This is a genomic window from Caballeronia sp. GAFFF2, assembly GCF_023631485.1.
Taxonomy (GTDB): Bacteria; Pseudomonadota; Gammaproteobacteria; order Burkholderiales; family Burkholderiaceae; genus Caballeronia.
In genome coordinates, this window is the sequence record NZ_JALQDA010000030.1 from 1 (window position 1) to 57,671 (window position 57,671).

The window sequence follows — 57,671 nt, forward strand, 5'->3', positions numbered from 1 at the left end:
GTAGTCGGGAAGTACACGTGGTGAATGCGTTGTCCGGAATCGCAAAGCAACTGCTCCGTGCGCAACTGGACGAGTTCCAGATGGGGAGCGAGAGCCTGCCATTCCTGAGTCGGAAGTGCGGCCAGCAGATGGTTGCCATGCAGATCGGATTGAAGGGTCAACATTTTTTATTCGCTTTATAAGAGCGCTTTCGCGCCGTACTTTATCTGGTCCGCTCGCAGGTTTCGTGAGCGCATCTGGTGGCGTACATCGAAACATGTGGGGCCAGCCCCGTGAGCCTTGCATCGCCGCTTCGTGCCGTCACCGGCTACAGTGATGTTCGTGCTTTGTCGTACATAAGCGAGAGACGTGCCAGGAAGTGTCCGATCTATGTCCGATAAGGCATAGACGGCGATGCACGGAAGATGCGCGGCCGGCGGCCAAGCGCGCGATGCATTTTTGATTCAATTCTGAACATTTGCTGAAGGGGCGCAAATGGCAGGGCACGACCGGCCGAAATGGCTTTCGTCTGTGGGATGCCTTGCCTGGCTTAGGTTTCCGGCGCGTTTCACCTTATCAAACGTAGATTGCGCGCGATGCAAACGTGCCTGGAAGCACGCGTCAGCGGGAACGGCCAAAAATGTTGCAAACCTGTTCATTCCGCGAAGGCGCGAGTCGCGGAGCACGAGCAAGAATGCGGCCAGTAGCCCGGTGAGGCGCGCTCGGCGCGACTTCGACCGTTTGCCTAGCGGGTTGTGAACGATGCCAGGCGGCCCGCAAGCGAAATTGCTGAAAGTGTTGCATCGCGCACAAGAGCGCTGCGGCTCTTCGGGGATATCGGCAAAAAGTGTTCAAGACTGAACCACTTTTGGAGAGAGCAAGGTTTTGTCGAAGCGCGAAGGTCCAATCGGCATCGCGCGTCCATGTTGCTCACTCCATCAGTTCGCCTTCGAGAACCGATGCCAGAATCATCGCGTAGGCGTTGCGTGGCGCGGTGCGCCGACTCGGCCGATACACCGCGTCGCCGATCAGTACCGGCTGACCGCTCATTGCGCAGACGCCGGTAGTGCGTGCATGCGAGACGCGCCACATTTGATCGCCATAACAGCAGTGCGTGGAATCGCGCCACGCGATGATCGCCGTCGTCGACGAAGGACGTTCGATCAGGCTGATCGACAACCCGCGCTTTTCCAGCAGATCGCTTTTGGTCAGACGCTCGGGCGGCTTCTTCAAGATGCCGCTCAAACTCGCGTCTTCTGTTTTCACGCCCAGCATGAAAATGGTCCGTGCCCACGGGTCCATGATCTTCGCGCTTGCCTGCATGGTCTGACTCCTCAAAAATGGATGAACCTGCTCGATTAAGAATTTGCAAATGGCGTATGAAACGTCAGACCAGAGCGCGCGTCTTCACGCGCCCGCTGATGACGTGGCGCTGACCGTTCGCTTGAATGTCGAGGTGTGACGAGGCTGAAAACGAATACCGCACGAAAGCGCGATATCGATGATGTGCTGCGATAAGAAGAGCAGTTCTCGCGCCTGTTCGATGCACCGCACCGAATGACGTGCGCGCTTCGCGATGCGGTGACGCGCATCGCCGCTGCCTGAAGTTTGCTGGAAGAGAATCATGGCGAATCCGTTCGTTTCCTTGAGGCTTGCCGGCTCGGTCGGAAGACCGGAACCCATGCATCAAAGTTAATCAAACGGACCCGCTGCGACTAGCCGTACCTTGGGTTGCCGGCGTCGCTGAAAGGTTTGGACAACCTATAAAGGTTTAGTGTGGTTGATGCTCAGGTGCGCTGCACGCGCGACGGCGTGGTCGCGGACGCGGATGGCTTCACGCCGAGCGCTTCGGCCTTGAGCACGAAGTCGGCGAGCGAGCGCGACTCCATCTTCTTCATCGCCGCACCGCGATGAATCTTCACCGTGATCTCGCTCAGGTTCATCTCGGCGGCGATCTGCTTGTTCATCAGACCACTCGCGACGAATGCCATCACCTCGCGTTCACGCGGCGTAAGGCGAGCGTAGCAGCGGCGCAAGTCCGCCACGGAGCGGTCTTCGTTGCGCCGCACTTCGTCTTTCGCGAGCGCGTTCGCCACGGCGTCGAGCATGTCCTGGTCGCGGAACGGCTTGGCGAGAAAGTCGATGGCGCCGCCTTTCATCGCCTTCACCGACATGGCGATATCGCCGTGCGCCGTGATGAAGATGATCGGCACGGACAGGTCGCCCGCCGCAATCTGCTCCTGCACGGCAAGCCCGCTCTGTCCTTTGAGGCGCACGTCGAGAATGAGGCAGCTCGGAACGTCCGGCATGTCGAAGGCCATGAACTCCTGCGCGGACGCGAACGCCTGCACCTGCAGGCCGACCGAGCGCAGCAGCATGGTGAGCGCGGTGCGCATGGAGTCGTCGTCGTCGACCACGTAGGCGATCGACTGGCTCGCGCCTTCCTCAGTTTCGTGGCTCACTGCATGTCTCCTCTTCGAGCGGCAAGACGAACTGCATCGACGCGCCCTGACCTTCCTGCGATTCGGCCCAGATGCGGCCGCCGTGTGCCTCGACGATGGATCGGCAGATCGACAGCCCCATGCCCATGCCATCTTTCTTGGTGCTGAAGAACGGGTTGAAGAGCGAGCCCGCATCTTTCTCGCTGATGCCAATGCCCGAATCTTCGACCGAAAGCTGCGCGTGACGCTCGTCCGCGAGCCGGGTGGCGACGCGCATGACGCGCTTGCGTCCGCTCACGCCGGACATGGCCTGCACGCCGTTCATCAGCAGATTGATGACGACTTGCTGAAGCTGCACGCGGTCGCCGCAAACCACTGGCGCGGGCTCGGCAAAAGTAGCGGAAAGCTCGACGCGCTGGCTTTGCAATTCGCGCCGCACGAGTTCGACCGATTCTCTCACGATCATATTCAGATCGACCAGCGCGGGTTGCGGATCGCGCTTTTGCGCCATGGAACGAATCTGGCGAATGATGTCCGTCGCGCGCTTGGCGTCGCTCGTCATCTGACTGATCGACTCGACCGCCTCGTGCACATTCGGCGGCTGACGGTTGAGCCAGCGCAACGCGGCGTCGCCCGCGGTTACGATGGCGGCGAGCGGCTGCGTGACTTCGTGCGCAATCGACGCGGCCATCTCACCGAGCGTCGTCACGCGCGTGACATGCGCGAGTTCCGAGCGCGAGCGGTCGAGCGCCTGTTCCGCGCGCTTGCGTTCCTCGATGTCGGTGTTCACGCCATACCAGCGCACGAGATTGCCTTCGGAATCGCGCAGCGGCGCGGCACCGATGTGCATCCAGCGAAACACGCCGTCGCCGCGCCGGATGCGCGCCGTCACTTCGAAGCCGCTGCTGGTGGCGAGCGCCTCGCGCCACGCGGCTTGCAACGCGGCGAAGTCTTCCGCATGCACGATCTCCTGCCAGATGTCGTGGCCGTCGTCCGCGAGCTTCACGCCGTACTCGTTCCAGCGGCGGTTGAGATAAATGAGGCGGCCATCGTTCGATGAACTCCACACCATGCCGGGAATGGCGTCGATGGTCGCGCGCAGTTCGTTCTTCTGGCGCAATAGCTCGCCTTCCATGCGCTTGGCGTCGGTGATGTCGTTGTTCGTCGCGAGAATGGCGAGCGGCTTGCCCCATTTGTCGCGCGAAAGCGTCCAGCGGCTCGACACGACCACCGTCTCGCCGCTTTTCTTCACGCGCTTGAGTTCGCCTTGCCAGTTCCCACGCGTAAGCGTTTCGCGGCGAATGTCGTCGACGGGCATGGCCGCATCCGTCTGCGTGAGTCCGTGAATGGGCTGGCCGATAGCCTGCTCGGAAGTCCATCCGTACAGCCGTTCCGCGCCCTGATTCCAGAAAGTGATGCGGTCGTCCATGTCGTACACGACCACCGCGTCGTGCGTGAGATTGAGCAGTTCGACCTGCTTGCGCAAGGTGGCGGTGCTCGTCTGATTGCGCAGCGCGAGAAACGACACGGTCAGAATGGCGATGAGACTCACACCGCAACGCGCGATGGAACTGCCAGGGTCCTGCGCGTTGTGCGAGAGCATGAAGCCGAGCACCGTCGCCGCGACGCAGGCCCACGCGACTGCAATCGTGACAGGCCGCGATGCGACCGAAGCCACGAGCAGCACCACTACGACATACAGCACGGCAATGGCGATATCGAGCGGCGTGAATGCGTCGATGAGAAACACCGCGAGGCCGACTACCGTGGCCATCGCCTTGAGGGTGGTGGGATTGCCGAGGAAAGACTGCTCGGCTGCCTGATCGAGCTTCATCGCGGCCTCATTGCGGAAAGCGGCCGCTCATTCATGCTCGATGGCCCGAGTAACGGACTGCCCAGATTCACATTGCGCGGATCTTTCATAGGACGAGAGAGCCTGAGCCCGGAAAGCGGGCCACTTCAAGGATGAGCGCCAGCGCCGCTGGCCCGGATGTCGTCGAGACAGTGCATTACCTGTGCGCCGTCGACAGGCTTGCCGAGCACGCACAGCGCGCCAACGTCCAGCGCCTGTTTGCGCATGGCGTCCGAAGCGAACGCGGAGATGAAGATGATAGGTGGCGCGACGCCGCGATCGACGAGTCTGCGGTACATCTCCACGCCCGAGATGCCTGGCATCTGGACATCCGAAATGATACACGCGACATCCGCGATCGAACCCGAATTCAGGAACGCTTCGCCGGAGTCGTAGAGCCGAACCTCCCAGCCAAGCGAGCGAACCAGGCTTGAGGTCGCGATGCGGACGGATTCGTCATCGTCGATGATCGAAACGACTGGGTTATTGAACACGCAACAAAGTCCTCGGGCCTAGTGTGCGGTGGCGGCGATAAACCAGGCGGCGGGCCGTCGACCGTGATGCCATGTTAAGTAAAAGCATCGGACGTGAGAATCATATTTATGTATGAGACGAAGCCAGTCTAATACCTTCGTATGAGCCGTTTAACCTTGCGTCTCATACCGCTTCATACGCGCGGCCTAACCATTCGGCGCAGGCAACGACGCCGTGCCGACTACTCATGCAAAGGTTTAGGCGCGTCATCTCTAACGGCCGCATGAGCGAACGCACGTAGGGATAGGCTCACCGCGCATCCGGACATAAAGTTACTCCAAGGTCGCAGCAACGAAAGCCTCACCGCTCAAGCAGACGACCTCATCGTATGCGAAGCCAGTGAATCGGCTTCCTAAGTAATGCCATCTGTCCATTACGTCATTCGGCTCCACACGGAAACGCCGAGCCTTTAAAGGAGTATCACAATGAACAAGTTTCTCGTCAGTCTCGCTTTCGCAGTCAGCGCCGTTGCCGCTCCCGCCATGTCGTATGCGCAGTCGAATCAGCCGGTGACGCGCGCCGAAGTGCGCGCCGATCTCGTGCGCCTGGAGAAGGCCGGGTACAAGCCCGCAGTGAACGACGACGCAACCTACCCCGCAGACATCCAGGCAGCCGAAGCCAAGGTCGCGGCGAGCTACGCGGCCACGCACGGCACGAGCGATGTAGGCGGCGTGGCATTGACCGGTGCGTCCGCCAGCGGCTCGAAGGTGTCCGCCGCTTCCAGAAACTGCGTCGGCCCCGCGGACTACTGCGTGCCGTATTTCGGCAGCTAAAGCCAAGCGGTCCGGCGCCGGTCACTGCGGCATGCCGGACCGCACACGCGTACTGAATGCCACTCGGAGTTCCACATGAAAAACCTGTTGCTCTCTGCCGCGATGTTCGCGGTATCCGCCGCTTTTCTCACCTCGGCGCCCGTCATGGCGCAAGGCGAAAAGCCCGTGAAGAACATCGTGCTCGTGCACGGCGCCTGGGTCGACGGTTCCGGCTGGCAGCCGGTCTACGACATTCTGAAGAAGGACGGCTACCACGTCAGTATCGTGCAGGAGCCGCTGACTTCGCTCGATGACGACGTCGCCGCCACCAAGCGCGTGCTCGACTTGCAGCACGGACCGACGATCCTCGTCGGACACAGTTATGGCGGTTCGGTGATCACCGAGGCAGGCGAGCATCCGGATGTGGTCGGACTCGTGTACGTGGCCGCGCATGCGCCCAATGTCGGCGAGGACGAAAGCACGCTCGGCAAGGGCAAGCCGAGCTTCACCTCGAAGCAGGCCGGCGCGATCGAGAAGACAAGCGACGGTTATACGTTCCTGAATCCTTCCGCGTTTCCCAAGGACTTTGCCGCCGATCTTTCTTCAAAGGAAGCGACCTTCGAAGCGCATTCGCAAATGCTGACCGCAGCGAAAGTCTTCTCGGAGCCGCTCACGTCCGCTGCGTGGACCACGAAGCCGAGCTGGGGCATCGTCGCGGGCGCGGACAAGATCATCAATCCGGATCTGGAGCGCTGGTACTACGAGCGCGCGCATAGCCACATGACCGTGATTCCGGGCGCGAGCCACTCGGTGTACGAATCGCAGCCGGTTAAGGTGGCCGCAGTGATCGAGGACGCCGCGAAGCACGCGCAATAACCTGCAATAACGCGACCTTGGATAGACGAGACATCGACACTTCAAAGGTGCCGATGTCTTTTGCATGGCGTACGAGCCGCGACTGTGCAGGATTCAGGCGCGGTTTTTCTTCTGCTGTTAAATTAGGGGCCAGCCAAACCACCGATCGAGAGAATCCGATGGCTGAACAACCCGCATCCCCAATACGCCCGCTCATTCTTATCGCTATCGTCGTGGCCGTCGTGGTCGCCGCGTTCGCGTACACCGCCGGCTGGCTGTCGCCTACGCGACTCACGCCTGCGAAGATCGTCAATAGCCTCGCGCCACCGGGCGGACCCGCGCTCGGCTTCAGACGCAACCATGCGAAGGGCGTCTGCTTCACTGGCAACTTCGAGTCGAATGGCGGCGCGGCTTCGCTATCCAAGGCGCAGCTTTTCGCGCCTGGCAATTACCCCGTGACCGGCCGATTCAACCTTGCGACGCCCGACCCGAAGACCGCCGATTCATCGGCGCGCGTGCGCGGACTGAGCTTGCGAATCGTCATGCCGGACCACAGCGAGTGGCGCTCCGCGATGATCGACGCGCCCTTCTTCCCCGTCGCCACGCCGGAAGCGTTCTATGAACTGCAGCGCGCATCCGCCCGCAAGGACGATCCCGACGCGATGAAGCAGTTCGCCGCCGCGCATCCGGAGATCGGCGCATTCGGCAAATGGGCGTCGAGCGCGCCGTTCACCGGCTCCTTCGCGGACGATCAGTACAACAGCCTCAATAGCTTCGTCTTCACGGACGCCTCCGGGCAAGACCGCGTCGTGCGCTGGTCGTTCGTGCCGGTGGCCAAGCCCGAGACCTTGACGGGCGATCAGTTGAAGCAGAAAGGCGCGAACTTTCTCGATGCCGACATCACGCAGCGCGTGCAGAGCGGGCCGCAACGCTGGACCATGGTCGTGACGGTGGCCAATCCCGGCGACCCCACGGCGGACCCGAGCAAGGCGTGGCCGGACGATCGCCAGAAGGTCGAAGCGGGCACGCTGGTCGTCACCGCGATCGAGGCCGAGCCGGATGGCCCATGCCGCGATCTGAATTTCGATCCGGTGGTGCTTCCGCCCGGCATGCACGTTTCCGACGATCCGTTCCCTGCCGCGCGTTCGGCTGCCTATTCGGTGTCGTTCAACCGGAGGACCGCCGAGGACAAGGACTATCCGCATCAACCGGCGCAAGGAGCGAATCAATGAGCACGATCCACACACGCTTCTCGCCCCTGCAACGCGCGCTGCACTGGCTCATGGCGATTTGCATTCTGGCAATGCTGTTCATCGGCGTCGGCATGGTGTCCACCGTGCGGCCCGACTATCTCACGCTGGTGTCGATCCACAAGCCGCTCGGCGTGACGATTCTCGTGCTCGCGCTGATCCGGCTGGTCGTGCGGCTCGTGCGCGGCGCGCCGCCGTTGCCCGCCAATATGCCGGAGCCGATGAAGCTCGCCGCCCACCTCTCGCATCTCGCGTTTTATGCGCTGATGATCGGCTTGCCGCTCATCGGCTATGGCATGTTGTCGGCGGCGGATTATCCGGTCGTGGTGTTCGGCGTGCGATTGCCCTCCATTCTTCCGCATAGCAACTCGCTGCATTCGCTGCTTTGGGACGCGCACAAGTACCTGGCGCTTTGCTTCTTCGCGCTGATCGTCGTGCATCTCGCGGCGGCGCTGTTTCATGCGCTCGTGCGGCGCGACGGCGTGTTTCAGGCAATGGCGCCGTGGAGCGATCGCTGACGCGTACACAGGCGGCGCTTCTGTATGATGGCGGGCCACCATCATTCGAGGATTCATCGCCATGAGCGCAGCATCGCAATTCGATCAGGTTTCCGTCATCAAGCGCGCGAACGTTTATTTCGATGGCAAGTGCGTCTCGCATACGGTGCTTTTCGCCGACGGCTCGAAGAAGACGCTTGGCGTGATTCTGCCCGGCACGCTCGACTTCGGCACCGATGCGCCGGAACTGATGGAAGTGCAGGCGGGCCAATGCCGTATCCGTCTGCAAGGTAGCGACGAATGGAAGACCTACGGCGCTGGCGAGTCTTTCTCGGTGCCGGGAAAGAGCCGCTTCGATATAGAAGTGGTCGAGACGCTGGATTATGTTTGCAGTTATCTTTGACCTGGTTTAGAGGCTAGAGGCGAAGCGGCTGATCCGGCGTGATTGGCCGTTTTTCTCGGCGCCTGCGGTCAGACAGCACCGATCATCGACCAGACGCTGAAGATGAGAATCGCGAGAGAGACTGCCGACGCTATCCAGCCGGCCATCGCGCTCGTTCCGCCGCGCAGCTTCAGTTGCTCTGCGCGCTCGCCCGGCAGCAACACCTCAGCCTTGATCCGTTCGACTGCTTTCTCGACATGCGCGCGATAAATCAAGTTGCCTGAAAAAGCCCACGCGAACATCAATGCATAACTCGACACCTCGCCAAGCGAATCGCTCATCAAGCCGAGCAGCAGGTTCAGAAACGTGCCGCCAACGAAGACCGCGACCGCCTGCCAGTACATCTTGCGATACGCAAACCATACGGGACCGCCAAAGAACGCCGCGACATTCCACGTCGGCTTAATGTTTCCATTTTTGTCCTTGGCTGACCACTTGCCCGCGTAATACTCCACGTTCTTTCCGACAAAAGCGGCCATATCCTTATCCAAGCCAGCCGCTGCCGCAGTCGTAACCGTTCCCTTGATGCCTTCGTTGTTATCGAATTCCATGTCTTGCTTTAGTTGCTGTTGCATCTGTCCGCATGGAAGCGGACTTGAATTGCCGAATGCGAACGACGTTTAGAACGCGTTTAATTCGGGCAGCAGACAATACACGCGCGACCCGCACTTGAAAAGTCAGGACGCGCGAGCCTTACAAAAGTTTGCGCTTGCTTGTCGCCGTGTTCAGGCGAGCTTCGAAGCCACACCGCTCACTGAAACACCACTGGCACCGGCCTCGTCAGCAAGTCCACGTACAGCTTGAAGAATCGATCATTATCGAACTTCGTGACATACGTGATCTTTTGCGGCGATGCCCCCGCAGCAGGCGTGTCCGGATACACCCGCACATGACCCTGATCCTCGCCGGGCGTCGTGTCGATATCCAGGTACGCGCTCTGCGTTTGCGTCGCGTAAGTTGCATCGCTGAAGTAAGCGATGGTCAGCGTGTCGTAGAGATCCGTGCTCGATGCGAACGCACCCGCATTCACGGTTGCATACGCCTTCGTCACGGCCGTCTGCCCGGTCGGCGGGTTGACGATCTGGTTGTAGATGCTCTCGGTCAACGGCACGGTGTTGGTCACATCGAGCGGAATGACGGTTTGCGGAATCGACGTCTGCAAGAGCGTGCGCACCGCGAGCGGATCGAACCACCAGTTGAGCTCGCCGACTGCATTGGCGTTGCCCGGCACGTTCATCGCGCCGCCCATGTAGACGATCTGCTTGATGAGCGGCACGATCTCCGGCGCCTTCTGCACCGCCGTCGCGAGATTGGTGGGCGGCCCGACTTCGAGAATCGTCACTTCATGCGGATAACGTTTGATCGTGTCGATGAGAAAGTCGGCGGCTGCTTGCGTCTGTAGCTTGGTCGAGGTTGCGAAGCCGTCCGGCGGCGCGGTGAGCTGCGCTTGCGAAGTCGGCTCGGGACGCGACCACGCGCCGAAGTATCCGTTCGGATTCGCGGCCTGCTGCGCGCGGATGCTCGTCACATCGTATTGCAGCGGATAATCCGCGCCGCCGTACACGCCGACCTTGTTCTGCACGCCCATGCGTTCGACGGCCTTCAACGCATCGGCTTCTTCTTGCAGCAACCAGTCGTTGCCCGTCACCACGCACAGGCCGAGCAGATTCACCTTGCCCTGTCCCATCAACTGCGTGGTCATGGCGAAGAGCTGGCCGTCGTCGCCCATGGTGTTGAAGTCGGAGTCGATCACGATCTTCGGCGCGTTCGTGTATGCGTTGTGGTCGTCGGATGAGCCGCCGCAAGCGGCAAGCACCGCGACGACACAAAGGGAAAGAGTCAAGCCTGCTGCAGTGCAACGTCGCATGATGCTGTCTCCGGATCGTTATATTCGAGTGATCACGTCATCGCGGACGGTGATTCATTCTACGACCGTTTAAGCAGATACGACTATGCTTCGATCGGCGAGCCGTCCTTGCGCACGAACCGGCCATCGGCGTTGGCACTCATCATGTCGATGTCGGAACACGTGGTGAGATCGGGCCACGCGCGCGAGCCGACTTCGAGATACACGGCCATTTCCCGCGACCGGTTGATCATGTGATGCCCGTTGCCCGTGCCCTTGGCGAACGCGGCGCAATCGCCCGCACGCAACATGGTTTCGCCTTCGTCTTCGATCAGCACGAGTTCGCCCTGCAGCACATATACGAACTCGTCCTCGTGCGAATGCCAGTGACGCTGACTCGACCAGCTTCCCGGCGGCAAGTGCATCAAATTCACGCCGAAGTCCGTCAAGCCGCCAGCATCGCCAAGACGCCGACGGATGCGCGCGGCGCATGGTTGATCGTAAGGCGGTGGATAGCCGGAGCCTTGGTGCTCGGGCACATTGGCAAGATCGATTTTCGGCATGATGCGGCTCGTTTTGGAAAGTCGCGGAAAAAGCGCTTGTGCAAGGGTGTAGAAAGAATACGCTACGATGCACGTTTTCTTCGCGCAAGCCCGCCGTATCTTCGTGACCGCTTCTGAATTCAAAGCCCTGGCGCGCGCATTCCTCGTTCGCCTTGCCGTCAAGCTTCGCCCGCATGCGCGTGTGCGCACGCTGCTGCTATTGCCCGCGCTTTTCGTGCTCTATGTGCTGGTGCTGATTCCCTTCACGCCCGGCATTCGCGACCTGCGCCGCGCGAAGGTGGATCAACCCGCGCAAATCTATTCCGCCGATGGCAAGCTGCTCGCCGAATTCAAGCCAACGCATCGCGAATGGGTGAGCCTCAAGGACGTCTCGCCGCAAGTGGTCGACGCGCTCATCGCCACTGAAGACAGGCGATTTCATGAGCATCATGGTATTGACTGGCGACGCACGGCATCGGCCGCGCTGCATACGTTCAAAGGCCAGAAACAAGGCGGTTCCACGCTTACGCAGCAGCTCGCGCGCAATCTTTATCCCGATGACATCGGCCGCTCGCAGACGCTCACGCGCAAAGTGAAGGAGGCCATCACCGCGTTCAAGATCGAAGCGGTCTATTCGAAGGAAGAGATTCTCGAAACGTATCTGAACACGGTGCCGTTCTTGTATAACGCGTATGGCATCGAGATGGCCGCACGCACTTACTTCGATAAATCCGCGAGCGAACTCGACGTGCTCGAAAGCGCGACGCTCATTGGCATGCTGAAGGGCAACAGCTACTACAACCCGGTGATCAACCCCGAACGCGCGCTCGACAGACGCAATATCGTGCTCGGGCAGATGGTGCGCTTCGGCCATCTCGCGCCTGCGAAGCTCGAAGCGTTGCAGAAGAAGCCGTTGCGCATCGACTTCGAACGTCAGACCGAGGAGCCGGGACGCGCGCCGCATTTCGCGCAACAGTTACGCAAGTGGCTGATCGCGTGGGCCGACGACAACGACTTCAACATCTATTCCGATGGTCTCGTCGTGCGCACGACGCTCGACTCGCGTTTGCAGACGATGGCCACGCAATCGCTTACGTGGCAAGGCAATCAGTTGCAGTCCATCGCCAATGCGGCTTGGGGCGGGCGCGGTGGCTGCGCGAATGCGAACGCGGACCTTGCACATGCGTTCATCCGCGAGACGAGCGAGTATCACGTGGCGCGCGATGGCGGAGCGAACGACGCCGACGTCATCAAGAGCCTTAGCGCGAATCGCACGTTCATGCAGGCGTTATGCGAGAACAAGACGCGCGTGCAGGCCGGCTTTTTAGCGCTAGATCCGCGCAACGGGCAGATCAAGGCGTGGGTCGGCAGCCGCGACTTCACGCAAGACCCGTTCGATCATGTGCAACAGGCGCGCCGTCAGCCGGGCTCGACATTCAAGCCGTTCGTGTACGGCGCGGCCTTCGCGCGCGGCTCGAAGCCCACGGATACGATCATCGATCAGGCGGTGGAGATTCCCATCAAGGGCGAGGAAACCTGGCGTCCCACCGACGATTCGCCGCCAAGCGGCCGGCCGGTGAGTCTGCGCGACGGCATCGCGTATTCGAAGAACCGCATCACCGCGCAACTGATGCAGCAGGTGGGCCCGGCGCGCGTGGCGCGACTCGCGCGCGACATGGGCGTGCGCGAAAGTCATCTCGACGTGGTGCCTTCGCTTGCGCTCGGCACGAGTCCGGTGACGCTCAAGGAGATGGTGGCGGCTTACGGCACCATTGCCAACGACGGCAACTACATGGAGCCGCTGCTCGTGACGCGCATCGAGAACAAGGATGGCGAGGTGCTCGCGCAATTCGAAAGCAAGCCGGAACGCGCGCTGTCGGTCGATGCCACGCGCAAGCTCGTCGACGTCATGCGCGATGTCATCAATCGCGGCACGGGCACGCTGATCCGCACGCGCTTCGGCATTCGCGGCGACGTCGCGGGAAAGACCGGCACGACGCAAGACAACGCGGACGGCTGGTTCATCCTGATGCAGCCGCAACTCGTGGCGGGCGCTTGGGTCGGCTTCAACGACAGCCGCGTGACCTTGCGTAGCGATTACTGGGGACAAGGCGCACATAGCGCATTGCCGATGATCGGCGACTTCACGCAACGGGCGATGCGTTCGCATCTGATCGATGCCCGTGCACGCTTCGATACGCAGGAAGTGCCGGGCATGTGGGACATCATGGCGACGCGTGTGAAGACGTGGTTTGCCGAGACGTTTTCGAAAGCGCCGAAACCCGCGCAGACGCCTCAGCACGCACCGCGCGCGCGTCGTTCACCCGTCACGCGTACCGCGCCCGCTGCTGAAGTCACGGAAGAAAAAGCGCAGCCGCCCGTCTTCGACACATTGCCGCCGATACTTCCCGCGCCTGCGGAACCGGCCTCGCCGACACGTCAGGAATAAGGTTAGCAAACGTTTTCTAAAGTTTCCTTGTACCGCTCCGTTAACTCGGATGTCTCCTGACATGACCGCGTGAATCATGGCGTCCGCCTCTCCGGCGCAATTCTTGCCATATCGCACAGACGCGCTCGGGTCTTATCCTCAAGGAATTCTTGCAATGATGAAAACGTTGGTCGCGCTTGCGGCGGGTATCGCCGCGCTTTCCGCCCCTCTCGCGCACGCACGCGAAATCTATGGACAAGTCGGCACCGAAGGCGTGGGTATCGGCTATTCGGAACCGCTTGGCACGCGTGATAACGTGCGCGCCGAATTCAACGGCATCGCCTTCTCGCACAACTTCAATGCGGGCGGGCTGCATTACGACGGCACCGCGCACATCTATCACGGCGGTCTTTATCTCGACTTCTTTCCCGCACCGAACACGGTGGCCTTCCGCCTGACCGCTGGCGCGCTGATCGGCGGCGACAACGTGGACGCCGTCGCGACGAGCCCGACCGACACCTACACGTATCACGGCACGACCTACAACGTGGCCGGCGAGCAGATTCACGCGAAGGCGCGATTCCCGACCGTGCGCCCGTATGTCGGCATCGGCTTCGGTCACACGCCGGTGGCGCAGAAAGGCTTCTCCGCGTTCTTCGATGCAGGCGTGGCTTTTGGCCGTCCGCATGTTGATTACGACGTGCCCGCCGAAGTCGTCGCGATCACCGGTCAGGCTTTCGTCGATCAGGAAAAGCAGGACTTGCAGGACAAGGCCGACAAGTTGCGCTTTTATCCGATCGTCAAGGTCGGCGTGACGTATCGCTTCTAAGCGGCTTTCGCTTCAGATCCACAAGTCGTTCGGCACCGTGCGCTCGTTTCGCGAGTCGCCGGTGTTGACGACGCCGCGCGGCTCGATCAGCATGATCTTCACTTCGCGCGCGGCATGGGGTTTATGCTCGACGCCTTTCGGCACGATTCCCATCTCCCCTGCTCTGAGCACCATCTCGCCATCGCGAAAGTCGATGCGCAATTCGCCTTCCAGCACGATGAACGTCTCATCGGTATCGGCGTGCGCGTGCCACAGGAACTCGCCTTCCAGACGCGCGACCTTGAACTGATAGTCGTTCATCTCAGCGATCACGCGTTGCTGCCAGAAGCCGTCGATCAAACGCGCTTTTTTTAATGGATCGATGGCGGCGCGCTGGCCACGTGTAGCTTCGGCTGTCGCTGCGTGTGTTTGCATGATGCGGCTCCCTGACGATGAATTCGTTCAAGGCTACCGCTGTCACACCTAAAGGGTCTTGAACGATCGTGCAAGCTCTAACGCGTACTAACACAGGCCCGCCAACGCGCGGGCGGCATGCCGAAGGTGCGTGTGAATTGCCGCGTCATATGGCTTTGATCGGCGAAACCGGCGCTCGCGGCGACATCCGCCAACGATGCGCCCGTGAGCACGAGACGGCGCGCGACATCGAGACGGCGCATTGTCAGATAGCGGTAAGGGCTCGTGCCGAAAAAGAGCCTGAAATCGCGCGACAAGCTGTAGCGGTCGCGTCCCGTCGCGCGTTCGAGTTCCTCCATCGTGACGATACGATCGCAATTGGCGTGCAGAAAGTCCTTCGCCAGCACGGCGCTTGCGTAGTCGCCCGTGTCGCGCGAGGTGGTCACGCTCGCTGCTTGTGCCAGCGCGAATGCGAGTTCGGCGAGCGCATCGTTTTGTGCGAGCGGTTCGCGCAGCGTCTGTGCGAGCAGCGCTTCGGTGGCGGCGCTGACGCGCGCATCCATCGTCGTTCCACCGGCGATGAACGGCAACGCGCGACCGCCGAGCGCGGCCTGGATCATCGCGGGTTCGACATAGAGCATGCGATACCGAAAGCCATCGCCGGTGCCGGCGTGGCCGTCATGTGCTTCGTCGGGATGAAGCACCATCGTCTGGCCGGGCAAGCTGTGACGCAATTCGCGCCGGTAATTGAAGCTCTGCACGCCCGTCATGGTGCGGCCGATGGCATAGGTGTCGTGCCGATGCCAGCCGTATGCCTTGCCGCCGAAAAAGGCTTCGATCCGTTCGATGCCCGCCGATGATTCGGCATGGCGGACCCAGTCGGAATTCTGTGGAGCGGTGCGTCGGTTCATGGTTGCGGCATCGCGGAGACGATACGCAATGATATGCCCGAACGTGAAAAACGCCGCGCGAGACTGTTCGCGCGGCGCGTCGGCGCGATCAGCCGCCCAGTGCCGGATCGCTCAGGCTGTCCTTGCCCGTTTCGACGTGGCCCGCAAAGCGGCGCAGAAAGGCGCTGTCCGTGTCCACCTTGACCTCGATGTCGTACCAGCCGTGCGCGCTGCGCAAGTCGAGATACAGCTGCGCGGTGTCGCCGCCTCGCACACGCTTGGTGATGGTCTTCGCGGCATCGTAGGCATTCACGATACTGAAGGTGCACGCGCCCGAGCCCTTGTTTTCCAGCCTCAATTGCAGGTTGCCGTTAGCGACGTCGTAGCCTTCCGCGACTTCCGGCGCGGCGTCATCGTGCGACCACCAGCCGCCATGTTGCGCCTTCGCCTTGCCCGCGACACGGCGCAAGAAACCGTTCGGCCCATGCACGACGAAGTCGAAGCTGCCGTCCGCGTTTGCATCGATACGATCCGACAGGCGCTTGTGCGCTTCGACCGTGTAAGTGTGCGGCACAGCAGTACTGGCATTGCGATACAGCAAAAAGACCGCGCCTGCATCGCCCGTGTTGATGAAGTCGAACGACACCGCGCCCTTCGATGCATCCGGCTTCGAGCGCACGAACAATTCGTAAGGCAATGCACGCGACGGACGCACGCCGGGCTCTTGCACGGGCAATTTCTGATCGACGGGCGGCAGCGGCACGTAATCCGGATGACGCGCTTTGTCGGGCGGAACGTAAGAGGTCGTGGCAGGCAGCGTCGGCAGCTTGCTGTTGGGATTACGGAAGTCGAACGCGGAGGTCAGATCGCCGCAAATCGCCCGACGCCACGGCGAGATATTCGGCTCGGCCAGTCCATGCGCGCGGCCGAAGCGCTTCTGAATGAAGCGGATCACCGACGTGTGATCGAACGTCTCCGAACACACCCAACCGCCTCTGGACCACGGCGAGACGACGAGCATCGGCACGCGTGCGCCGAGGCCATACGGGCCGCTCGCATACTTCGCGCTGCCGGGGAAAATCTCGAGACTCGTATCGACAGTGGAAAGACCGTTCGCGTTCGATGAAGGCGGGAACGGCGGCACGATATGGTCGAAGAAACCATCGTTCTCGTCGTAGTTGATGAGCAGCGCCGTCTTGCTCCACACCTCCGGATTCGACGTCAGCACTTGCAGCACTTGATCGATGTACCACGCACCATAGTTCGCGGGCCAGTTCGGATGCTCGGAGAAGGCTTCGGGCGCGACGATCCACGAGACTTGCGGCAGCGAGCCGCTCTGCACGTCGTTTTTCAGAATGGAGAAATAGTCGTCGCCCGCGGCGGCATTCGTGCCGCGCCGCGCCTTTTCATAGAGCGGATTGCCGGGCTGCGCGTTCTGATATTGCGTGAAGTAGAGAAGCGAGTTGTCGCCGTAGTTGCCGATATAGGCGTCGTCGGTCCAGCCCCACGAACCTTTCGAATCCAGTCCCGTGCCCTGATCCTGATAGACCTTCCACGAGATGCCCGCACGTTCCAACACTTCGGGAAACGTGGACCAGCCGTAGCCCGCTTCTGCGTTATCGACCACCGGCCCGCCGCCCGTGCCGTCGTTGCCCACATAACCGGTCCACATGTAATAGCGATTCGGATCGGTGGATGTATTCGTCGAGCAGTGATACGCGTCGCAGATCGTGAAGGCGTCGGCGAGTTGATAGTGGAACGGAATGTCGTCGCGACGCAGATGCGCCATCGTCGTCGTGCCCTTGTACGGCACCCACTGATCGTAAAGACCGTTATGGAACGCGCCCTGTCCGCTTACCCAGTCATGCGGCAAGTCCTGCAGAAACTGCAAGCCGAGATTCGATGCGCCCGGATGAAACGGCAGCACTTCGCCCGCACCCGCCGCGATAGGCTGGTGATAAACCGGCTTGCCATTCGGCAGTGTGACGGCGGCTTTATCGCCGAATCCGCGCACGCCGCGCAAGGTTCCGAAGTAATGATCGAACGAGCGGTTCTCCTGCATCAACACGACGATATGCTCGATATCCTCGATCGAGCCATGTCGCTGATTCGCTGGAATGGCAAGCGCCTGGCGAATGCCGAGCGGCATTACGTTGAGCGCTGCCGCTGCGCCTGCGGCCTCCATCGCCGTGCGCAGAAATTCACGTCGGTTCTTCGTCATTTGAGTAGTGGGGAAGTAGAAGGGATGCTAGTCGACCGTATGGATCACCGGGGTTGCGAGCACTTCCGATGAAGCCCGCGCAATACCTCTTTGCTCGGCTTGCACCGGAGCACCGGACGTGGCTTGTTTCGCCCAGTCCTCGAGATCGCTCGTTGCGTTTGTCGTGGGCGCTTCGCTGCTGGCTGCTGAGACGGATGCCGGCGGCTTGATGTCGGTCGAGTTCGAATCGCCGCAGGCACTCAGGCCAACGATTGCGCAGGCGCAAATAGCGAAGCGCGCCACGCTGAAGTAGCGACGTGATGAAGTCGACATGATCTGGCTCCCGCAAAGCGCGTGAAGGTCTCACAGCGCCGGGAAGCTTATCGGTCGCTTATGTAAGCAATATGACGATTCTTTCCCGCATCATTCAGTTTCTCAAATGTAACCATGTCGATACATCTCGGCCATTTGGTAAATTGATTAGTTTTCCGAATTATTAATTACCGGATTTAACAGTTTCCAACTGATGATATGACCAAGCAAAAATGGCTGGTCGGTGACGGAATAATGCGTAAAAAATGTGACATCGGTTTACATCGAGTTCTGGAGGCAGTACTCTTTCGACCGCTGCAGGAGTTTCGGCAAGCCTTGCCGAAGCAGCGGAAAAATCGGTAAATCTTCAACAGCAAGATTGCTGTTTTGCAGTGCGGTACACGGGCGGGCTGCCATGACTGGCGGACTCCGCGCGTATCTCCTCGACCGTCTTGCACGACCTTCGACGAGCCTTTGAAGACATGCGCTTCACAGGCTGTCATCCGTCGGGCAGCGGCAGGCATGAGCCGCATCAGCACATACGTATTGCCGCCGCGGTTGCCCGCCAACGTTTATCCGTCTGGCGCAGGTCAGCCCCTTTTCAACTGCAGAAACGAATCGTTCGTTCTGCTAACGACCGTTCGCATCCCGTAGTAATGGGACATGTGGTTGGCGGTCGTCGAGGCATCCATACTGCCGCATGCAGCATCGGCAAGCGCCTTTTCGCGCATGGACGTCCATACTTTCATTAGTACGCCGAAATCTTATGAAGAAACTTACATCGCTTCCGGTTTTTCCTTACTTCGCCACGCCTAAGGCCACGGTAATCGCTGCAGCCGTCGCGACGAGCTTGTTGCTCGCGGCATGCGGCGGCAGCAGCGACAGCGCGGTGGATGCCGCCACGGGCAAGAGCGCGTCCGAGCTCAAAGCCACGTCGAAAGCCGCGAACAATGGTTCGATTTTCTACGGCATGAACGGCCACAACAACGGCGGCGGCGCCTACGACGCATCCAGCCCGCAGCAACAGTTGTCGCAATTGCAGGATTTGGGCGCGAAGATTTATCGCAACGAGGTGTACAACCAGGCATCCGCGACGAAGCTCGCCGGCATTGCAAAGACGATGGCCGACGGCGGCGTGACGGTGTATCCCGTGATGATGATGGGAATCGACTTCAACAGCGAAGACGACGCCTACAACGCCGCGTTCACGCTCGGCCAGCAAACGGCCAACGCGTATCACTACCCGTACTACGAGATCTCCAACGAACTCGAAGCCAATACGCTGAATGGCAACGTCGACGGCGTTTTCTGGCAGCAGTACAACAACCACCAGTATCAGGTTGCACGCGGTGTCATTCGCGGCCTGATTGCGGGCGTGCGCTCGGTGGATAGCGGCGGACAGATCGTGCTTGGCGGAACGTGGCTGCACTACTCGTTCTACCAGATGCTCGCGGACGGCTCGCAACCTGACGGCACATGGGGCCATCCAACGGTTAGCTGGGACATCACCGCATGGCACTGGTATTCGAATGAAGGCGACATCACGAACGCATGCGGCGGCACGGGCTGTCACGATGTGCTCGCCGTGCTTCACAACATGGGCAAACCGATCTGGATCAACGAGTTTGGCGTGCGTCCGAACTATGGCTCGGATCAGCAGATCGCGTCGTATCTGACGGGCAACGACATGATGGCGCAGTTCGTGAGCGTGGCGTCGAAGTACAACATCCAGTCGATCCAGGCGTACGAGCTATACGACGACAGCGAAGGCAACTACGGCATGCTGCAAGCGGACGGCAAGACGCAGAAGGACGCGTACTGGGCCTACCGGAGCTTCGTGCAGAGCAACCCGAGGTGATGCATAGAGCGGGCGGACCGCGCCGGCTTCAGAAGTCGGCCGGTCTGCCCGCGCCGAAACCCTTGTTCGCCCACGGCGGTGCACGGCCCACGCCGCCGTTGATACCGGCGGCGCGTGCAAGGATCGCCTTGGTGCCGGGCGTAACCGGCATGGTGTGCAGCAGGGGGATGTTGACCCAGCGCACCTCGTCGACGCCCTGCCCCGGATTCGTGAACAGCCGAGCATCCGCTGGAATGGCGACGCGAAAAACGTGGTGCAGATGCTGCGCGGATACGTGCTGCCACATAAAGGCCGCCGCGCTCGCCTCGGCGCCGGTTCCCTCGTGCAGTTCGCGAATCGCCGCGGCCATCACCAACTCGTTATGCCTTACTTCACCGCCCGGCAGATACCACGGGCCACCGCGTTGCCTGACGAGCAACACCGCGTCATGGCGAACCACCAGCACAGTTGCGCGAACCCTCATTGTCCCCGTCTCCCAGTCGTGATTTGCATGCTTGCTTTGGCCGCGCTCGTCTGAGAATGATTCCAGATTCGGCGGGCATCGTTTCTTTTAACGCAGAACGTGCATGCGATGCAATCCGTGACGCCGCTATGGCCGTCATATTGACCGAAAGTAACTTGATATGAGGCGTATTTGCCGGGTCTTGCCGCTTGTTATGCAAACACGGCGGACGGAACGTTGCACAACAGTTTGAAGCACACGCCACTTGCGCCATAATGCGCGCACCCTCACGAGCCGCCACCGCAGAGACCATGATGTTCAAGCCGATCCTGCTCGTCGAGGACAACCCGAATGATCTCGAACTCACGCTGCTTGCGCTTGCAAAGACCCATCTCGCCAACGACATCGTGGTGGCGCGTGACGGCCAGGAAGGCATCGACTATCTTCTTGGCGATGGCGAGTGGCGCGAACGCGTGCCGGGCAATCCCGCCGTCATCCTGCTCGATCTGAAGCTGCCGAAAATCGACGGACTCGAATTGCTGCAGCTGATCCGCGCGAACGCGTCGCTGAAAACCATTCCCGTCGTCATGCTGACTTCGTCGCGCGAAGAACGCGATCTCATCCGCAGCTATGAACTCGGCGTGAACGCCTACGTCGTGAAGCCGGTCGAGCTTGCCGAGTTCTTCCGCGCGATCAGCGATCTGGGGATGTTCTGGGCCGTGCTCAACGAGACGCCGCCCGGTTCTCCCCGCCGTGAACCATAAGGCTCAACCTCCGCCGTTCGACGCGCTGCTGTCTTTCACCGTCGATCCGAACCGATCTGGAATCTTTTTTTCGAAGGTTTTGAGGTAGCGCGCACGGGCGGCGCTCGCCTCCACACCGAGCATCGGTTCATATGGTGCCGACGCGCTTCCCTGCGCCTGCATGGCAAACCACGCGCTGGCGGCATCGCCTATTCTCGCTTCTTGCTCTTCCGAAAAGACAGCGCCTGCGTTCGTTACCAGCGCAGCGCCCATCAAGCTGAATATAAGCCGTTTCATTTTTGAATATCCGCGTTAAACAGAAAATTCGGACGCACGTGCCAAATCAACGCGCGCCGATATATGTTTTATCGGCTGATTCAAGCCAAAAGACAGGATTTACAACAAGACAAGTCTTTGAAAACGGCTAATCGGTAAAAACGAAGTAAGCGTTAACCATGCGGTCCAAAAATTTCCACAAAAAACCTAATGTCCTCAAGTTGACGGCCGTAATCAAAAATATGAAGTCAGGTTGCGGTTCCGCCAGCAGCATGCCGAACTCGATAACCGTTACTTCTAGTCGTCCGACATAGCGGGCGAGAGTAATACCAGAGCCTTAGAGAGGCCTGGGCATTAGACGAAGCGTCTGCGCACACACAAACTTCGGATCCGTCAACTGAGAGAGGCGGCTACCGATGCAGACGAAGACTCCCGTGCACCGGGCAGAAGACAGCAAAACGTAGAACCCGAGGATCATCATGACGCACTTCTTCAAGCGCTATCTCAAGGATACGCGCGGCATTACCGCCATCGAATACGGCTTGATCGCCGGCGTACTTGCGCTTGGCATCATGACCGCTGTCGGCGGCCTTGCCGGTCAACTCGAGACCACTTTCAACAGCATCACGGCCAAGCTAGCGACCGTCCATTAAGTCCGGACGTCGTACTCCCGCCATTTCCGTCGGGAAGCGCCTTGCCGTCGATGAACCGCGATCACAAGTCGCGGTGGTCCGTGCACGCCTGTAGCCATTCCGTAGGCCGGCGCGCGTTTATTTACGCGCAATCGAATCTCCGATTTCATCCGCGCGCAAATGACGTGCTTTTAAAAAGCGGCATTCAAACCGGTATTTGCTCGATGCAATTACCTCGGATAGCCGTCGAATCAAAAATATATATCTGAGAGAAAAATGAAGACATCCAGTCTCAAAGGCGAAACCATTCGCATGACCGGGGCAGCCGCGGCCGTGGCCCTGCTTCTGGCGTTGAGCGCCTGCGGGGGCTCGGGCTCGGTCAACAAATCGACGGGCGGAGCAGCCAGCCATCCGGCTGCCACCGCTTCGACCGACGGCACGCAGCAGGAGCATCCCACGACGGGCGCACGCGATACCAGCACCGCGTCGAACACCGACGCAAACGCCACGACAATCGAAGCCAGCGCAGGCGGTACTGTCGGCGCGACGGTCAAGACCGGTACGGGCGGCGGTAACGGCGGTGGCGGTAACGGTAATGGCGGTGGTGGTAACGGCGGCGGAGGCGGTGGCGGCGGCAATGGTGGCAACGGCGGCACGCCCACCGTCACGCCGCAGCCGGTCGCGCAAGTGGTCGACAAGGCTAGCAACATCGTGACCGCCGCAGGCGAAACCGTCACCGGTCTCGGCACGGCTGTTGGCGGTGCAAAAGTGCCCGGCCTCTCCGACGGCACCACCAAGAACCTCGGCGGCGTCGTGCAAAACGTGGGCGCGGCGGTCTCGACGCTCGGCGACGGCGTGGGCAATGGCATCGGCTCGCTCGGCTCCAACCCGAACGCAGTCGGCACGACCGTGACAAGCGTCGGCGGCGTGGTGCAAAAACTCGGCGATGCCGTCACGAGCGGCGGAAGCGCCGTCACGGGCCTCGGCAGCGGCCCGCTTGCTCCGCTCGCCGCCATCACGACGCCCGTTGGCGCGCTCACGAGCGGTGTCGGCGGCGTGGTCTCGCAAACCGGCGGCAATCTGACGGCCGCGTTGTCCAGCGCACCTGTCCAGCAACTGACGACGCAAGCGACGACCGCCATCGCTCCGATCACCTCGATGATCGGCACCGCGACGCAGACCGTCGGCACGGCAACCGGTGTCGGCGCACCTGCCGCTGGTCTTTTGACTGCGCTCGGTTCGAACCTCGCCGCGGGCGGCCAGAAGCTGACCGCGAGCTCGAATCCGGTCACGTCCGGCACGGGCACGCTGGTTTCGGCTGTCGGCACGACGGTCGCGACCACGGGCACGCTCGTCGGCGGCAAACCGGCAACGACGCTCGGCACTTCGCTTGGCAACACCGTCACCGGCGTGACGACTGCAACCGGCACCACACCGGTCGCGGGCGTCGTGAGCGGTGTCGTATCCACCGTGGCGGGCACCGTCAACACCGTGACGTCATCGCCTGCGACGACCTCGCTGCTGGCTCCGGTCACGACCGTGGTCAGCACGGTGCTCGCGCCGGTCGCAAGCGGCGTAAGAACCGCGCCCGCGACGACGACCGCGCCCGCAGCCGCCGCCACGACCACGACGGCAACTGTCACTGCTGGCGTGGGCGCAACGGCGAGCACGGGTTCGACCAACGGCGGCGTCGTGGGCGGCCTGCTGACGGGCGTCACCACGACGCTCGGCGGCGCGCTCGGCGGCCTGCGTCGCTAAGTCGAAGCAACGAAGCACGAAGCAAGACACGCAGCCTCGCGAAGCTGCAAATCACCGCAACTTCGCGAGGCGTGCGTCGCGCGATCAACAGTCAGACGACATACGAAGAGAATCGGAACTGAAATGGGTACCTGGAAAACGACCGCACTCGTGGCCGCACTCGCAATGACGCAGATTGCGCACGCCCAGACACCGGCCGCCGCGCCGCGCTCGAGCGTCGGCAGCAACCCGCTCGACGCTTTACCGCAAGTGAACGCTCCGGCGCGACCGCCCTCGGTCGAAGTCGAAGTCAAGGCGCCGCAACAACAGCTTCAGGAGCTGCTCGCGCGGCACATCACGCCATCGTCGATTCAGATCGAAGGCGTGAAGTCGATTCCCTTCGATGAAGTCGCCAAACGTTTCACGTCGTTCGTGGGCACCGACATCACCATCGGGCAACTGGTGGAAACCGCGAACGGCGTGACCGCGCTCTACAAGGAACGCGGCTACGCACTCTCGTTCGCGTTCGTGCCAGCGCAGACCTTCGAGAAAGGCGTCGTGCGCGTGACGATCGTCGAGGGCTACGTATCGGACATCAAGATCAAGGGCGAGCCCGGCAATCTCGAGAAGCGCATTCGTGCGATCGCAGAGCGCATTGCCGCCGACCGTCCCTTGCGTCAAGCCACCTTCGAGCGCTATATCAACGTGCTCGGCATGATTCCCGGCGCGAAGATCGATGCCACCGTCGCGCCGCCGCAGAACACCAACGGCGCCACGACGATGGAGCTCAACGTCACGCGCAAGCGCTTCAACGTGAGCACGGGTATCGACGTGAATCATCCGGGGCTGCAGGGCATTTTCAGTGCGACGGAGAACGGGCTGCTGGGACTCGGCGAATCGATCACGGCATCCGCGCTCGCACCGAAGGGCCGCAACGATTCGACTTACTACGGCATCAATGCGATGGCGCCCGTCGGTTCCGACGGCTTCGCAATGAAAGTCGATGCCTCGCATTACTACGGCCATCCAGTCGATAACCCCGGCCTGCCTTCGTATATCGAGCGCACCGTGGTGAACGACAAGCTCGCGCTGTCGGCGATCTATCCGTTCATTTTGAGCAACTCGAAGAGTCTGCTCGGCACGGCGACCGTGTATGCCACGCATGACGAAGACCGCTTGAAGAACATGATTGTCGCGGGCAATCCGCAACTTACGCAACGTTCGCAAATTCGCGTCGCGCAGTTGTCGCTCGACTACACCGGCATTCAGACAGGCGTCACGCGTCGTGTGAATGTTCAGATAGCGAAGGCATTCGATGTGCTCGGCGCATCGAAGACGGCGGAAAGCAACATCGTCGGCCTGCAACTGCAGAACCCGGTTTCGCTGACCTTCCTGCGCACGGGCGCCACCTACACGCAGACCAACGACTGGCCGTTCAAGATCGGCACGGTGGTCGCCATGACGGGGCAGTTCTCGCCGGATACCTTGCCGACCTCCGAACAGATTTCGTTCGGTGCACAGCGCTTCGCGCTGGGCTATCAACCGGGCGAAGTGTCGGGCGATTCGGGCTGGGGCGCGTCCTTCGAAGTGAACCGGCCGCTGCCACTCGAATGGGCGTATTTGAAATCGCTCACGCCGTATGCATCCGTCGACATGGCGCGCATCTTCCTGCATGGCGGTACGCCGACGCCGCGTCGCTTGTCTTCGGTGGGCATCGGCTTCCGCATTTCGGATGCGAAGCACTACAACATCGACCTCTCGGTGGCGCGTGCCATAGGCGATGCGCCCATCGAAAGTTCATCGCGTAGTCCGCGTGTCAACGCGACATTCTCGTACCAGTTGAATTGAGCGATAAGGCCTGTTTCTACGGCGTTTATCGCGCTCAAGGACAGGTACTCAGTACCGTTAAGTAGTTATTAGCAGTCGAACATAACAGAGCATTGGCGAGCAGAGAACCATGAACGACACCACGATCCGAAACACGCACGACGAATCGACCGCAAGTCGCTTCGTGCCGCGTTTCGCGCGTGATGAAGAAGGCGCCACGGCCCTCGAATTCGCGATCGTGTTTCCGCTCTTCTTTCTCATCTTCTACGCGATCGTCACCTATAGCCTCATCTTCGTCGCGCAGCAGTCGCTCACGCTCTCGGCGGAAGAAGGTGCGCGCGCCGCGTTGCGTTATCAGCGTGGCGCGACCACCGCGGCGCAAGCGCTCGATCTACGCACAGCTGCAACCTGCACCACGGCTAACGGCCTGAAGAACTGGCTCGGCTCTGCATCGACGTGTACGGCAAGCCGCGCGCCGTGTACCTACGACACGACGATGCAATGCGTCGCCGTCGCGCTGTCTTACGACTACGCATCGAATCCGCTCGTACCGACGCTGCCGCTTTTATCGCTAGCGTTGCCGGCGAAACTCACGGCGAACGCGAGCGTGCAACTCAATCCCGACAGCGTGCTTTGAACGCTGACTTTTTTTGAAGAACCGATGTCATGGCCAACGTTTCCCGCATCATTGCAATCGCGCTGTTCGCGCTGGCTGCACTGCTCGGCCTCTATGCCGTCACGTTGACGCGCGCCGCGCCCGCGTCACGCGCGCCACTCGTCATGCCGGCCGGTTCGCCCGCGGTGACGGTGATCGTCGCGGCGCACGATCTCTTGCCCGGCAAGGCGCTCACCGCCGACGATCTCACCATGCAGGCGCAAGCCGTTCTGCCCACGGATGCATTTAGTTCGGCATCCATATTGCTTGGCCGTGTGCCGGTTGTACGCGTCCCGGCTGGCAGCGCGTTGACCGATGGTGTGCTCGCGGGCGGACTCACGGCGGCTATAGAACCGGGCGAGCGCGCAATCGCGATTCGCGTCGACGAATCGAACGCGGTGAACAATCTCGTGAAGCCGGGCGATGCCGTCGATGTCTTCGTCGTGCTCAAGCGCGATTCCGTGACGGACGGAGAAATCCCCGCGAGCCACGCACGCTTGCTGCTTTCGAAAGTGCGCGTGCTCGGCTTTGGCGACAGCGTCATCGCGAACGATGCGGCCACTAATGCCGCTAACGCCACCAACGCAACGAACCATGCAACGGCCGCGCGTACCGCCGTGCTCGGCGTGCGCGTCGACGACATCGACACGCTCACGCTTGCAGAAAACAGCGGCCGTCTCTTGCTCGCGCTGCGTAACCCCGCCGATACGGCCAGCACGGACTCGCAGGCACGCAATGCATCCGCTCAGTCGCCGATAGCGCGCGCTGCGGCGGGCGTCTCGCTCGCGACACTTTCGGGCGGCACATCGCGCCCTGCGCCACCAGCTTCCGCAATGCTCGCCGGCGCGCCGATGCTCCCGCCGCTTCCCGCCGCGCTCGCAACCGGCGGTGCAGTTGCGTCGCGCAAGGTCGCGTCGGCGAGCGGCATCGAAGTCATTCGCGGCTCGCATAGCGAAACCGTGTCGAACCCCTGATTGGCCATCGAGATCATGTATCAACTTCCTCTTTCCCGCGCCGCGCGTCGTATCGCATTCGCCTGCGCACTCTCGATGCTTGCGGCCACGCCCGCAGAAGCGCGTCATTCGCACGCGTCCTCGAAGAAGCCGAACGCACAGAAGCCGCAGACGACGCCAAACCAGTCGCCCGCGCAAGCCGAAGCCATCAAACTGACCAGCGGCGCACAGAAGCCGCTCATGCTGGGACGCGCGTTGCAACGCGTCGCCGTGGGCGATCCAGCCGTCGCGGACGTGCTCGTGCTGAAGGGCAACGACGGCGTGATGCTGGTCGGCAAAGCGCCCGGCAACACCGACGTCATGCTGTGGGAACCAGGCCGCAAGACGCCGCTCACCTGGCATGTGCAAGTCGAGTCTCAAGCAAGCGCGGCACTCGTCGATGGCGCGACGCCCACCGTCAACGTGCTCGGCAACACGGCGCTCGTGCAAGGCTCGGCCGCGACGATGGAAACGCATGAACGCGCGGTCGCGGCGGCGAAGGCATCGGTGGGCAAGGACGGCGCGGTCGTCGATACCTCCATCGTTGCCACCAAGAGCGTCGTTCAGGTCGATGTCAAAGTGGTCGAGTTCAGCAAGTCGGTGTTAAAGGAAGCGGGCTTCAACCTGTTCTCGCAGAACAACGCGGGCTTTGCGTTCGGTACGTTCGCGCCGAGTTCACTCGGCAGCGCGTCGCGCAATGCGGGCGGCACACTCGATGTCACGTCCGCCTCGCCCATCGGCGCCGCGTTCAACCTGCTGCTCAATTCGAGTTCGCGTGGTCTGTTCGCCAATTTGAGCCTTCTGGAAAGCAATAATCTCGCGCGCGTGCTCGCGCAACCGACGCTCGTCGCGCTCTCCGGACAAAGCGCCAACTTCCTCGCAGGCGGTGAAATTCCCGTGCCGGTGCCGCAGTCGCTCGGCACCACGACCATCACGTACAAGCCGTATGGCGTGGGTCTCACGTTGACACCGACCGTGCTCGGACCGCATCGCATTGCGCTCAAGGTCGCGCCCGAAGCAAGCCAGCTCGACTTCGCACACGCCATCACGCTGGATGGCGTCTCGGTGCCGGCGCTCACCACGCGCCGCGCCGAAACCACCGTCGAACTCGGCGATGGCGAGAGCTTCGTGATCGGCGGACTCGTGGATCGCGAGACCGCATCGAACGTGAGCAAGGTGCCGCTGCTCGGCGATCTGCCGATCATCGGCACGTTTTTCAAGACTTTGCAGTACTCGCAGACGGATCGCGAACTCGTGATTCTCGTCACGCCGCATCTCGTCACGCCTATCGCGAAGGGCGCAGCCGTGCCGCCGTTGCCGGGCGCGTCCGAGCAACGCGACGGCAACGTGTGGCGCAGCTTCGCGGCAGGCGCGGCATCCGATGACGAAGCACCGGGATTCTCCAAATGACCGCAGCCACGCAAAGCTTCGCGCCTGAAGCCGTATCGGCGGATGAGCGCGCACGCCCTCGACTTCTGTGTGCAAGCGCGCAACCCGGACGCATCGCGCGTCTCGCCGCCGCGCTCGCCACGGTAGGCGAAGTCATGCTCGCCTCGACCGTTGCGGCGCAACTCGTGCAAGAGATTGCATCGGCCGCGCCCGCGCTCGTGTTCATCGACTTCGATACGCCCGTGGAAGCCACGATGCTCGTCGCCGAGGTTCATCGCGCGTTTCCATTGCTGCCCGTGATCGCGCTCGGTTCGGAAGCCGTCGGTGAAATCGCGCTTGCCGCAATGCGCGCGGGCGCACGCGATCTGCTCGACATCGAACCCCGCCACGCGACGCCCGAAGCCATGCAGATCGCCGCCTTGCGCGCGCTCGACATGGTGAGCCGCATCATGGCGCAAGCATCGGCAATGAGCGCGCCTGCAAGGCGCGGCAAGCTCACGGTACTGCTCGGCGCACGCACGGGCGCGGGCGTCAGCACGCTTGCAGCGAACCTTTCGGTGCTGCTGCAAAAACGCCTTGGCAAACGCAACCAGGGCGCGGCGCTGCTCGACCTCGGCCTGCCCGCCGCCGACAGCACGCTGCTGCTCGACACGCGCAGCGAACTGCATTTTCACGACGCGGTGCACAACCTGCGCCGCTTCGATGAAACCTTCGTGCATACCGCATTCGCGCGTCACGCGAGCGGCCTTGCGTTGATGACGCTGCCCGCCGATCTCGCCGAGATGCGCACCGTCTCTTACGCGGCCGCGGTCAAAACGCTCGAACGCTTGCGCGCGTTCTTCGATCATCAGGTCGTCGATCTCGGTGGCTTTTCGAATCTCGAATTCGTGAGCCATCTGATCGAAGCCGCCGACACGCTCTGGCTCGTCTGCGATGCCAACATCGCGTCGGCGGTATCGGCGGCGAGTCTTTGCACGGCGCTCGAAAGCGCGCGCGATGCCGAAAGCACGAGTCATCGCAAGCCGGAACTCATCGTCAACAAGCACGATCCGGCCTGCAATCTCGGACCCGAGGCGCTCGCCGCGCGTCTTGGGCTGCCGCTCGTGGCGACGTTGCCCGCGCGTGCGCAAGCACTCGTGCGCGCGGTGAATCAAGGTCAATTGCTCGGCGATACCGCGCCCGCCGATCCCTACGTCCGCGCCGTCGATGCCCTCGCCGCGCAACTCGCGGGAGAGCCCGTGCGCGCGTCGAACGATGTCGCGCCCGCAAGCCTCGCCCGTTTGTCGGCCAGACTTTTCAAGCGAGCCTAAGCGATGATCTCTTCCTTCGATCAGGATGTTGCCTTCGCGAGCGAAGCAGGCCCCGAAACCGTGGCCTTCGCTCACTCGCAACAGTTCCAAGATGTGGCGAGCGCCGCGCACGAGCATCTGCTTACGCGCATCGAGGAATTGGGCGCCGAGTTCGGCCGCTGGTCGCGTCAGGCGATTCAACAGTTCGTCGATACGGAAATGGACAGCTTCGTGCGGCAACGGCGCATACCGCTCAACGAAAGCGAAGTGCGCCTGGTCGCCGCCGCGTTGACTAAAGAGCTCGCAGGTTTCGGCCCGATAGAAGACTTGCTCGCCGATGCCGCCGTGGAAGACATCCTCATCAACGGCTATAGCGACGTGTACGTTTCGCGTCACGGCATGCTCGAAAAAGTGCCCGTGCGTTTCGCGGACAATGCGCATTTGCTGCGTATCGTGCGGCGCATTCTCGCGCCTATCGGCAGACGGCTCGACGAGTCGAACCCGATGGTCGACGCGCGTCTGCCCGATGGCGGCCGCCTGAACGTGATCATCGAACCGTTGTCGATAGACGGACCAGTAATCTCCATCCGCAAGTTTCGCCGCGACCCTTTGCGTCCCGACGATCTGCTAGCCAACGGCACGTTCGATGAAAACATCTCGGCGGTGCTGAAGGCTGCCGTCGAAGCGCGCTGCAATATTTTGGTCTCGGGCGGCACGAGTTCGGGCAAGACATCGCTGCTCAACGCGCTCGCGTTCTTCATTCCGAAGCACGAACGCGTCGTGACTATCGAGGACACGGCCGAGTTGTCGCTCAATCATCCGCATGTGGTGCGGCTCGAAAGCCGTCCGGGCGGCTTCGATGGCGCGGGCGTCGTCGCTATCCGCGATCTCTTGCGCAATACGTTGCGGATGCGGCCGGACCGCATCATCGTGGGCGAAGTGCGCGGCGGCGAAGTGCTCGAAATGCTTCAGGCGATGAACACCGGCCACGATGGCTCGATGGGAACCGTGCACGCGAGTTCGCCGCGCGAGTGTCTTTATCGACTGGAGATGCTTGCGGGTTTTGCCGGCTTTCAGGGCACCGAAGCCAGCTTGCGCCGGCAGATCGCCAATGCCATCGACTTCATCGTGCAAATCGGGCGGCTCTCGAACGGCAAGCGGCGCATTCTCTCGGTGACGGAAGTGACCGGCCTGTCAGACGACATCATCGCGACGCAAGAGCTTTATCACTATGAAGCGGTCACGTCGGCGGATGGCGTCGATACGGACAACTGGGCCTCGCTCGGACTGCAACCGCATTCACCGAAGCTCGCGAAGTTCCGTCAGTCGCTTGCCGCCTTGACGCGCGCCGAAGACTTCCCGCCGCAAGAAGGCCGCTTCAATTTCAGCGGAGGCTTCGGTGTCTAGCGGAATCGCACTCGTCTGCATGATCGCCGTGCTGTGCGCCGCAAGCGGCATGCTGCTGTGGATGCGCGGCTTGCAAAAACGCGACGCACGCCTCGCGCAGCATTTCTTCACGCGTCAGATGCAAACGGCAGGTACGCAGACACCGTTGCCGCCGCTTTCCGCGCGCGTGGCGCAAGCGCAGCATCGGCAAGCGGGTGAAGCCGTCGCGCCGCGCAGCGACGTTCATCGCGCGATAGAGCGCGTCATGGGCGAACTCGGCGCGCTCTTTCACCGCGCAAGCGTGCGCAAGCCGCGCGCGGCGCTCACCATGTGGGCGGCGTTCACTGGCGTGGCGGCGCTCGTATGCTGGACGCGTATCGGCATGGTGATGGCGCTCGTTGCCATCGCGATGTCGGCGGTCGGCTTCTACGCGATCCTCACGTGGCGCGCGCAGAAACGCAATCAGCGCATCGTGCGCCAGTTGCCTTCGTTTCTCGAAGGCATCGTGCGGCTCGTGACCATCGGCAATAGCGTTCCGGCGGCCTTTCAGGGCGCGGCCGCATCCGCCGACGATCCATTGCGCGAGTGCCTCGAACAGGTCATGCCGCGTCTGAAGGGCGGCGCGGATATCGATCAGGCGTTGACGGCCGTCGCGCGCATGTATCGCGTGGAGCAGTTCGAACTGATCGGCTCGGTGTTGCGCATCTCGGTCAAATTCGGTGGCCGCTCGGACGTAATGCTCGAACGCATGGCCGCGTTCATGCGCGATCTCGAACAGGCGGATCGTGAACTCGTCGCGCTATCCACCGAGACGCGGCTTTCGTCGTGGGTACTCGGCTCGCTGCCGGTCGGACTCGGCGCCGCGATCATCCTGCTGAACCCCGCCTATTTCGATGCAATGTGGACGGACGTGCTCGGCAAGAAGCTCGTCTACGGCGCGTTCGCTCTGCAGACGCTCGGCGCGTTCCTGCTGTATCGCCTCGCGCGTCTGCGCGATTGAAACAACACATGGACAACAGCATCGTGCCCGCTCAATTCGTTATCGCGCTTGCCGCCGTCGCCGCCGCACTCGGTTGCGTGCTTATCGGCGTGAACGCGTTCTCGCGGACCTTACGCTCGCGCCGCGCGTCCGGCGTGCTCGAACGCGCGCTCGACCGTCAGAGTGCGCCCGTGCAAAAAGACGACGCAAATCGGCGACCATTTCCGCGCTTTTTCTCGCTCACGGGAATGGCTCATGTCGTCGGCTCGAAGTGGCTTGAATCGCGGCTCGGACGGATGATCGTCGCCGACGAAGACCGCCGCCTGCTCGACCGCTGCGGCCATACCGATGCAAGCTCCCGCGCCCGTTTTCTCGCCGCGCGGCTCGTTGCATCGATCGTGCTACCGGCCTTCGTCGTGTTCGCATCGCACGGCAATGTGCACGGCTCGCGCTTCATGCTGACGTGCTTCGCCGCGCTCCTCGTAGGCTTCATGGCGCCGAAGTGGTATGTGAAGCGCAAGGCAACGAAGCGGCAACGGTCGATCATCGGTGAATTGCCAATGTTCGTCGACCTGTTGCGCATCCTTCAGGGCGTGGGACTTTCGCTCGATCAGAGCATCTCGGTCATCGTCAGCGACTTTGCCAAGGTGATGCCGATTCTCACGCAGGAACTCGCGCTCGCGCAACGGCAATACGCGACGGGCCGCACGCGTGAGCAGGCCATGAAACGCCTTGCCACGAGCTACGAAAGCGACGATCTCGCCGCCGTGCTGCGCCTCATGATTCAAATCGAACAGCATGGCGGCGCGGTGCAGGAACCGCTGCGGCAATTCGGCGACCGGCTGCGCGAAATGCGCCGCACGGGCCTGCGCGAACGCATCGGCAAATTGACCGTGAAGATGACGGGCGTGATGGTGCTGACGCTCTTGCCCGCGCTTCTCATCATGACGGCGGGGCCGGGCTTCATCGCCGTATTCCATTCGCTGGCCGGCTTACACAGGTAACGCGGCCAACCTTTTCAACGAGATCAGACATGAACTTCACGACCCACGCGCGCATCGGCGCCATTCTTCTCTGTGCCTTGCTTGGCGCATGCGCCTCGAAGCAGGATCGCGGCTATGGTCTCGGCGCGCAGGCCGAGCACGAAGCAACGCTCGAACGCACGAACCGTGAGAGCGCGTTGCCCGACACGCCTGGTATGTATCTGGCGTTGATCGACAAGATGCAGAGCGAAGGGATGTTCTATGCATCGCTCGCGCATATCGACGCTTACGAGAAGCGCTTCAACCGCTCCGCCGATTCCACCTTGCGCCGCGCCGATGCATTGCGGCAGACGGGACAAGCGGCCGCGAGCCGCACCGCGTACGAAGCGCTTTTGTCGACGCCGCTCGCCGCGCGTGGCTATCGTGGACTGGGCTTGCTGTCGGGTCAGTCAGGCGATTTCGACGCGGCCGCCGCGCAATTCGCGCACGCCTCCGATCTCGCCCCGACCGATGCGCCGATTCTTTCCGATCTCGGTTATGCACTGCTGCGTGCAGGCGATGTGGAGGGCGCGCGCGTGCCGCTGATGAAGGCGTCCGAACTCGCGCCGAACAGCACGAAGACCATGAGCAATGTGGCGTTGTATCTGCTCGCGAGCGGTCAGGCCGCGAATGCGCAGAGCCTGATGACGCAGCAGAAGTTTTCGCCGAACGCGCAGCAGGCTATTGCCGACGATGCAAAACGCGTCGCGGATGCGGCGCGCTCGCATCGCCCGGCAAGCATGGCCAGCGCAGCGCTGTGAGGAACTACGCCGCGGCGCTGACGGCCGCCACGCGCCGCGCCGCGAGTTCGGCTTCGGCCGATATGGGCGCGAAGCGAAAGCCGTTGCGGCCCTTGCGCTTGGCTTCGTACATGGCGCGGTCGGCTTCCGCGAGCATCGTTTCCGTGGATGTCGCATAACCCGCCGCGCACATCGCGATACCCACGCTCGTGCCGAGCTGCGCCTCGCGCTGACCCAGATCGAACGTCTTGCCGATAGCGCGGCAGATATCCTGCGCGATACGGCTGCAAGCACTCGCCGATGCAATGTCGCGCGCCAGCAAGACAAACTCGTCGCCCGCGAGGCGGCAGACCAGATCGGTCGCGCGCGTCGCTTTCTTCAGGCGGTGCGCGACTTGTCTCAGCAAGGCATCGCCCGCGTCGTGACCGTACTGGTCGTTGATGGCTTTGAAACCGTCGAGGTCCATGAAGAAGAGCGCGAACGGAATTTCTTCATCGCGCGCGGAGTGCACCGCCAGCGACAGCTGCTCTTGTAACGCGCGGCGGTTCGGCAGGCCGGTCAATGCATCGAGCATGATTTCCGAATGCATTTGATTCTCGCGCTGCTTGCGCTCCGTGATGTCCTGCGACATCACATAGAAGCCGACCACCTTGCCGCGCTCCATGTCGGGAATATAAGTCGCGCTCCACACACGTCCGGATTCCACGTTGTAGACGATATCCTCATGCGTCACGCGCTCGCCTGCCAGCACGCGCTGGAACAGCGGATAACTGCGCTCGAAAACTTCATCGCCCACGGTCTCGCGAACAGACTTGCCGCGCAGCGCCATGGGATCGAAGCCGAATACATCGCGATACACCTCGTTGTTGAAGCGGTAGCAGAGATTCGCATCGACGTGAGCGATCAGAATCGGCAGGTTGTCCGTGATCGTCTGCAACGCCATGCGGCTGCTCGTCAGTTCGCAGGTGCGTTCGAGTACGCGGCGCTCGAGTTCCTGCTGATAGTCGCGCAAAAGCTGCTCGCTATGTTTGCGGCTCGTGATGTCCTGCATGACACTCACGAAGTGGCTCGGCGTGCCGTCGTGATCACGCAATAGCGCGACGCTCAGGTGAATCCACACGGTGCCGCCATCTCGTTTGCGATAGCGTTTTTCAAGCGAATACGTTTGACGCGCACCACTCAGCAGTTCCGCGACGAGTTGCAAGTCGGCGGCAAGGTCCGCTTCTTCCGTGATCTCCTGGAAGGTCATGTGCACGAGTTCGCTCGCGCTGTAGCCGGTGATCTCGCACAGCTTCGGATTCACTTCGATGAAGCGCCCGTCGAGATCGACGATAGCCTTGCCCGTCGGCGTCTGCTGGAAGATCGTATGGAAGCGCGTTTCCGAAAGCCTCAAACGGCGGCGGTCGTTCTCCTGGACTTCGCGCGTATCGCGGGCCGCTTCGCGTTGCACGAGTTCGCGCTCGACTGTCGCCGCCAGATCGCACAGCGCGGCACGCAGATTGGCGGACAACGTGCGCGGCTTCGTATCGATGGCGCAGAGTGTGCCGAGCACGAGACCTTCGGCCGAACGCAGCGGCACGCCCGCATAAAAGCGCACGAAGGGCTCGCCCGTGACGAGCGGATTGCTCGCGAAGCGTTCATCCGCGAGGGCATCATCGACGACGAGAAGCGCCTCGGAATGCACCGCATGCGAACAGAACGATACGTCGCGCGCGGTTTCGCACACGTCGAGCCCTACTCGCGACTTGAACCACTGCCGGTGTTCATCGACGAGCGACACCAGCACGATAGGCACCTGCAACAGCTCCGCGACGACGCGCGTAATGCGGTCGAATACTTCTTCTGGCGGCGTATCGAGCACGTCGATACTCCGCAATAATCGCAGCCTCTTTTTTTCGTTCGCGGGCAGCGGCGCTACATGCCATGTATTCACGATCGGTCGAATGCTCGTTACGGTTGCGATGAACCGTTGCGCTGTCTGGCGACGCAACGGGGGTTTCTTGCATCGCACTCTAACGTTCTCGAATGAAAACCAATTCGCCGATTAGGGGCTTTTTCACGCCGTTTATCCGGCGCTTCGTGAAGTTCAAACGTCGACGATCACCGCGTCGGGCCACATCAGCAGCTCGAACTGCGCGGGCGGCACGGGCTCCGAATATAGGAAACCTTGCGCGAAATCGCAGCCCACGGCCGCGAGGAAATCGCGTTGCTCGATCGTCTCCACGCCTTCGGCAATCACCTTCAGGCCGAGCTTGTGCGCGAGTCCGACCATCGCTTCGCAAAGCGCCTGGTTGTCCCGGTCGGAATCGAGGTTGTGCACGAACGAGCGGTCGATCTTCAGATAATCGATGTCGAAGCGCGTCAGGTAAGCCAGCGATGAATAGCCGGTGCCGAAGTCGTCGATGGAAATGCGGATGCCCGCATCGCGGAAAGCCAGCAGCTTTTCGTCGATGTTTGCTTCGGCATGCAGCAACAGACCTTCGGTGATCTCCACCGCGACGCTTTGCGCGGACATGCCGTGGCGGGCGAGATAGTCGGACCACTCCGTGCAAATCTGGCTGTCGTGCCGAATCTGCACCGGCGACATGTTGATACTGATCTGGAAGTCTTGATGAAAGCGCTCGCGCCAGTCGCGCGCCTGATGCGCCGCCTGCCTGAACACCCAGTCGCCGATGGGCACGATCAGCCCCGTATCCTCGGCAAGCGGAATGAACTCCAGCGGGCTGATGGTGCCGCGTTCCGGATGCAGCCAGCGAATCAGCGCCTCGGCCTTATGAATTTCCCCGGTCGCGAGATCGACGATCGGTTGGTAATAGACGCGGAATTGCTCTTCGGCCAAGGCGGTGCGCAGATCGCTCGTAAGCCGCAGGCGTTTTTCCGCCGCCACTTGCAGGTCGGGCGTGAAGTAGCTGAAGCGATTGCGCCCGGCGTTCTTGGCCGCGTACATCGCCTGATCGGCATTTTTAAAGAGCACGTCGAGTTCGCCCGCATCGTCCGGATAAAACGTCACACCCACGCTTGCGGAAATGAACGCCTCGTCGGGACCGAGCGTGAACGGCTCCGCCAAGGTGTCGATGATCGTGCGCGCCATCTCTTCGATGCTTTCGCTGTCGTCATCCACGTTCGGCACGATCACCGTGAATTCGTCGCCGCCCAGACGGGCGACCGTATCGGTGCCGCGCACGCAGGACGTGATGCGGCGCGCGGCTTCGATCAGCAGGACATCGCCCGTGTCGTGACCAAGCGAGTCGTTCACTTCCTTGAAGCGGTCGAGGTCGATCAACATCAGCGCCATGCGCCGCACCGACAGACGCGACATGCGCGCTTCGTATTCCAGCCGGCTCAGGAACATCTGCCGGTTGGGAAGATGCGTGAGCGCATCGAAGTTGGCCTGCTTCCAGATGGTCGCTTCGAAAGCCACGCGCTCGGAGATATCGCGGCCCACCACGAGCACGGAGATTACCTTGCCCGACCAGTCGATTTCCGGCGTCAGGCGAAAGTGCGTGCACTGCTCCTCGCCGTCGCTCGTCACCGCGCGCAGTTCGAATTGCGCGCTTCGCGCGCTCGCAATCACTTCGCGTACGCGTTCCTCGTAGAGTTGCGCGTTCGGACCGCCGGGAATTTCGGAAGGCCGCCTGCCGAGCAGTTCGCCAGGATTGCGCCCGGTCCACGCACAGAACGCCGGATTGGCATAGATACGCCTCAGATTGCGGTCGTATCGCGTGATCGTGTCCGGCGAGTTCGTGATGAGCGTGCGCGATTCCTGTTCGCGCGTCACCAGTTCCGCCGTGCGTTCGATGACAGCCTGTTCGAGCGTCGTGTTGATCTCGTTGATCTTCTGGATCTTCTGCTTGATCGCTTCGCGCATTTTCTCGAAGCGTTGCGCGAGCCGGCCGAGTTCGTCTTTCGCGTCGTCCGTATGGTCTTGCGAAGGCGCGCCTGCGTCGGTGCCGGCATCGTTCATCTTGCGCACGAGGTCCTTGAGCGGCGCCGAGATGCTGTAAGAGATGAAGTACGCGAGGATGATCGAAAGCAGAAAGCCCGAGATACCGACCAGCATGATCTGGTTGCGCACGGACTGCACTTGCGCGGTCAGTTTCTCCTCGGGAATGGTGCTGACCACGAACCAGTTGGTGCCGGGAATGCGCGTGTAAGCCGCGAAATAGCGGTCCTGCCGCGAGCCTTCGAAGGGCACGAAGCCGTTCGGCTGCGCGCCATCCCGCGTGTGCGCGATTTTCTCGACGAGGTCTTTCGCGGCGGATGCATCGGTGCTCGCGCCGCCTTCCGCGCGCACGATCACCTTGTTGTTGCCGGCATCGAGTACATAGATTTCGGTCTTGTTGCCGAGCGCGACGTCGGAGAAGATCGTCGAGAAATGCTCGGGGCGAATCACCAGCACGAGATTCCCGATTTGCCGATTGTTGTTCTTGCCAAAGATCGCGCGCACCATGCCAAGATTTTGCTGGCCGACGCCGTCGTCATAACTGCCCCAATAAGGGCGTCCGTTACGATCGGGCACCTGGGCGACGAGACGCGTGACGCCGCGCGACAATTGCGCGAACGCCTGTGTATCCATGATGCGGTTATGCTGATCCAGCAAATACTTCTGGTTGATATAACCGAGCGAACCATAGTGATCCAGCAAGAGGCGCGTCATGTCCTGCCGCGCTTCGCTGCGTTCCTTTGCGCTGCCATTCGCAGCCTTGGTCAATGCACCCTGCACGCGATCCGACAACACGAGCAATGCACTTTCCGTTTCCAGTTGCTCCATGCGCAGCGCGATATTGCGCGATACCTGCTTCACCACTTCCTTCGAAAACATCTCCGCATTCTGTTTGATCGCGGCCGTCGATTCCACGTAGGAGATATAGCCCGAAATCAGAATGGGCAGCAGCGCAACCAGAATGAATGCCGCGATCAGGCGATAGCGAATCTCGACGCGTCTCAGAAGATCTAGAGACAGCAATTCGAACGCGCGTCGTAGCGAACCAAGGATTGAGCTCATTTGTAATGCATCTTTGCTTCGTTCTTGACTGACTCATCCAGGAGGCGCGCGGCCTGCCGGGGCGTGATCTTTCCGAGCAGCACATCCTGCATCAGACGATGCAGCCGCTCGATCGAATTGGACGGCAGCACCGAATAATACGGGCTGGATGTCACGGGGTAATGACTGACCATGACGGTGTATTCGGCAATTTTCGGATCGCTCAGACTGGCGTCCGACGCCTGCGTGAATGGCGCGATATTGCGGCGTTTTCTCTGCATCACCGAAAAGCCCTTGCCCGCGATGAAATCCAGGAAACGCGTGGCAGCCGCTTTATTCGCCGTTTCGCAAACCGCGAAGCCCGTCTCGCTGCCGACGACCGGCACCGCTTCCTTGCCCGGCGCATTCCACGGCGGCACGAATACGCCGACTTCGAAGGGATTGCCGTGCAGCAAAAGACCGGCGGCCCAGCTTCCATGAAACGCCATCGCGACTTCGCCGTCCTTGAATAGACGGATGCCTTCGTCGTAATCGGTTGCCATATAACCGTCCTGCACGTAGTGACGCGCGGGCAATAAAAGAATGTTCGAGAAGATATCGGCGACTTCGGGCGTATTCAGATCGAGCGTACCGTCCGCGATTCTCGCTTTCCATGCCGGATCGCGGGCTACGACGTTATCCGCGAAGCCGGAGCCGAAAGGACCATTACCGAGCATGTTCGGAAAACCGCCGTTCCACATGATCGGTGTGAATCCCGCGCGTTTGAGTTGTGCGCAGGCGGCGAGAAACTCGCGGAAATTGGTCGGCGGCTGTTTTATGCCGGCGAGTGCGAACATCGCCTCGTTGTAATAGATGAGCGTCGTCGCCACGCCGCCGGATATGCCGAAGTGCCGGCCTTGACGGCTCGTCCAATCGCTCTTGAGCGGCGTGAGCATGGCTTTCCAAGCCGCCGTATTCCCGACATCCGCGAGAATGCCTTGATCGGCCAATTCGGCGGCGTAAGCGTTTGGATTGACGCTCACGAAATCCGGCAGATTGCCCGATGCCACGCGCGGCTTGATATTTTCTTCGACCGAATTGCCGATCATGAACTGCACGTTCACGCGGATATCGGGATTCAACTTGTTGAATTGCGCCGCGATCTGGAGCATTTCTTCCGTCCAGTCGGGCGCCCAGACGAGCGCGGAGATCGTCGTGACCTCGTGCGCGGCCGCCGCGTCATTCGCGGGATCAGCGGACGTGGCGCGGTCGTCCTGACGGCAGCCCGCGAAGGACAGCAGTATCAGGCTCAAGAAACCCGCCAGCAGGGAAGCAAGCCCGATTCGTCGCACTTGCGCTTCGCTCGTTGTGTTTGTGTTGTTGTTGGACCGGATCGGCAGCGGTGTCGCGACGCAATTTGCCGATGCAGCACCAGCACTGCTTATCGGCAAACAATTTCAGTTCTTTAGTGACTGCGCGCCGCTATTGCGCGACAGCGATGCTCGTTGACTTCAGGCCGCGGACGCCTGGTTGCTCTCGGGCGTGGACGATGCGGCGCCGTTTTGCGGATCGAGCGCGCCAGTCGGTTTGCTCGCGGCCGATTTCTTTCGCGGTACCGCGACGCGCTTTGTCGCGGTCGGCGCCTTGCGTGCCGTCTTGCTTGCCGCGTTGGCTTTGGTTTTCTTTGCCGCTGTTTTCTTTGCCGCTGTTTTCTTTACGGCGGTTTTTTTAACAGCCGCTTTCTTTGCTGCGGTTTTCTTGACGGCCGCTTTCTTTTCCACGGCTTTTTTAGCAGTCTTAGCCGCTTTGCCGATTAGATAAACAGAACGATCGCTTGCGCTTGCGATCCAGCCAGGTGCGCGGCCATGTCCGGTCCAAGTCGCGCCGCTCTCGGGATCTCTATATTGCGCGACGCCTGCGTTTTTGCTGGAAGCGCGCTTTTTGGCGCCCGTCTTGACGACACTGCTTGCTAAAGCCTCGCTTTTATCGATCAGAAATTTGCTGCGATTCTTCACGCTCGCAATCCATTTCGGCGGTCTTGCGCGGCCGCTCCATGTTTCACCGGTTTTCGGATTGCGATATTTGACCGCGACTTTGCTATTGCCAGCCGACCCGGTTTGATCGCCCGTGTCCTTCGATGCGAGCGCCGTGCCCTGTCTGCGTTTGCGCGCGGCGTTTCCAATGTCGGATGTTGTGAGCCCATGCTCGAGCATGAGATTGCGAATCTGGTCGACCACCTTCTGCGCCTGCTTTGCGATGATGGCATCGGCCTGCTTTTGCAGCTTTTGTATTCTCGATTGAATCTGCTTGATGGTCGTCATGGCGCAGTTCCTTTGGAATGTTTGTGCTGAACTATGCCATCAAATCGGGACGCATAAAAGCTCGCTTCATAAAGTCCATGACGCGGCGCCGGACTTTAAGCTTGCCCGTCACGCATATAAAGATTCGCTTACGTGAACGTTGCGCGAACCAAAGCGTGTTTCGCTAAAGAGGACGAAGCATTTTTAGCGCGCACTCGTGGACGACGCGCCTCGCAAGGCTTACCGCCTGATAAAACGGTTGCCACTATTTCTTCTTACGAATTAAAAAACCGCTAGCTTCGCGGCTATTATTCCCATTCATGCTTCTTGCGAAATAGAGCCTCAACTCTGCGCCGAAAGTGCCGTTAGTACTCGAAGCGACAGGACCTTTCCTGCGCAGAAAGTCTTAGCCGGAGGTCAAGAAGGCTGCCATGCGGCAAAACCTGCATCGCCCCACCCCGGAATAAAACGGAAAAGAAAGGCTCGATATGCCTGCGGCCTCCCGAACCAATCGACAGCTGTTCAGAACGACATGGCCCTTCGTGGCCGTGGTGGTCTCGTTGCTCACGCTCGTGGCGACGAGCCTTTCGATCATGTCGTCGGTGCGCGCGTATATCGGTGGCGAAAGCACTTGGTCGAAAGGCCAGAAAGACGCCGTGTTCTATCTCATCCGCTACGCGCAAACGGGCGACGAAGAGGCATATCGGCAATATGAAAGCTCGATTGCAATCCCGCTCAATTTGAAGCGCGCGCGGCTCGCGCTCGACCGTGCTCATCCCGATGTCGAAACGGCGCGCGCCGCGCTGCTCGAAAGCGGCGTCTATCCCGCGGATGTTGGTTCGGTGATCTGGGTCTTTCGCACGTTTCGCCGCGCGAGTTACTTCGAGCAGGCCGTCGGCTACTGGACGAGCGGCGATCTTTACGTCGAACGGTTGACCGTCGCCGCGCGCGAGTTGCGCACGGCAAAGGCGGCGGGCGTTTCGGCGCGCAATGAAGTGGACTATTTGACGGGCGAAGTGTGGAACATCAACGCGTCCATCGCGCCAATCTCGCGCGCTTTCGCCGATGTTCTCGGCGCCGCGTTCCGGCAAACCGCGCTGCTTTTGTTCGTCTTGAATCTGCTCGTCGCCGTCATTCTGGTGTCGCTGTCGGTGTGGTACGCGCGGCGCTTCATCACCGGGCGCATCGCCACCGAAAACGCCTTGCGTCGAAGCGAGGCGCGCGCAAAAGCGACACTCGGATCGATTGGCGAAGCGGTCATTTCAGTCGGCCCGATGGGACTGGTCGAGTTCATCAATCCCGCCGCCGAACGCCTGCTTTGCCGCGAGGCCGCCGCTTGCGTGAAGCGCCCGCTCACGGATCTCGTGACCATCGTCAGGGAATGGGACAGACGGCCTGTCGATCTCATCGAGAAGGCGCTGCGCGGCGCGGATCGCGAGGAACCAGGCGGCGATCTCATTCTGACTAACGTGCATGGCGTCGAAACCGTCGTGCAGGCCATTACGTCGCTCGTGCACGATACATCCGAAACGATCACCGGCGTCGTGCTGCTCTTGCGCAACATGACGCGCGAGCGCGAGTACGTTTCGAGCCTTTCATGGCAGGCATCGCACGATGGCTTGACGGGGCTGCTCAACCGCACGGAATTCGAACGGCGTCTCGCGGCATCGCTCGATCCGCAAGCGGACAGCGCAACCGAACGCGCCTGCATGCTGATGATGCTCGATCTCGATCAGTTCAAAGTCGTCAACGATACCTACGGTCACGCAGCCGGCGACACCATGCTGCGCGAAGTGGCCGCGCTCATCAAAAAATGTCTGCGCGACGAAGATTCGCTCGCGCGTCTGGGCGGCGACGAATTCGCCGCGCTCATGTTCGACTGCCACGAAAACCACGCCTTGCAGATCGCCGAACGTCTGCGCAGCGAAATAGCCGCTTTCGAGTGGTCGTGCGAGACGCACACGTTATCGACGAGCGTGAGCATCGGCCTCGTCGATCTCAAGGGACTCGATGTCGAAACCGCCATGCGTTTCGGTGATATTGCCTGCTATCTCGCGAAGGAACGCGGACGCGATCGCGTTCATCTCGCGCTGCGCGGCGACGCGGAACTCACGCGCCATGCAAGCGCGATGTCGTGGTGCGGGCGCATCAAGGACGCGCTCGCCAACAATCGCTTTTGCCTCTACGCGCAAGAGATTCGGGCGATTGCGCCCGAGCACTGCGAGTCGCATCCACGGCATGTGGAAGTGCTGCTGCGCATGGTGGGCGAAGGCGGCAAGATCATTCCGCCGAACTTCTTCATGCCGGCGGCCGAGCGCTATGGCCTCATGTCCGCCATCGATCGATGGGTCGTGCGCGCCGTGTTCGCGGTGCTCGCGAAGACCGGAAATCACGAGGGCGTGCAGTACGCGATCAATCTTTCGGGCGCCTCCATTGGCGACGAGCGCTTCCTGCAGTTCTTGAACGATCAGGTCGCGGTCAGCCATATCGCGCCTTCGTCGATCTGCTTCGAAGTGACGGAAACGACGGCCGTGGCCAACCTCGCGACGGCCGCGCGTTTTATCCGCGAACTCAAGAGCCGCGGCTGCAAGTTCTCGCTCGACGACTTCGGCGCGGGCATGTCCTCGTTCGGTTATTTGAAGCATCTTCCGGTCGACTACATCAAGATCGACGGAGGATTCATTAAGGACATGTCGAAGGATGCCGTAAACCGAGACATGGTGGCGGCAATCAACGATATCGGCCATTCGATGGGACGCTTGACCATTGCGGAATACGTCGAGAGCGAAGCGATCTTGCGCGCACTCGCCGCAATGGGCGTCGATTTCGTTCAGGGCTTTCACGTCGGCCGCCCGGCTCTCTGGGCGCAGAACGTCGAGTTCCTTGCGATCAACTAGGAGGAGTTTTGGATCCCACTTTTCAGCGGGTTGGTCACCTCAAGGACATTGCCAGCTATCCGGCATGGCTCGCGGATGTCCTGGCTGAAACACATGCGGCCAAGCAACGGGTCGTCGACCATCCCATTTTCGCGGCGATGCGTGAAGCGCGTCTTGAACCGCGTCAGGCCGAAGCGTTCCTCGTGAACGGCTGGCCGGTCGTCGAGCAGTTTCCGCAATACATGGCGATGAATCTGCAGAAGTTGCGCTATGGACATTCGCGCGGCGAAGATCTGGCGCGTCGCTATCTGACGCGCAACATTCGCGTCGAGCAAAACCATGCGGATTATTGGGTCGATTGGGCCGCGGCTCACGATGTCAGCAAGCGCGCGTTGATGAAGGGCAATGGCCCGTCGCTCGCTTATGCGCTCAGCCACTGGTGCTGGAAAAGCAGCAGCACGGATGCGCTGGCTGCGAGCATCGCCGCGACGAATTTCGCTATCGAAGGCGTCACGGGCGAATGGTCCACGCTGGTTTGCAGCACCGATACCTACGCAATGAGCTTTGCGCCTTCGATGCGTCGCAAGGCGATGCGCTGGCTCAGCCTGCACGCCCATTACGACGATGCGCATCCGTGGGAAGCGCTGGAGATCGTGGCGACGTTGCTCGGCAATGCGCCAGGCGTCGATGAAGTGCATGCGGTCAAACGCAGCATCGAGATGAGTTACGAGTATTTCAAGGTGAGCCTCGACTGCTGTTTTTGAGGCTTGCTTTCCTTTGTGGTGCTCCGGTTCCGCAGGCGCTGCCTGAGCGGTTCGGATGCGCTCGGCCGTAATCCGAACCGAATCTGGAACAGCAGAATGAAGATCAAATTGATGGCATGTGCGGCAATGGCGGCGCTTTGCGCGACGGGTGCACACGCACAGGCCGCCGGGGATATTCAGCTCAACGCCGGCTGGATGCACTTTGCGCCGCAGGATTCTAGCGATCCGTTCAACATCTCGGCGCTCGGACAATCGATGACATCGCCGGGCGCGGGCGCTTCCGTCAGTAACTCGGACACGCTCGGACTCACGGCGGCTTACTTCTTCACCGATCACATTGCGGTCGAGGGAATCGCCGGCGTGGCGCCGAAATTTCATCTCGATGGCAAGGGCACCCTCGGACGCCTGGGCGAACTCGGAACGGCGCGCGAGTGGAGCCCTACCCTCTTGCTGAAGTACTACTTCATGAGCGCGCAGAGCAAATTCCGACCTTATGTCGGCGCGGGCGCGTCTTATGTGTGGTTCTCGGATGTAAAGCTCAGTTCGGCGATGTCAAATGGCGCGTTTCTTTACTCGCCGCAGTTTGGAAGCGCGCTGACTGGACCGACGACGGCGCATATCAGCAGTTCGTTTGCGCCGGTGGTGAATGCGGGCTTTGCCTATAACTTCACGCAGCATTGGTCGGCGGCGTTTTCGGTGTCTTATATGTGGCTGTCGGCACGAGCGACGTTGACGACGAATTCAGCGGTGGGGACGGTGCGGAGTGAATCGAAGATCAAGCTCGATCCAATCGTGACGTTTCTTTCGGTGGGGTATCGGTTTTGATGGGTTCGTTGTTTGTCGTGTTTGATGTCGTGTTGGTTGATGGCGTATGCGCGGGTGGCGATCTAGCGACGGGGTGAGTGCGTTGTTGCTGTTCGTGGATATGGTTGACGCTTCGGTTAGGGACTTTGATTCTTCGTGGGTCAAATTGGGTTCGGCGGGTGCTTGGGTATGAGCGACGGTTTATCAGCGTCGCGCGAGGGCTTTGTATTGCGACGAACTTTTTGAATAAACCCGATGCGTGTGTCGCTGTTGGTGTCCAACTTTCCGAAGCACCGAGGCGCGAGTCGGCGAGAGTTTTGATTGTTTTTGCTGAACCGCAGATGTGTTGGTTCGCCGATCAGCGGTTGCTAATTTGCGTCGGAGCTTATATGAGGCGTCTTGCGCATTCTCAAACTTAAATACGAAAAGCGTATTGTTTGATACGTCGAACGGAAATTATGCGCTTGCATGTTGTTTTCCGTTCAGGTTTTGCCAAGTCGGCTAGTTCTGACCGGCCAAAGGCTGCTTAGTTGCGTGAAACAACTTGCATTTATACACCTAACTATTTGATTTAAAAGAGATAAATTGAACCCCCAAGGAGACGACATTGTTTCACGGTCGCGACTGTGTCGCGCTTGCAGATGCATCGATATCTCAGCATTTCTTCACGCGATTTTGGACTACAAAGCTGTTTAATGGTCGAGAGTTAAACCGGTTTGGAGGCTTTCGCGGCACCTCTGCTGCGTGGAGTTCAAGACGCCTGATCGTGATCATTGTTTAACCCGACTACGCGTGCAAATGCATTCCGTGATGCGAGCCCCGGTCTGGTGTGGCTCGGTCGATCTATGGCTAGTCAGGCCTTGATTAAGAGGACTTTCTTCCTTTGCAGGATCATGCCTTGGTCGCCAACTAGCCGGTGTCTGGCTCCGTTTCTATCAACCATCGACTGGCCATTACACAGTAAGCAAATGTGGCATGCGTGGCGCGCTTCCCCAGCAGCGTTACAAACGTTATGCGAAGCTGTGCGAAGGTAGTTGGCGACTCGGCGCAAAGCCTTCGAGTGCCGTCTGTCATCGAATGCTAAATCTGCCAGTCGCTTTCTGCCTTGCTGTTTCACGAAGGTGCGGCGGTATTTGGTCTCTCTGATGCGGTGAAGCATCCATGGTCCCCGCCGCGATGTTGCGGCATACCTAAGGTGCCGTCTAAGCTGGCGCCATGGAAGTAGCCGTGCATGTCAATGCCGGTGCGCATACAGCCGAGTCCATTCCTAGTGTTTCTTACCTGCCTTGTTCGGCGAGGAGCGCGGAGGTTAAAGACACTCGAACCCAGCCAACCAAATGCGGCTGCTCTTTGCCGCCCCTCCCCTCTTCTCGAGCGCAACTCAAGTTGCGCGTATTGCGTCATTGACTTAGTTTTACGGAGTTAGCGTCGATATTGCTGTTATGCACATAGTTGCGATTGCACGCTTGGACTTCCTTCACTTTTGGCCAGTTGGAGCGGACAGAGCGCAGATTGAATGCGCCTGGGGCTTGCGTTCGAACACGCTTCGACTTAATCAGCGCCGAGGAAATTGGTCTCCAACGCAGCGCTTGAGCTCAATTGTCCAGTCACTTACACAGCGCCGAAGTAAGTCCGAGCAGTCCACTCGCCTGAATATCCGTATTCCCTTTGGATGAGCAGTCGTCCCACGTGTTGCAACACATACATCATCGACTTTAGATGCGCTCTCCCTGTATCACGTATCGACCAGACGGAACTCGCAAACGTCATCGCGGACGCCTGCCCCCAAGGGCCGTAATCGTTTTTTATCGAATTGGAGCACTGCATCTCGTCTCGGCAGATCACTGGGTCCACGGCAATAACGGCACAGTTTTGATCGATGGTTAAGTTTCTGCGGCCAGGACGACCAACTGCTTTCGGGAGATCGGAGCACTCAGACGGCACTGGGGATCCAAAGCACTTAGGCAGCGTTTGTCAGCGACTTATATCCGACCGCACTGCCTCATGTACTCGAAAAAGCAGCGGTGCTCAAGGAACGTGATCTTAAACGCGGATGGGGAATTACCGCCGCGCGAATGAGCAACAATCCGACCATAGGAGGTTTTGCTGCCTTACTGTTTATCGCCGGGCGATAGCCGCGACGCTAGTGCGAGATGAAAGCCAGGCCGACGCATGCCCATCAGCCTCACTGAACGAACCCTGAGCAGCGACGTGATTTCACATGCCGTGACATGTACTGGATTGCGTGAGTCACCTGTTGTTTGGCGTGCGCGAACCGGTGATTAATAGCCGTCGAAACTCGGGACAGGAATTTGCGAGCATCAGGAAAGCCATCGTCAAAGTCGCGCAAGAGGATGACCATGCATGCCTTTTGGTCGAAAGAACCTTACAAGCCCATGTTCGCGTGTCCGAATTCGGACACTCATTCCCCTCGAATAGGTCGGCATATCGCTCCATTTTGCTGCGTCTGTTCATGCGTTGCGGATGCCTCAAAGCCAAGCTATCAACTTCTCCGACTGCCTGTCCGAATTCGGACACCCAGGGTCCGGCGCCTCAAGACCGCTACACTCGATCCTCGCCTATGGTGCTGAATCATCGGCGTGCAACTGCACTCCATAACGGTCGAAGCGCTATCGCCTAAGTTATGCATACACGCAATGTAAATACTTCAAGATTTTGCGAGCGTGGCGTCATCCGTCTTGCACCGTAAATTGTGTCTTAGCGACGGCGCGCGATCGTGGACTGGCACGTGTGTCTCGATCTGCAAACTTCGTTCACGGACGAAACTGTCCGAATTCGGACAGTCATGAGAAGCGCGAGCAAGGCGGGAGGCGTGCGCTGCACGTTAACTAAAGCGCTCGCTAGAGTTGCTCATTAGTTATTGCTACGTACCAGCGAAACGGCGCTCTGCGCCGGTGGTGCGAAGGTCTCTTCAACTCGAATTTGCTTAAAGTAATGTTGAACAGCAGAGTGTTTGCGAGCGTCGACATCGACGCCGGCAGGGTAGCGGAGGGGAACCACCGGCAGGCGCCACGCTAATGCTCGCTAAACGGCAGCGTCAGTCGAAATATTCTGCCGCGCGGAAACAGACAGATCTATCTCGCTTGTACATTCATCTCACAACGGCGAGTACCCTTTCCGCACTCATCGCGAGAAATTGTTAGAACCTCTGGACTTTAACGCGTCGACAATGCACAAGAAGCACATGAGATTGCGAAGCGATAGTCGCCGCACCCGACCGAGTGTGGACTCACTTGCAAAAAATGACTTTATGCGCTGAAGTGCGCACGCGTATTCGGAAAACTGTCCAAGTTCGGACACTTCGATGCGACTTTAGGATGGCTGTAGCTACAGTACATAAGCTTCGCGCAAAAAAAACCCGCCAGCGGCGGGTTAAGAGTCTTCAAACATCACTCCGACCGAATCGAAAACATTTTCCCAATATGTTCCCTAAGCTGACTTTCCTGTTCCTCGGTCATCACACCAGACTTGAACTTGAACGTAAGTCCCTTCACGTCTTTAGTAATGCTCCCAGCCTGAACCTTCCCCGCGAAAATCTTTAAAATGCTTCTTCCGCCGGCATCCGTAGAAGAACCACGCTGTCCCGCCTGCGCGCTCAAACTAGCCGCGAGCTTTGTTTGAACTAGATCACCCGACACGACCTGCGGCCACAACTCTTCGAGGGCCCGCACTCCAGATTCACCGGTCTTCTTGAGCGCATTAACCGTATCTTGTGCCGATGAAGCACCCAACACCGCCGGATTCAAATCAAGGTCACGCTTCACAAAATCCGGCAGATCGTCATAGGCCAAAAAACGATATAGGTCGCTACGCGAGATACCCATCGCTTGCGCGAGTCGGGTTCGATTAGGAAACTCAGTTTCGGCCCGTCGAATCGAAATTGCGATCTCATAATCGGAAAGATCATCTCGCGTGACATTTTCCATCAGCGCAAGCGCCGCCATGTCTTGATCCGAACACTCGATCACGACCGCCCTGATGTTCTCGCGATTGATCAGCTTATGAGCGCGAAGCCGCCGCTCGCCCGCAACCAACTGAAACCCATCACCCAAACGGCGGACGGTAACGGCTTGCAGCAAGCCGACCTCATCAATCGAACGTGCTAGCTCCGAGAGCTTGGCTTCGTTGAACTGCCGTCGAGGCTGCCAGGGATTCGGTACGATCTCACTCACCGGAATCTCAGTCTCGACGCCCTTCCCCTCCAACTCCTGAATCCGAAGTTGGGCCGCGGCCAAGGCACTCGTAATTCCCGGCATGGTTTGCGGACCGCGCGCCGACTTGTCCTTCTTCGTCTCGCCTTTGAAGTCTGCCGGCTTCGGCAAGTTGGCCGTCTTGGCCATGAGTTGTTCTCTGATGTTATTGCTCATGCCGACTCCTTCCAGGATTTGACGAACATGTCATCTAGCCACTTGGCATACTGCATCATCGGCTGACGAACACGCTGAAGCGACTTGGCGATCGAGTGCGTGCTCACTACATCGAGCGCAGTCGAAAAGGACAAAGCTCCTCCACTCATGACAGAACTTGCCGGGATCTCGAACGGATCGAGCCACCGTCCATACGCACTCTGTGCCCACTGACGAACGACCGGAGCTGAAGACGTCTTCCCGTAATCGACCTTGGACAACAAGATCGAAATGAAGTCATAGACCTTGTCTTCCTCATAGGGCAAAAAGTCTTCCGCGACATCGGAGAACAGACGCCAAAATGCGAGCGAACTGATGAAGTCGAGGTTCTCGGGAATCATCGGCATGACAAGCGCATCCGCTGCGAGCAACGCGTTCAGATTCATATACGAGAGCGACGGCGACGTATCGATCAGTATGTAGTCATACTGCGCCTTCAAAGGCTCAAGACCTTCACGGAGGACCGCCCAAAAGCGATATCCCTGAATCGTCTTCTGACGCGCGGGCAGCAAGAACTCCGCGCCATAGAGGAACGTGTGACCTGGAATGATGTCGAGTCCATCCCAATAGGTCGACTGAACGCTCGCGCCCAGACCGCCTTCGACATTTTGGTCATAAATGTAGGGGAGCACGGTGTCGTCTCCGGAGATTTCCTTCTCGGCATAGAGTCCGCAAAGCTCGGACGCCGATGCTTGCGGATCCAAGTCAACCAGCAGTACCTTACGTCCCAACAGCGTCAATGCCTGCGCAAGACATACAGTCGTCGTCGTCTTAGCAGAGCCGCCTTTGAGCTGTGCAGTCGTCAGCACTTTCCCTCGGAAATCGCTTTCGCCATCCGCGAGACGAGTCTGATAGATGTCGGACGCCATCTTCACCCACAGACGAACCTCGGGCAGCGTGAACGTACGGCTGCGGCCGTTGCCGTTGAGCGTGCCTTGCGGCAAGCCGCCTTCGCCCTTGGTTACAAGATATTGAATCTGCTGCCGCGTTAGATTGCACATCTCCGCAAGCTCGCCGATCGTGTAATACGGCGCAAGTTTACGCGGACGAGGCGCTAGGATCTGTTCGCGAAGATTGTCCGAGAAGGGTTCGAGGTTATCGGCGAACTCCGCGACTTCGCGAAGCGTGACCCTGCGGTCTTCCATCGGTAGGGTGCCTACGTTGGCCATTCTGCGCTTCCTCCTAGTTTTGATGTCGAAGCGCAGAATACACGATAACGCGTAAACAAGGTTGTAGCGAAAATCGGAGCCTGTCGCACACAGACACACGCACGGCCTAACTCCTTGTTTATTAGCGACTTATTGTCGCCGAAGACGCGTCAAACTTTGTCGCCAATGCCTAATCTTGACCAATGAAGCCCGCACACATCGTCCCCCTTAGAACGGCTGCACAAAAACCACCCCGGGGTCGCTTTTTGTGCAACACGACTTAATCAATGATTTCAAGGACTTAAATGCCAAAATTCGAAGATTCCTATTTTCCTCGAAGTCCGGTTTGTTTTGTTCTTTTGTAAACTTTAACCCGCAAACCTACAAACAGAGCCCGAAAAACCGTTTCGAAACAAAGATCACCCCTGTGGATAGGGACGCTTTTTGTGCTGTACAGGGCGGTTTTTGTGCGCGATAGGCCGGAAAATGTGAACGACAGGGCGGAAATTGTGGCCTGGGGGTCGGAAATTGGGCAAGCCGTCCGACTGCCGGGGTGCTTTTTGTGCGGATCGCTTCGCTCGCAACCGGGGTGGTTTTTGTGTTGACACGCCTTTGTTGCCTGATAGAGTGCCGGGGAATCGAACCGAACCAAACGCATGCAAGCTCAGGACCTCACCGCTACGCCGCAGCAACTCGCCTTGGACATCTACGAAGACATGTCCTCGCAAGGCTCGGCTATTTGCGAGTCCACGAGGGACATCGGCTTTCTGCGCAACAACATTTTCACGCGGGTCGGTGGCCTCGGCATCGCCGCACGCCGCGTGCTGGACGCCGCCTACTTCATCGTGGCCACCAAGGCGCCCGATGAACTGATCGACGACAAGGTCTACACCTTCACAGCCGACATCAACTACTTCAAGTGGCTGATGCGCTACGACAGCCGCAACCATAGCCACCTGATCGCGCAAATGCGCTCGGCGGCACGGGCGCGGGTCGAAATCATGACGGCGCCGTCTATCGAAGAACTCACCGAGAAAGATTCGTGGGGCACCATCAGTCTGCTCGGCGACTGCTATATCGAGCGCAACGTCGTTTGCATTCTGCTGGCGGGGCGCGTCATCAAGTATCTGATCAGCCCGTACAAGGCGCATTGGCTGAGCTTGCGCGCATCGACGGCATTTTCATTGTCGCTTGCGCGCGCCATCTACGACCGTCTGATTCCCTGCGAAGGGCACGGCGTGACCGAATGGTTTCCGTTCTCGGAAGTGATCGAGTGGCCCGGCAAGGTCGGCGAATCGCGAAAAGAGGTGAAGGAGTTCAAGAAGCGCTTTCTCGAACCCGCCATCGATCAGCTCAATGAAGTATCTGATTTCGATGTCAGCTGGGAACCCAATGCGGAACGCGTATCGGGCGACAAGCTGAAGATTCGCTTTCGCTTCACGAAGAAGCAGGGCGCCGATGCAGCCCGAGCCGGCATTCAGGACTCGATGTATCTCGTGCTCCACAACGAATTTGCCTTCGACACCCCCGACTTCGAGCGCCTCGCGAGCCGCCGCGACCTCTGGACCGACGAGCGTCTTCAGCAAGCTATCGAATACACGCGTTTCAAGCTGAACGAAGGCAAGGTCACGGTCAGTCCGCGCGGCTATCTGTTCAAGGCGCTCGAGGGCAATTACCGGATCGGCGAGGCGGATCGCAAGATGGCGTCGATCAAGGCGAAGCAACTCGAAGACGACAAGAAGACGCGCCGCGATCACACCGATGCGCAAGCGCAACTCGAAGCCAGCATCCAGGCTCAGAACGACACGGCCCGCGCAAAGATGGGCGAAGAGACGAAGGCGGGCCGCGAGTTTTTCGAAGCCGCCGATGCGCCGCTGCGGCGCGAACTGTGTCAGTCGTTCGTGAGTCAACTGATTCCGCAGCGTCTCATCGAGAAGCAGGGCGTCTCGCGTGAAACCCTGAGCGCCGACAATATCCTCACCGTCAATCGCGTGGTCGCGGATGCATTCTGCTCGCACGTTTTCAACAAGATGAAGAAGGTCAGGGCGGGCTTGAAGCCTGCGTGACCGATGCCAGCGGGACAGCGCTCCCGCGTCTCAACAGGAAGCTGTATGCCCGCGAATCAGGATAGCGTCAGCATGGCGCTCTTTTGCGACTTCGAAAACGTCGCGCTCGGCGTGCGCGACGCGAAGTACGAAAAGTTCGACATCAAGCCCGTGCTCGAACGATTGCTCCTCAAAGGCAGCATCGTCGTGAAGAAGGCTTATTGCGACTGGGATCGCTACAAGGGCTTCAAGTCCGCGATGCACGAGGCAAGTTTCGAGCTGATCGAGATTCCGCACGTGCGGCAGTCGGGCAAGAATTCAGCCGATATCCGGCTCGTCGTCGATGCGCTCGACCTTTGCTACACGAAGTCGCACGTCGATACGTTCGTCATCATCAGCGGCGACTCGGACTTCTCGCCCCTCGTCTCGAAGTTGCGCGAGAACGCGAAGAAGGTGATCGGCGTGGGGGTGAAAAACTCGACCTCCGACTTGCTCGTCGCCAATTGCGACGAATTCATTTTCTACGACGACCTCGTGCGCGAGCAGCAGCGCGCGCTCGCCAAACGCGAGGCGAACGTGGCAACCAAGCGTCCCGCCGATGCCGACCGGCAGCCCAAGCAGGAGCCCGACGCGCGCAAGTCGCAGGCGGTCGCGATCGCCGTGGAGACTTTCGAGGCGCTGGTGTCCGAGCGAGGCGAGGGCGAAAAGATTTGGGCGTCGGTGCTCAAGAGTGCGATCAAGCGTCGCAAGCCGGGGTTCAGCGAATCGCACTATGGCTTTCGCGCGTTTGGGAATCTGCTCGACGAGGCGCGTTCGCGCGGTCTGCTGGAAGTCGGTCGCGATGACAAGTCCGGCTCTTTTGTCTTTCGTGCGGCCCAGACGATGAGCGCGGATGCGGGGCAGGGAGAAGCGGTGGTGGCATCGGTGGCGGAGCCTCAGGGCAATCAGCGCCGACGCGATAAGCGTGGCGGCCGTAAGGACAAGCAGCATGCCGTTGCAGAGGCCGTGCAAACTTCGGCCGATGACGACGCATTCGAAGTCGTGGATGAATTCACGGAGCATACCCGCGAAGACGCGCAATATCCCGCGCAAGAGTCTGCCGACAACGACGCGCTCGCAACTGCCGACGAACCCTCGGGCCACCATTCGCGTGGACGTGGCAGGCGGAATGATCGCCGAGGCTCGCAGCGTCCTGCGCCCGAATTCGCACGCGCTTTGGCTGACGACGACACGTTCGAAGTTGCGGGCCACGCAGTCGTACCCGGCGATCACGATAGTCGCGAAGACGCGTCGGAGCGCTTGCAAGCGTCGCCTGACAACGACGCGTCCGCACTCGCCGACGAACCCACGGGCTATCCACGCGGGCGGGGCAAGCGTAATGGCCGAAGAGACGCGCAGCGTCGCGCATCGAGTGATAACGACGCGTCTGAAGTCACCGACGAACCCGCCGCGCCGATCAACCAGGGACCCACCGCTGCATCTCACACCGAGAAGAAGCCCTCAGCGAGCCGACGCGGCGGGCGAAAGACCGCTGCAAAGAAGGCCGCCGAAAGCGCTATCGCGTCCTCGGATACAGGCGTTTTCGTGCAGCCTGGCGATGCAACCGACATTCCGAAGCCCGTAAAAAAAGCGCGCAAAACGACGTCACGCACGAGCCGGTCGCGCAAAGCCACCACGCCAACCGACGAGCAGTAAGCAACCTCAGTCGAGACGGAGTCGTTTCAGCACACGACTTCGTCGATGACCACTTCAATCGCTCTCGAAGCCCAGTCGATGAGCGCTGACGGCAAGCGCCGCGAGTTCATCGAAAGCAACGCAATCAACACCGCGAGCACGATGAGGGGAATGACGAAACGCTCCATCGTTTTGTCGCCCCGATTTCATTCGGGCGGCACTTGCGCAACGAGACGCGCACCGCCAACGAACACGACGGCTAGACTGACGTTCGCATTCATCGTCGAGATACACGAAGGGCTCTTTCAAGCGCGAAGTGACGCGCGATGGATTCCGGTCGCGCAATGAAAGCGTGAATCGAAAGCGGCTTCCTCCCTGCCAAATTGATTCGGATGACGAAATAATAAATCATGCGTCCATCCGTACAATGATTTTCCATAGGGCTGCGGCAACAAACCGAGTGCACGTTTCAACGTCATTTTCACGAACTTGTTGTAATCTAGAATTTCGTTCACCGCTTCGTCATCAGCAGGAAAAAGACGGCGGCACGACGCACTTAGAAACCATGTCCATGTATGCCGAGTGGAGGAAGCCATGGAGTCAGCCGTTGACGTTTATGCAGGGTTCGAGATTTCCGTGCGCGCCAAGCGCAACGAGCGCGAAGCGTGGGTCGCGGATATCGACGTTCGTCGCGACGGCGCGTCCGTCATCGACGAATGGCCGCAGACCACGCAGCCGGAATGGCGCACCGTCGAAGAAGCGCTACGCGACGGCATAGAGTGGGCGCGTCGCACCATCCGGCATCGCTTTCTCAACGATCCTTCCCACTCCGACGTAGCCGAGCGCGAGCGCGCGCAAACCTGGTTCAACGACGAACTCGAGCATCGGCCCGGAGCGGTCGTGGTGCGCGTCGGTTGAAGCCGCTTCGCCTTCGACAACATCATTCCTTGCAATCGAATAGAACAGATGCCCAACGAGATTCCGGAATCGCAAGCTGTCTGTAACCCCATTTCGCGCAGCGCGATCTTTATCGTCGCCACGGTGGCGCACGGACGCGAGCACGGCGACACCGTGCGCTCCTGGTGCGGCGATATCGCCGCGCTGGTCCGCGCAGTTGGCACGCGGGCTCCAACCGCGAATCTCTCTTGCGTGTGCGGCTTCGGCTCCGACATTTGGGACTCGCTGTTCGGCTCGCCACGCCCGGCCGCGCTGCATCCGTTCCGCGAGTTCGGTTCGGGCGAGCGGCGCGCCATTTCCACGCCCGGCGACATTCTGCTGCATATCCGCGCGGACCACATGGACCTGTGCTTCGAGCTTGCCGCGCAAATGCTCGAGGCACTCGGCGATGCCGTTACTGTCGTCGATGAAGTGCACGGCTTCCGTTACTTCGATCTGCGCGATATGGTCGGCTTCGTGGATGGCACCGAAAATCCATCGGGCCGCGCGGCGCAGCACTTCGCGATCATCGGTGAGGAAGATGCGGAATTTGCGGGCGGCAGCTATGTGATCGTGCAAAAGTATCTGCACAAAATGGCCGCTTGGAACGCGCTGACGGTAGAGCAGCAGGAGAAGATCATCGGCCGCAAGAAGCTGTCCGATATCGAACTCGACGCAGCGGTGAAACCCTCGTGCTCGCACAGTTCGCTCACCACGCTCGATGAAAACGGCCAGGAAGTGAAAATCCTGCGTCACAACATGGCCTTCGGACGGCCCGGCGCGGGCGAGTTCGGCACGTATTTCATCGGCTATGCGCGTTCGCCTGCGCCCACCGAGCAGATGATGGAGAACATGTTCGTCGGCAGGCCGCCCGGCAACTACGACCGGCTGCTCGACTTCAGTCACGCCGTCACGGGCGGCTTGTTCTTCGTACCGTCGGCCGACTTGCTCGAAGCACTCGCCGACCGCGATCCCGCCGCACAACCCGCGCCCGCATCGTCATCGTCGTCTTCATCCGATGCAACGCCGAGCCGTGCGGACGGCTCACTGAACATCGGTTCACTCAAAGGACAGTCCTGACATGAACAACCTGCATCGCGAGCTCGCGCCCATTTCGAGCGCGGCATGGTCGCAAATCGAAGCGGAAGTGGCGCGCACCTTCAAGCGCTCGCTTGCCGGCCGGCGCGTGGTGGATGTGAAAGGTCCCGGTGGTGTCGATCTTTCGGGCGTGGGAACGGGACATCAGACGGCGATTGCATCGCCTGCCAAGGGCGTAAGCGCGAAGCGTTACGACGTGAAGACGCTCATCGAACTGACGGTGCCTTTCACGTTGCAGCGCGAATCGATCGACAGCGTCGAGCGCGGTTCGAACGACGGCGACTGGCAGCCCGCGAAGACGGCGGCAAGCGAACTGGCTATCGCCGAAGACAGCGCCATTTTCGATGGTTTCGGCGCGGCGGACATCACGGGCATCCGCGAAGGATCGTCCAACGACGCGACGACACTGCCTGCCGACGTAAGCGACTATCCGCGTGCCATTAGCGAGTCGCTCGAAAAATTGCGGCTTGCGGGCGTGGACGGTCCGTACACGGTGCTGCTAGGCGCGGATGCCTACACGGCGCTCGCCGAAGCCAGCGATCAAGGCTATCCGGTGATCCAGCATATCAAGCGCATAGTGGATGGCGATCTCATCTGGGCGCCTGCCATCAAGGGCGGCTGCGTGCT

50 protein-coding genes and 1 pseudogene (1 of these 51 running past the window's edge) are annotated in these 57,671 nt (G+C 60.3%); 28 read left to right on the top strand and 23 right to left on the bottom strand.

Annotated features, from left to right (window positions below; translation table 11 throughout):
• From NCT04_RS22205 to NCT04_RS22230, 6 genes and pseudogenes are all read right to left on the bottom strand, one after another.
• Window positions 1–164, bottom strand: a pseudogene (locus NCT04_RS22205) (Crp/Fnr family transcriptional regulator); the annotation flags it as partial.
• Window positions 165–909: 745 nt separating this feature from the next.
• Window positions 910–1,302 (bottom strand): DUF3331 domain-containing protein, encoded by a 393-nt coding sequence (locus tag NCT04_RS22210; RefSeq protein ID WP_250467753.1) that lies wholly within the window; start codon window positions 1,300–1,302, stop codon window positions 910–912.
• Window positions 1,303–1,386: 84 nt separating this feature from the next.
• The gene (locus NCT04_RS22215) at window positions 1,387–1,605 is read right to left on the bottom strand and encodes a hypothetical protein (RefSeq protein WP_250467754.1); all 219 of its coding nucleotides are present in this window, start codon (window positions 1,603–1,605) and stop codon (window positions 1,387–1,389) included.
• A gap of 161 nt (window positions 1,606–1,766) precedes the next feature.
• Window positions 1,767–2,441, bottom strand: coding sequence for a response regulator transcription factor (locus tag NCT04_RS22220; protein WP_309846378.1), 675 nt, complete (start codon window positions 2,439–2,441; stop codon window positions 1,767–1,769).
• Complete coding sequence (locus tag NCT04_RS22225) at window positions 2,425–4,254, bottom strand: PAS domain-containing sensor histidine kinase (protein WP_250467755.1); 1,830 nt, start codon at window positions 4,252–4,254, stop codon at window positions 2,425–2,427. The genes NCT04_RS22220 and NCT04_RS22225 overlap by 17 nt, the downstream gene beginning before the upstream one ends.
• A 125-nt stretch (window positions 4,255–4,379) precedes the next feature.
• On the bottom strand, window positions 4,380–4,766 hold the full coding sequence (locus NCT04_RS22230) for a response regulator transcription factor (protein ID WP_244831896.1): 387 nt from the start codon (window positions 4,764–4,766) through the stop codon (window positions 4,380–4,382).
• Window positions 4,767–5,231: 465 nt separating this feature from the next.
• Here NCT04_RS22230 and NCT04_RS22235 point away from each other — a divergent pair, with 465 nt between their 5' ends.
• The 5 genes from NCT04_RS22235 (at window position 5,232) to ppnP (ending at window position 8,563) form a co-directional block, all read left to right on the top strand.
• Window positions 5,232–5,579 (top strand): DUF4148 domain-containing protein, encoded by a 348-nt coding sequence (locus NCT04_RS22235; RefSeq protein WP_244831897.1) that lies wholly within the window; start codon window positions 5,232–5,234, stop codon window positions 5,577–5,579.
• A gap of 75 nt (window positions 5,580–5,654) precedes the next feature.
• Complete coding sequence (locus NCT04_RS22240) at window positions 5,655–6,434, top strand: alpha/beta hydrolase (RefSeq protein WP_244831898.1); 780 nt, start codon at window positions 5,655–5,657, stop codon at window positions 6,432–6,434.
• A gap of 158 nt (window positions 6,435–6,592) precedes the next feature.
• Window positions 6,593–7,645: a catalase family peroxidase gene (locus NCT04_RS22245; protein ID WP_250467756.1), complete on the top strand. Its 1,053-nt coding sequence runs from the start codon at window positions 6,593–6,595 to the stop codon at window positions 7,643–7,645.
• Window positions 7,642–8,181: a cytochrome b gene (locus NCT04_RS22250; RefSeq protein WP_244831899.1), complete on the top strand. Its 540-nt coding sequence runs from the start codon at window positions 7,642–7,644 to the stop codon at window positions 8,179–8,181. Before NCT04_RS22245 ends, NCT04_RS22250 begins: the two co-directional genes overlap by 4 nt.
• Window positions 8,182–8,242: 61 nt before the next feature.
• Complete coding sequence (ppnP, locus tag NCT04_RS22255; RefSeq protein WP_250467757.1) at window positions 8,243–8,563, top strand: pyrimidine/purine nucleoside phosphorylase; 321 nt, start codon at window positions 8,243–8,245, stop codon at window positions 8,561–8,563.
• Window positions 8,564–8,631: 68 nt separating this feature from the next.
• Here the strand turns inward: ppnP and NCT04_RS22260 are convergent, their stop codons facing one another.
• From NCT04_RS22260 to NCT04_RS22270, 3 genes are all read right to left on the bottom strand, one after another.
• Window positions 8,632–9,177, bottom strand: coding sequence for a DUF2628 domain-containing protein (locus NCT04_RS22260; protein WP_250467758.1), 546 nt, complete (start codon window positions 9,175–9,177; stop codon window positions 8,632–8,634).
• Window positions 9,178–9,353: 176 nt separating this feature from the next.
• The gene (locus tag NCT04_RS22265) at window positions 9,354–10,469 is read right to left on the bottom strand and encodes a nucleoside hydrolase (protein ID WP_250467759.1); all 1,116 of its coding nucleotides are present in this window, start codon (window positions 10,467–10,469) and stop codon (window positions 9,354–9,356) included.
• A gap of 83 nt (window positions 10,470–10,552) precedes the next feature.
• Window positions 10,553–11,011, bottom strand: coding sequence for a cupin domain-containing protein (locus NCT04_RS22270; RefSeq protein ID WP_244831903.1), 459 nt, complete (start codon window positions 11,009–11,011; stop codon window positions 10,553–10,555).
• A gap of 67 nt (window positions 11,012–11,078) precedes the next feature.
• On the opposite strand from NCT04_RS22270, the gene NCT04_RS22275 reads away from it, so the two are divergent.
• A complete protein-coding gene (locus NCT04_RS22275; protein ID WP_250467760.1) occupies window positions 11,079–13,439 on the top strand; it encodes a penicillin-binding protein 1A in 2,361 nt (786 codons plus the stop codon).
• Between the two features lie 154 nt (window positions 13,440–13,593).
• Window positions 13,594–14,247, top strand: coding sequence for a hypothetical protein (locus NCT04_RS22280; RefSeq protein WP_244831905.1), 654 nt, complete (start codon window positions 13,594–13,596; stop codon window positions 14,245–14,247).
• 12 nt (window positions 14,248–14,259) lie between these two features.
• On the opposite strand, the gene NCT04_RS22285 is transcribed toward NCT04_RS22280, so the two are convergent.
• The 4 genes from NCT04_RS22285 to NCT04_RS22300 all read right to left on the bottom strand — a co-directional run bounded on the left by NCT04_RS22285 (window position 14,260) and on the right by NCT04_RS22300 (window position 18,063).
• Entirely contained in the window at window positions 14,260–14,661 is a 402-nt protein-coding gene (locus NCT04_RS22285; protein ID WP_244831906.1) for a cupin domain-containing protein, read from the bottom strand.
• A 77-nt stretch (window positions 14,662–14,738) separates the two neighbouring features.
• Window positions 14,739–15,551: an AraC family transcriptional regulator gene (locus NCT04_RS22290; RefSeq protein ID WP_250467761.1), complete on the bottom strand. Its 813-nt coding sequence runs from the start codon at window positions 15,549–15,551 to the stop codon at window positions 14,739–14,741.
• An 88-nt stretch (window positions 15,552–15,639) separates the two neighbouring features.
• Complete coding sequence (locus NCT04_RS22295; RefSeq protein ID WP_250467762.1) at window positions 15,640–17,751, bottom strand: phosphocholine-specific phospholipase C; 2,112 nt, start codon at window positions 17,749–17,751, stop codon at window positions 15,640–15,642.
• A gap of 27 nt (window positions 17,752–17,778) precedes the next feature.
• Complete coding sequence (locus NCT04_RS22300) at window positions 17,779–18,063, bottom strand: hypothetical protein (RefSeq protein ID WP_250467763.1); 285 nt, start codon at window positions 18,061–18,063, stop codon at window positions 17,779–17,781.
• A gap of 745 nt (window positions 18,064–18,808) precedes the next feature.
• On the opposite strand from NCT04_RS22300, the gene NCT04_RS22305 reads away from it, so the two are divergent.
• Window positions 18,809–19,900 (top strand): lipopolysaccharide biosynthesis protein, encoded by a 1,092-nt coding sequence (locus NCT04_RS22305; protein ID WP_244831910.1) that lies wholly within the window; start codon window positions 18,809–18,811, stop codon window positions 19,898–19,900.
• 28 nt (window positions 19,901–19,928) lie between these two features.
• Here the strand turns inward: NCT04_RS22305 and NCT04_RS22310 are convergent, their stop codons facing one another.
• Window positions 19,929–20,363, bottom strand: a complete 435-nt coding sequence (locus tag NCT04_RS22310) for an NUDIX domain-containing protein (RefSeq protein ID WP_250467764.1) — start codon at window positions 20,361–20,363, stop codon at window positions 19,929–19,931.
• A gap of 293 nt (window positions 20,364–20,656) precedes the next feature.
• Here NCT04_RS22310 and NCT04_RS22315 point away from each other — a divergent pair, with 293 nt between their 5' ends.
• Complete coding sequence (locus tag NCT04_RS22315; RefSeq protein ID WP_250468034.1) at window positions 20,657–21,106, top strand: response regulator; 450 nt, start codon at window positions 20,657–20,659, stop codon at window positions 21,104–21,106.
• Between the two features lie 3 nt (window positions 21,107–21,109).
• Here the strand turns inward: NCT04_RS22315 and NCT04_RS22320 are convergent, their stop codons facing one another.
• Window positions 21,110–21,358: a DUF3613 domain-containing protein gene (locus tag NCT04_RS22320; RefSeq protein ID WP_250468035.1), complete on the bottom strand. Its 249-nt coding sequence runs from the start codon at window positions 21,356–21,358 to the stop codon at window positions 21,110–21,112.
• A gap of 482 nt (window positions 21,359–21,840) precedes the next feature.
• On the opposite strand from NCT04_RS22320, the gene NCT04_RS22325 reads away from it, so the two are divergent.
• The 11 genes from NCT04_RS22325 to NCT04_RS22375 all read left to right on the top strand — a co-directional run bounded on the left by NCT04_RS22325 (window position 21,841) and on the right by NCT04_RS22375 (window position 34,030).
• Entirely contained in the window at window positions 21,841–22,014 is a 174-nt protein-coding gene (locus tag NCT04_RS22325; protein WP_244831914.1) for a Flp family type IVb pilin, read from the top strand.
• Between the two features lie 255 nt (window positions 22,015–22,269).
• A complete protein-coding gene (locus NCT04_RS22330; protein WP_250467765.1) occupies window positions 22,270–23,751 on the top strand; it encodes a collagen-like triple helix repeat-containing protein in 1,482 nt (493 codons plus the stop codon).
• A 111-nt stretch (window positions 23,752–23,862) separates the two neighbouring features.
• Window positions 23,863–25,578, top strand: coding sequence for a ShlB/FhaC/HecB family hemolysin secretion/activation protein (locus NCT04_RS22335; RefSeq protein ID WP_404989381.1), 1,716 nt, complete (start codon window positions 23,863–23,865; stop codon window positions 25,576–25,578).
• A 109-nt stretch (window positions 25,579–25,687) separates the two neighbouring features.
• Window positions 25,688–26,194: a TadE/TadG family type IV pilus assembly protein gene (locus NCT04_RS22340; RefSeq protein ID WP_244831917.1), complete on the top strand. Its 507-nt coding sequence runs from the start codon at window positions 25,688–25,690 to the stop codon at window positions 26,192–26,194.
• A gap of 29 nt (window positions 26,195–26,223) precedes the next feature.
• The gene (gene cpaB, locus NCT04_RS22345) at window positions 26,224–27,186 is read left to right on the top strand and encodes a Flp pilus assembly protein CpaB (protein ID WP_250467767.1); all 963 of its coding nucleotides are present in this window, start codon (window positions 26,224–26,226) and stop codon (window positions 27,184–27,186) included.
• 15 nt (window positions 27,187–27,201) lie between these two features.
• Window positions 27,202–28,614: a type II and III secretion system protein family protein gene (locus NCT04_RS22350; protein ID WP_244831919.1), complete on the top strand. Its 1,413-nt coding sequence runs from the start codon at window positions 27,202–27,204 to the stop codon at window positions 28,612–28,614.
• Window positions 28,611–29,903, top strand: coding sequence for a CpaE/TadZ family protein (locus tag NCT04_RS22355; RefSeq protein WP_250467768.1), 1,293 nt, complete (start codon window positions 28,611–28,613; stop codon window positions 29,901–29,903). Before NCT04_RS22350 ends, NCT04_RS22355 begins: the two co-directional genes overlap by 4 nt.
• 3 nt (window positions 29,904–29,906) lie before the next feature.
• Window positions 29,907–31,289, top strand: coding sequence for a TadA family conjugal transfer-associated ATPase (locus NCT04_RS22360; protein ID WP_250467769.1), 1,383 nt, complete (start codon window positions 29,907–29,909; stop codon window positions 31,287–31,289).
• Window positions 31,282–32,268: a type II secretion system F family protein gene (locus NCT04_RS22365; RefSeq protein WP_250467770.1), complete on the top strand. Its 987-nt coding sequence runs from the start codon at window positions 31,282–31,284 to the stop codon at window positions 32,266–32,268. The genes NCT04_RS22360 and NCT04_RS22365 overlap by 8 nt, the downstream gene beginning before the upstream one ends.
• Before the next feature lie 8 nt (window positions 32,269–32,276).
• Entirely contained in the window at window positions 32,277–33,251 is a 975-nt protein-coding gene (locus NCT04_RS22370) for a type II secretion system F family protein (RefSeq protein ID WP_244831923.1), read from the top strand.
• Window positions 33,252–33,280: 29 nt separating this feature from the next.
• Window positions 33,281–34,030 (top strand): tetratricopeptide repeat protein, encoded by a 750-nt coding sequence (locus tag NCT04_RS22375; protein ID WP_244831924.1) that lies wholly within the window; start codon window positions 33,281–33,283, stop codon window positions 34,028–34,030.
• Between the two features lie 4 nt (window positions 34,031–34,034).
• Here NCT04_RS22375 and NCT04_RS22380 read toward each other — a convergent pair whose 3' ends face one another.
• From NCT04_RS22380 to NCT04_RS34890, 4 genes are all read right to left on the bottom strand, one after another.
• Window positions 34,035–35,870 (bottom strand): diguanylate cyclase domain-containing protein, encoded by a 1,836-nt coding sequence (locus NCT04_RS22380; RefSeq protein WP_250467771.1) that lies wholly within the window; start codon window positions 35,868–35,870, stop codon window positions 34,035–34,037.
• 225 nt (window positions 35,871–36,095) lie between these two features.
• Entirely contained in the window at window positions 36,096–39,014 is a 2,919-nt protein-coding gene (locus tag NCT04_RS22385) for a bifunctional diguanylate cyclase/phosphodiesterase (RefSeq protein ID WP_250467772.1), read from the bottom strand.
• Complete coding sequence (locus NCT04_RS22390; protein ID WP_250467773.1) at window positions 39,011–40,285, bottom strand: extracellular solute-binding protein; 1,275 nt, start codon at window positions 40,283–40,285, stop codon at window positions 39,011–39,013. Before NCT04_RS22390 ends, NCT04_RS22385 begins: the two co-directional genes overlap by 4 nt.
• 198 nt (window positions 40,286–40,483) lie before the next feature.
• The gene (locus NCT04_RS34890) at window positions 40,484–41,293 is read right to left on the bottom strand and encodes an H-NS family nucleoid-associated regulatory protein (protein ID WP_284509405.1); all 810 of its coding nucleotides are present in this window, start codon (window positions 41,291–41,293) and stop codon (window positions 40,484–40,486) included.
• A 521-nt stretch (window positions 41,294–41,814) separates the two neighbouring features.
• On the opposite strand from NCT04_RS34890, the gene NCT04_RS34745 reads away from it, so the two are divergent.
• The 3 genes from NCT04_RS34745 to NCT04_RS22415 all read left to right on the top strand — a co-directional run bounded on the left by NCT04_RS34745 (window position 41,815) and on the right by NCT04_RS22415 (window position 45,737).
• Window positions 41,815–44,169 (top strand): EAL domain-containing protein, encoded by a 2,355-nt coding sequence (locus NCT04_RS34745; protein ID WP_250467774.1) that lies wholly within the window; start codon window positions 41,815–41,817, stop codon window positions 44,167–44,169.
• 8 nt (window positions 44,170–44,177) lie between these two features.
• On the top strand, window positions 44,178–44,912 hold the full coding sequence (locus NCT04_RS22410; RefSeq protein ID WP_250467775.1) for an iron-containing redox enzyme family protein: 735 nt from the start codon (window positions 44,178–44,180) through the stop codon (window positions 44,910–44,912).
• Between the two features lie 102 nt (window positions 44,913–45,014).
• Window positions 45,015–45,737 carry an OmpW/AlkL family protein gene (locus NCT04_RS22415; RefSeq protein WP_502800702.1) on the top strand — a complete coding sequence of 241 codons (723 nt, stop codon included), beginning with the start codon at window positions 45,015–45,017 and terminating at the stop codon, window positions 45,735–45,737.
• Window positions 45,738–49,126: 3,389 nt separating this feature from the next.
• Here NCT04_RS22415 and NCT04_RS22420 read toward each other — a convergent pair.
• Together NCT04_RS22420 and NCT04_RS22425 are read right to left on the bottom strand one after the other, a co-directional pair.
• The gene (locus tag NCT04_RS22420) at window positions 49,127–50,104 is read right to left on the bottom strand and encodes a ParB/RepB/Spo0J family partition protein (RefSeq protein ID WP_250467777.1); all 978 of its coding nucleotides are present in this window, start codon (window positions 50,102–50,104) and stop codon (window positions 49,127–49,129) included.
• Complete coding sequence (locus tag NCT04_RS22425) at window positions 50,101–51,312, bottom strand: ParA family protein (protein ID WP_244831060.1); 1,212 nt, start codon at window positions 51,310–51,312, stop codon at window positions 50,101–50,103. The genes NCT04_RS22420 and NCT04_RS22425 overlap by 4 nt, the downstream gene beginning before the upstream one ends.
• Before the next feature lie 635 nt (window positions 51,313–51,947).
• Between NCT04_RS22425 and NCT04_RS22430 the strand changes: the two genes are divergently transcribed.
• Window positions 51,948–53,357 (top strand): replication initiation protein, encoded by a 1,410-nt coding sequence (locus NCT04_RS22430; RefSeq protein ID WP_250467778.1) that lies wholly within the window; start codon window positions 51,948–51,950, stop codon window positions 53,355–53,357.
• Window positions 53,358–53,402: 45 nt separating this feature from the next.
• Complete coding sequence (locus NCT04_RS22435) at window positions 53,403–55,031, top strand: NYN domain-containing protein (RefSeq protein WP_250467779.1); 1,629 nt, start codon at window positions 53,403–53,405, stop codon at window positions 55,029–55,031.
• Between the two features lie 26 nt (window positions 55,032–55,057).
• On the opposite strand, the gene NCT04_RS22440 is transcribed toward NCT04_RS22435, so the two are convergent.
• Both NCT04_RS22440 and NCT04_RS22445 read right to left on the bottom strand, forming a co-directional pair.
• Window positions 55,058–55,198 carry a hypothetical protein gene (locus NCT04_RS22440; RefSeq protein ID WP_250467780.1) on the bottom strand — a complete coding sequence of 47 codons (141 nt, stop codon included), beginning with the start codon at window positions 55,196–55,198 and terminating at the stop codon, window positions 55,058–55,060.
• Window positions 55,199–55,315: 117 nt separating this feature from the next.
• On the bottom strand, window positions 55,316–55,606 hold the full coding sequence (locus NCT04_RS22445; RefSeq protein ID WP_250467781.1) for a hypothetical protein: 291 nt from the start codon (window positions 55,604–55,606) through the stop codon (window positions 55,316–55,318).
• Between NCT04_RS22445 and NCT04_RS22450 the strand changes: the two genes are divergently transcribed.
• The 3 genes in view from NCT04_RS22450 to NCT04_RS22460 are tightly spaced (at most 48 nt apart) and all read left to right on the top strand, a layout consistent with a single transcriptional unit that may run on beyond the window.
• Window positions 55,605–55,928 carry a DUF6566 family protein gene (locus tag NCT04_RS22450; RefSeq protein ID WP_250467782.1) on the top strand — a complete coding sequence of 108 codons (324 nt, stop codon included), beginning with the start codon at window positions 55,605–55,607 and terminating at the stop codon, window positions 55,926–55,928. The genes NCT04_RS22445 and NCT04_RS22450 overlap by 2 nt on opposite strands.
• 48 nt (window positions 55,929–55,976) lie before the next feature.
• Window positions 55,977–57,026, top strand: a complete 1,050-nt coding sequence (locus NCT04_RS22455) for a Dyp-type peroxidase (RefSeq protein ID WP_250467783.1) — start codon at window positions 55,977–55,979, stop codon at window positions 57,024–57,026.
• Window position 57,027: 1 nt separating this feature from the next.
• Window positions 57,028–57,671, top strand: partial view of a family 1 encapsulin nanocompartment shell protein gene (locus tag NCT04_RS22460; protein ID WP_250467784.1) — the 5' portion only. It continues 163 nt past the right edge of the window; the window shows 644 of its 807 coding nt (coding positions 1–644); the start codon lies at window positions 57,028–57,030; its stop codon lies off the right edge, out of view.

What these genes read in the sequence shown, in the direction of transcription:
- NCT04_RS22290 (WP_250467761.1), bottom strand. Translation starts at nt 15,551, where the DNA reads ATGAACCGACGCACCGCTCCACAGAATTCCGACTGGGTCCGCCATGCC.
- NCT04_RS22210 (WP_250467753.1), bottom strand. Translation starts at nt 1,302, where the DNA reads ATGCAGGCAAGCGCGAAGATCATGGACCCGTGGGCACGGACCATTTTC.
- NCT04_RS22440 (WP_250467780.1), bottom strand. Translation starts at nt 55,198, where the DNA reads ATGGAGCGTTTCGTCATTCCCCTCATCGTGCTCGCGGTGTTGATTGCG.
- NCT04_RS22350 (WP_244831919.1), top strand. Translation starts at nt 27,202, where the DNA reads ATGTATCAACTTCCTCTTTCCCGCGCCGCGCGTCGTATCGCATTCGCC.
- NCT04_RS22295 (WP_250467762.1), bottom strand. Translation starts at nt 17,751, where the DNA reads ATGACGAAGAACCGACGTGAATTTCTGCGCACGGCGATGGAGGCCGCA.
- NCT04_RS22435 (WP_250467779.1), top strand. Translation starts at nt 53,403, where the DNA reads ATGCCCGCGAATCAGGATAGCGTCAGCATGGCGCTCTTTTGCGACTTC.
- NCT04_RS22305 (WP_244831910.1), top strand. Translation starts at nt 18,809, where the DNA reads ATGAAGAAACTTACATCGCTTCCGGTTTTTCCTTACTTCGCCACGCCT.
- NCT04_RS22455 (WP_250467783.1), top strand. Translation starts at nt 55,977, where the DNA reads ATGCCCAACGAGATTCCGGAATCGCAAGCTGTCTGTAACCCCATTTCG.
- NCT04_RS22355 (WP_250467768.1), top strand. Translation starts at nt 28,611, where the DNA reads ATGACCGCAGCCACGCAAAGCTTCGCGCCTGAAGCCGTATCGGCGGAT.
- NCT04_RS22370 (WP_244831923.1), top strand. Translation starts at nt 32,277, where the DNA reads ATGGACAACAGCATCGTGCCCGCTCAATTCGTTATCGCGCTTGCCGCC.
- NCT04_RS22315 (WP_250468034.1), top strand. Translation starts at nt 20,657, where the DNA reads ATGTTCAAGCCGATCCTGCTCGTCGAGGACAACCCGAATGATCTCGAA.
- NCT04_RS22330 (WP_250467765.1), top strand. Translation starts at nt 22,270, where the DNA reads ATGAAGACATCCAGTCTCAAAGGCGAAACCATTCGCATGACCGGGGCA.
- NCT04_RS22270 (WP_244831903.1), bottom strand. Translation starts at nt 11,011, where the DNA reads ATGCCGAAAATCGATCTTGCCAATGTGCCCGAGCACCAAGGCTCCGGC.
- NCT04_RS22310 (WP_250467764.1), bottom strand. Translation starts at nt 20,363, where the DNA reads ATGAGGGTTCGCGCAACTGTGCTGGTGGTTCGCCATGACGCGGTGTTG.
- NCT04_RS22360 (WP_250467769.1), top strand. Translation starts at nt 29,907, where the DNA reads ATGATCTCTTCCTTCGATCAGGATGTTGCCTTCGCGAGCGAAGCAGGC.
- NCT04_RS22265 (WP_250467759.1), bottom strand. Translation starts at nt 10,469, where the DNA reads ATGCGACGTTGCACTGCAGCAGGCTTGACTCTTTCCCTTTGTGTCGTC.
- NCT04_RS22320 (WP_250468035.1), bottom strand. Translation starts at nt 21,358, where the DNA reads ATGGGCGCTGCGCTGGTAACGAACGCAGGCGCTGTCTTTTCGGAAGAG.
- NCT04_RS22375 (WP_244831924.1), top strand. Translation starts at nt 33,281, where the DNA reads ATGAACTTCACGACCCACGCGCGCATCGGCGCCATTCTTCTCTGTGCC.
- NCT04_RS22240 (WP_244831898.1), top strand. Translation starts at nt 5,655, where the DNA reads ATGAAAAACCTGTTGCTCTCTGCCGCGATGTTCGCGGTATCCGCCGCT.
- NCT04_RS22385 (WP_250467772.1), bottom strand. Translation starts at nt 39,014, where the DNA reads ATGAGCTCAATCCTTGGTTCGCTACGACGCGCGTTCGAATTGCTGTCT.
- ppnP (WP_250467757.1), top strand. Translation starts at nt 8,243, where the DNA reads ATGAGCGCAGCATCGCAATTCGATCAGGTTTCCGTCATCAAGCGCGCG.
- NCT04_RS22340 (WP_244831917.1), top strand. Translation starts at nt 25,688, where the DNA reads ATGAACGACACCACGATCCGAAACACGCACGACGAATCGACCGCAAGT.
- NCT04_RS34890 (WP_284509405.1), bottom strand. Translation starts at nt 41,293, where the DNA reads ATGACGACCATCAAGCAGATTCAATCGAGAATACAAAAGCTGCAAAAG.
- NCT04_RS22280 (WP_244831905.1), top strand. Translation starts at nt 13,594, where the DNA reads ATGATGAAAACGTTGGTCGCGCTTGCGGCGGGTATCGCCGCGCTTTCC.
- NCT04_RS22420 (WP_250467777.1), bottom strand. Translation starts at nt 50,104, where the DNA reads ATGAGCAATAACATCAGAGAACAACTCATGGCCAAGACGGCCAACTTG.
- NCT04_RS22430 (WP_250467778.1), top strand. Translation starts at nt 51,948, where the DNA reads ATGCAAGCTCAGGACCTCACCGCTACGCCGCAGCAACTCGCCTTGGAC.
- NCT04_RS22235 (WP_244831897.1), top strand. Translation starts at nt 5,232, where the DNA reads ATGAACAAGTTTCTCGTCAGTCTCGCTTTCGCAGTCAGCGCCGTTGCC.
- NCT04_RS22245 (WP_250467756.1), top strand. Translation starts at nt 6,593, where the DNA reads ATGGCTGAACAACCCGCATCCCCAATACGCCCGCTCATTCTTATCGCT.
- NCT04_RS22445 (WP_250467781.1), bottom strand. Translation starts at nt 55,606, where the DNA reads ATGGCTTCCTCCACTCGGCATACATGGACATGGTTTCTAAGTGCGTCG.
- NCT04_RS22300 (WP_250467763.1), bottom strand. Translation starts at nt 18,063, where the DNA reads ATGTCGACTTCATCACGTCGCTACTTCAGCGTGGCGCGCTTCGCTATT.
- NCT04_RS22215 (WP_250467754.1), bottom strand. Translation starts at nt 1,605, where the DNA reads ATGATTCTCTTCCAGCAAACTTCAGGCAGCGGCGATGCGCGTCACCGC.
- cpaB (WP_250467767.1), top strand. Translation starts at nt 26,224, where the DNA reads ATGGCCAACGTTTCCCGCATCATTGCAATCGCGCTGTTCGCGCTGGCT.
- NCT04_RS22250 (WP_244831899.1), top strand. Translation starts at nt 7,642, where the DNA reads ATGAGCACGATCCACACACGCTTCTCGCCCCTGCAACGCGCGCTGCAC.
- NCT04_RS22425 (WP_244831060.1), bottom strand. Translation starts at nt 51,312, where the DNA reads ATGGCCAACGTAGGCACCCTACCGATGGAAGACCGCAGGGTCACGCTT.
- NCT04_RS22450 (WP_250467782.1), top strand. Translation starts at nt 55,605, where the DNA reads ATGGAGTCAGCCGTTGACGTTTATGCAGGGTTCGAGATTTCCGTGCGC.
- NCT04_RS22225 (WP_250467755.1), bottom strand. Translation starts at nt 4,254, where the DNA reads ATGAAGCTCGATCAGGCAGCCGAGCAGTCTTTCCTCGGCAATCCCACC.
- NCT04_RS22285 (WP_244831906.1), bottom strand. Translation starts at nt 14,661, where the DNA reads ATGCAAACACACGCAGCGACAGCCGAAGCTACACGTGGCCAGCGCGCC.
- NCT04_RS22260 (WP_250467758.1), bottom strand. Translation starts at nt 9,177, where the DNA reads ATGCAACAGCAACTAAAGCAAGACATGGAATTCGATAACAACGAAGGC.
- NCT04_RS22275 (WP_250467760.1), top strand. Translation starts at nt 11,079, where the DNA reads ATGCACGTTTTCTTCGCGCAAGCCCGCCGTATCTTCGTGACCGCTTCT.
- NCT04_RS22325 (WP_244831914.1), top strand. Translation starts at nt 21,841, where the DNA reads ATGACGCACTTCTTCAAGCGCTATCTCAAGGATACGCGCGGCATTACC.